The sequence below is a fragment of the Herbaspirillum sp. WGmk3 genome, assembly GCF_023952535.1.
GTDB classification, from domain to species: Bacteria; Pseudomonadota; Gammaproteobacteria; order Burkholderiales; family Burkholderiaceae_D; genus Herbaspirillum; species Herbaspirillum huttiense.
This window is the reverse complement of sequence record NZ_JAKYWT010000001.1, coordinates 527,976-585,038: the sequence shown is the minus strand read 5'-3', so window position 1 is coordinate 585,038 and position 57,063 is coordinate 527,976. Positions and strand designations below refer to the sequence as shown.

The 57,063-nt window shown below is 63.4% G+C and carries 52 protein-coding genes (2 of these 52 running past the window's edge); 40 read left to right on the top strand and 12 right to left on the bottom strand.

The features are described from left to right. The 5 genes from ntrB to MKD49_RS02395 all read left to right on the top strand — a co-directional run. On the top strand, positions 1-622 hold the 3' portion of the coding sequence (gene ntrB / locus MKD49_RS02415) for a nitrate ABC transporter permease (RefSeq protein WP_252695343.1). It extends 227 nt beyond the left edge of the window; only the last 622 of its 849 coding nucleotides appear in the window; its start codon lies off the left edge, out of view; it ends in the stop codon at positions 620-622. Between the two features lie 13 nt (positions 623-635). Beyond that, positions 636-1,490, top strand: coding sequence for an ABC transporter ATP-binding protein (locus MKD49_RS02410; protein WP_252695342.1), 855 nt, complete (start codon positions 636-638; stop codon positions 1,488-1,490). Between the two features lie 133 nt (positions 1,491-1,623). Then, on the top strand, positions 1,624-2,067 hold the full coding sequence (gene cynS, locus MKD49_RS02405; RefSeq protein ID WP_039784640.1) for a cyanase: 444 nt from the start codon (positions 1,624-1,626) through the stop codon (positions 2,065-2,067). A gap of 60 nt (positions 2,068-2,127) precedes the next feature. Next, complete coding sequence (locus tag MKD49_RS02400; RefSeq protein ID WP_039784642.1) at positions 2,128-3,519, top strand: TAXI family TRAP transporter solute-binding subunit; 1,392 nt, start codon at positions 2,128-2,130, stop codon at positions 3,517-3,519. 152 nt (positions 3,520-3,671) lie between these two features. Then, positions 3,672-3,902 carry a hypothetical protein gene (locus MKD49_RS02395; RefSeq protein ID WP_034329828.1) on the top strand — a complete coding sequence of 77 codons (231 nt, stop codon included), beginning with the start codon at positions 3,672-3,674 and terminating at the stop codon, positions 3,900-3,902. Between the two features lie 58 nt (positions 3,903-3,960). On the opposite strand, the gene MKD49_RS02390 is transcribed toward MKD49_RS02395, so the two are convergent. Next, the gene (locus tag MKD49_RS02390; RefSeq protein WP_252695341.1) at positions 3,961-5,106 is read right to left on the bottom strand and encodes an ABC transporter ATP-binding protein; all 1,146 of its coding nucleotides are present in this window, start codon (positions 5,104-5,106) and stop codon (positions 3,961-3,963) included. 108 nt (positions 5,107-5,214) lie between these two features. Between MKD49_RS02390 and MKD49_RS02385 the strand changes: the two genes are divergently transcribed. Both MKD49_RS02385 and gorA read left to right on the top strand, forming a co-directional pair. Continuing rightward, a complete protein-coding gene (locus MKD49_RS02385; RefSeq protein WP_252695340.1) occupies positions 5,215-6,870 on the top strand; it encodes an iron ABC transporter permease in 1,656 nt (551 codons plus the stop codon). A gap of 64 nt (positions 6,871-6,934) precedes the next feature. After that, the gene (gene gorA / locus MKD49_RS02380) at positions 6,935-8,302 is read left to right on the top strand and encodes a glutathione-disulfide reductase (RefSeq protein ID WP_252695339.1); all 1,368 of its coding nucleotides are present in this window, start codon (positions 6,935-6,937) and stop codon (positions 8,300-8,302) included. A 107-nt stretch (positions 8,303-8,409) separates the two neighbouring features. Here gorA and MKD49_RS02375 read toward each other — a convergent pair whose 3' ends face one another. Then, positions 8,410-9,750: a phospholipase A gene (locus tag MKD49_RS02375; RefSeq protein ID WP_227022812.1), complete on the bottom strand. Its 1,341-nt coding sequence runs from the start codon at positions 9,748-9,750 to the stop codon at positions 8,410-8,412. Positions 9,751-10,226: 476 nt separating this feature from the next. Between MKD49_RS02375 and MKD49_RS02370 the strand changes: the two genes are divergently transcribed. Next, positions 10,227-12,323, top strand: a complete 2,097-nt coding sequence (locus tag MKD49_RS02370) for a bifunctional diguanylate cyclase/phosphodiesterase (RefSeq protein ID WP_209567677.1) — start codon at positions 10,227-10,229, stop codon at positions 12,321-12,323. 187 nt (positions 12,324-12,510) lie between these two features. On the opposite strand, the gene MKD49_RS02365 is transcribed toward MKD49_RS02370, so the two are convergent. Genes MKD49_RS02365 through MKD49_RS02350 form a run of 4 tightly spaced genes read right to left on the bottom strand, consistent with a single transcriptional unit; the run spans position 12,511 to position 15,234 of the window. Beyond that, positions 12,511-13,917, bottom strand: coding sequence for an FAD-binding oxidoreductase (locus tag MKD49_RS02365; RefSeq protein ID WP_252695338.1), 1,407 nt, complete (start codon positions 13,915-13,917; stop codon positions 12,511-12,513). 59 nt (positions 13,918-13,976) lie between these two features. Continuing rightward, a complete protein-coding gene (locus tag MKD49_RS02360) occupies positions 13,977-14,369 on the bottom strand; it encodes a DUF2069 domain-containing protein (RefSeq protein WP_034338174.1) in 393 nt (130 codons plus the stop codon). After that, positions 14,366-15,007 carry an NAD(P)H:quinone oxidoreductase gene (gene wrbA / locus MKD49_RS02355; RefSeq protein ID WP_034338170.1) on the bottom strand — a complete coding sequence of 214 codons (642 nt, stop codon included), beginning with the start codon at positions 15,005-15,007 and terminating at the stop codon, positions 14,366-14,368. Before wrbA ends, MKD49_RS02360 begins: the two co-directional genes overlap by 4 nt. Positions 15,008-15,015: 8 nt before the next feature. Continuing rightward, complete coding sequence (locus tag MKD49_RS02350) at positions 15,016-15,234, bottom strand: hypothetical protein (protein ID WP_252695337.1); 219 nt, start codon at positions 15,232-15,234, stop codon at positions 15,016-15,018. A gap of 64 nt (positions 15,235-15,298) precedes the next feature. Between MKD49_RS02350 and MKD49_RS02345 the strand changes: the two genes are divergently transcribed. After that, a complete protein-coding gene (locus MKD49_RS02345) occupies positions 15,299-16,651 on the top strand; it encodes a YihY family inner membrane protein (protein ID WP_252695755.1) in 1,353 nt (450 codons plus the stop codon). Positions 16,652-16,703: 52 nt separating this feature from the next. Here MKD49_RS02345 and MKD49_RS02340 read toward each other — a convergent pair whose 3' ends face one another. Beyond that, positions 16,704-17,024, bottom strand: coding sequence for a DUF962 domain-containing protein (locus tag MKD49_RS02340; protein WP_252695336.1), 321 nt, complete (start codon positions 17,022-17,024; stop codon positions 16,704-16,706). A 314-nt stretch (positions 17,025-17,338) separates the two neighbouring features. On the opposite strand from MKD49_RS02340, the gene MKD49_RS02335 reads away from it, so the two are divergent. From MKD49_RS02335 to MKD49_RS02240, 20 genes are all read left to right on the top strand, one after another. Beyond that, entirely contained in the window at positions 17,339-17,800 is a 462-nt protein-coding gene (locus MKD49_RS02335) for a CBS domain-containing protein (protein ID WP_121045023.1), read from the top strand. 177 nt (positions 17,801-17,977) lie between these two features. Continuing rightward, on the top strand, positions 17,978-19,867 hold the full coding sequence (locus MKD49_RS02330) for an MFS transporter (RefSeq protein ID WP_121045021.1): 1,890 nt from the start codon (positions 17,978-17,980) through the stop codon (positions 19,865-19,867). A 98-nt stretch (positions 19,868-19,965) separates the two neighbouring features. Beyond that, positions 19,966-21,054 (top strand): chorismate synthase, encoded by a 1,089-nt coding sequence (aroC, locus tag MKD49_RS02325; RefSeq protein ID WP_039784666.1) that lies wholly within the window; start codon positions 19,966-19,968, stop codon positions 21,052-21,054. 174 nt (positions 21,055-21,228) lie between these two features. Beyond that, positions 21,229-22,050, top strand: coding sequence for a M48 family metallopeptidase (locus MKD49_RS02320; RefSeq protein ID WP_198516445.1), 822 nt, complete (start codon positions 21,229-21,231; stop codon positions 22,048-22,050). Between the two features lie 233 nt (positions 22,051-22,283). Continuing rightward, a complete protein-coding gene (leuC, locus tag MKD49_RS02315; protein WP_034333111.1) occupies positions 22,284-23,684 on the top strand; it encodes a 3-isopropylmalate dehydratase large subunit in 1,401 nt (466 codons plus the stop codon). A gap of 36 nt (positions 23,685-23,720) precedes the next feature. Then, on the top strand, positions 23,721-23,852 hold the full coding sequence (locus tag MKD49_RS02310; RefSeq protein ID WP_121045014.1) for an entericidin A/B family lipoprotein: 132 nt from the start codon (positions 23,721-23,723) through the stop codon (positions 23,850-23,852). Between the two features lie 115 nt (positions 23,853-23,967). Then, positions 23,968-24,615 carry a 3-isopropylmalate dehydratase small subunit gene (gene leuD / locus MKD49_RS02305; protein ID WP_034333116.1) on the top strand — a complete coding sequence of 216 codons (648 nt, stop codon included), beginning with the start codon at positions 23,968-23,970 and terminating at the stop codon, positions 24,613-24,615. 116 nt (positions 24,616-24,731) lie between these two features. Next, positions 24,732-25,802 carry a 3-isopropylmalate dehydrogenase gene (gene leuB / locus MKD49_RS02300; protein WP_209584075.1) on the top strand — a complete coding sequence of 357 codons (1,071 nt, stop codon included), beginning with the start codon at positions 24,732-24,734 and terminating at the stop codon, positions 25,800-25,802. A 121-nt stretch (positions 25,803-25,923) separates the two neighbouring features. Beyond that, positions 25,924-27,036 carry an aspartate-semialdehyde dehydrogenase gene (asd, locus tag MKD49_RS02295; protein ID WP_039784953.1) on the top strand — a complete coding sequence of 371 codons (1,113 nt, stop codon included), beginning with the start codon at positions 25,924-25,926 and terminating at the stop codon, positions 27,034-27,036. A gap of 459 nt (positions 27,037-27,495) precedes the next feature. Next, on the top strand, positions 27,496-30,231 hold the full coding sequence (locus MKD49_RS02290; RefSeq protein ID WP_252695335.1) for a FimV/HubP family polar landmark protein: 2,736 nt from the start codon (positions 27,496-27,498) through the stop codon (positions 30,229-30,231). Positions 30,232-30,394: 163 nt separating this feature from the next. Further along, entirely contained in the window at positions 30,395-31,303 is a 909-nt protein-coding gene (locus MKD49_RS02285) for a tRNA pseudouridine(38-40) synthase TruA (RefSeq protein ID WP_209584055.1), read from the top strand. 50 nt (positions 31,304-31,353) lie between these two features. Next, the gene (locus tag MKD49_RS02280; protein WP_252695334.1) at positions 31,354-32,022 is read left to right on the top strand and encodes a phosphoribosylanthranilate isomerase; all 669 of its coding nucleotides are present in this window, start codon (positions 31,354-31,356) and stop codon (positions 32,020-32,022) included. Between the two features lie 29 nt (positions 32,023-32,051). After that, entirely contained in the window at positions 32,052-33,311 is a 1,260-nt protein-coding gene (gene trpB, locus MKD49_RS02275; protein ID WP_034331673.1) for a tryptophan synthase subunit beta, read from the top strand. Between the two features lie 77 nt (positions 33,312-33,388). Continuing rightward, positions 33,389-34,186, top strand: coding sequence for a tryptophan synthase subunit alpha (trpA, locus tag MKD49_RS02270; protein ID WP_034331676.1), 798 nt, complete (start codon positions 33,389-33,391; stop codon positions 34,184-34,186). A gap of 197 nt (positions 34,187-34,383) precedes the next feature. Next, the gene (gene accD / locus MKD49_RS02265) at positions 34,384-35,253 is read left to right on the top strand and encodes an acetyl-CoA carboxylase, carboxyltransferase subunit beta (RefSeq protein ID WP_034331674.1); all 870 of its coding nucleotides are present in this window, start codon (positions 34,384-34,386) and stop codon (positions 35,251-35,253) included. Positions 35,254-35,384: 131 nt separating this feature from the next. Further along, on the top strand, positions 35,385-36,698 hold the full coding sequence (gene folC, locus MKD49_RS02260; RefSeq protein WP_121045001.1) for a bifunctional tetrahydrofolate synthase/dihydrofolate synthase: 1,314 nt from the start codon (positions 35,385-35,387) through the stop codon (positions 36,696-36,698). A gap of 106 nt (positions 36,699-36,804) precedes the next feature. Next, complete coding sequence (locus tag MKD49_RS02255) at positions 36,805-37,782, top strand: SPOR domain-containing protein (protein ID WP_121045000.1); 978 nt, start codon at positions 36,805-36,807, stop codon at positions 37,780-37,782. 34 nt (positions 37,783-37,816) lie between these two features. Further along, a complete protein-coding gene (locus MKD49_RS02250) occupies positions 37,817-38,317 on the top strand; it encodes a CvpA family protein (RefSeq protein WP_252695333.1) in 501 nt (166 codons plus the stop codon). Positions 38,318-38,412: 95 nt separating this feature from the next. Then, entirely contained in the window at positions 38,413-39,933 is a 1,521-nt protein-coding gene (purF, locus tag MKD49_RS02245; protein WP_088754955.1) for an amidophosphoribosyltransferase, read from the top strand. A gap of 168 nt (positions 39,934-40,101) precedes the next feature. Next, positions 40,102-41,343 carry a cystathionine gamma-synthase family protein gene (locus MKD49_RS02240; RefSeq protein ID WP_252695332.1) on the top strand — a complete coding sequence of 414 codons (1,242 nt, stop codon included), beginning with the start codon at positions 40,102-40,104 and terminating at the stop codon, positions 41,341-41,343. Between the two features lie 126 nt (positions 41,344-41,469). Here the strand turns inward: MKD49_RS02240 and MKD49_RS02235 are convergent, their stop codons facing one another. Further along, complete coding sequence (locus MKD49_RS02235; RefSeq protein WP_121044995.1) at positions 41,470-42,066, bottom strand: TIGR00730 family Rossman fold protein; 597 nt, start codon at positions 42,064-42,066, stop codon at positions 41,470-41,472. Positions 42,067-42,317: 251 nt separating this feature from the next. On the opposite strand from MKD49_RS02235, the gene MKD49_RS02230 reads away from it, so the two are divergent. The 10 genes from MKD49_RS02230 (at position 42,318) to MKD49_RS02185 (ending at position 52,081) form a co-directional block, all read left to right on the top strand. Then, positions 42,318-43,334, top strand: a complete 1,017-nt coding sequence (locus tag MKD49_RS02230; protein WP_209584048.1) for a patatin-like phospholipase family protein — start codon at positions 42,318-42,320, stop codon at positions 43,332-43,334. 103 nt (positions 43,335-43,437) lie between these two features. Then, entirely contained in the window at positions 43,438-44,340 is a 903-nt protein-coding gene (locus MKD49_RS02225; protein WP_121044993.1) for an alpha/beta fold hydrolase, read from the top strand. A 136-nt stretch (positions 44,341-44,476) separates the two neighbouring features. Beyond that, positions 44,477-45,319 (top strand): 3',5'-nucleoside bisphosphate phosphatase, encoded by an 843-nt coding sequence (locus MKD49_RS02220; RefSeq protein ID WP_252695331.1) that lies wholly within the window; start codon positions 44,477-44,479, stop codon positions 45,317-45,319. Between the two features lie 64 nt (positions 45,320-45,383). Continuing rightward, positions 45,384-46,259 carry a protease HtpX gene (gene htpX, locus MKD49_RS02215; protein WP_252695330.1) on the top strand — a complete coding sequence of 292 codons (876 nt, stop codon included), beginning with the start codon at positions 45,384-45,386 and terminating at the stop codon, positions 46,257-46,259. A gap of 86 nt (positions 46,260-46,345) precedes the next feature. Then, positions 46,346-46,981: an L-threonylcarbamoyladenylate synthase gene (locus MKD49_RS02210; RefSeq protein WP_121044987.1), complete on the top strand. Its 636-nt coding sequence runs from the start codon at positions 46,346-46,348 to the stop codon at positions 46,979-46,981. 90 nt (positions 46,982-47,071) lie between these two features. Then, positions 47,072-47,731 (top strand): site-2 protease family protein, encoded by a 660-nt coding sequence (locus MKD49_RS02205; RefSeq protein ID WP_039784686.1) that lies wholly within the window; start codon positions 47,072-47,074, stop codon positions 47,729-47,731. A gap of 61 nt (positions 47,732-47,792) precedes the next feature. Continuing rightward, on the top strand, positions 47,793-48,992 hold the full coding sequence (locus MKD49_RS02200; RefSeq protein WP_204725764.1) for a tryptophan--tRNA ligase: 1,200 nt from the start codon (positions 47,793-47,795) through the stop codon (positions 48,990-48,992). Between the two features lie 163 nt (positions 48,993-49,155). After that, complete coding sequence (gene dapA, locus MKD49_RS02195) at positions 49,156-50,034, top strand: 4-hydroxy-tetrahydrodipicolinate synthase (protein WP_039784688.1); 879 nt, start codon at positions 49,156-49,158, stop codon at positions 50,032-50,034. Between the two features lie 61 nt (positions 50,035-50,095). Beyond that, entirely contained in the window at positions 50,096-51,277 is a 1,182-nt protein-coding gene (gene bamC / locus MKD49_RS02190) for an outer membrane protein assembly factor BamC (RefSeq protein WP_121044981.1), read from the top strand. Positions 51,278-51,295: 18 nt separating this feature from the next. After that, positions 51,296-52,081: an MBL fold metallo-hydrolase gene (locus tag MKD49_RS02185; protein ID WP_039784690.1), complete on the top strand. Its 786-nt coding sequence runs from the start codon at positions 51,296-51,298 to the stop codon at positions 52,079-52,081. A gap of 441 nt (positions 52,082-52,522) precedes the next feature. On the opposite strand, the gene MKD49_RS02180 is transcribed toward MKD49_RS02185, so the two are convergent. Both MKD49_RS02180 and MKD49_RS02175 read right to left on the bottom strand, forming a co-directional pair. After that, positions 52,523-52,795 carry a hypothetical protein gene (locus tag MKD49_RS02180; protein WP_075259113.1) on the bottom strand — a complete coding sequence of 91 codons (273 nt, stop codon included), beginning with the start codon at positions 52,793-52,795 and terminating at the stop codon, positions 52,523-52,525. Positions 52,796-53,116: 321 nt separating this feature from the next. Continuing rightward, a complete protein-coding gene (locus MKD49_RS02175) occupies positions 53,117-54,244 on the bottom strand; it encodes a cupin domain-containing protein (RefSeq protein WP_252695329.1) in 1,128 nt (375 codons plus the stop codon). A gap of 226 nt (positions 54,245-54,470) precedes the next feature. On the opposite strand from MKD49_RS02175, the gene MKD49_RS02170 reads away from it, so the two are divergent. Then, positions 54,471-55,013: a peptidylprolyl isomerase gene (locus tag MKD49_RS02170; RefSeq protein WP_088754969.1), complete on the top strand. Its 543-nt coding sequence runs from the start codon at positions 54,471-54,473 to the stop codon at positions 55,011-55,013. 164 nt (positions 55,014-55,177) lie between these two features. Here MKD49_RS02170 and MKD49_RS02165 read toward each other — a convergent pair whose 3' ends face one another. Next, positions 55,178-56,119 (bottom strand): hypothetical protein, encoded by a 942-nt coding sequence (locus MKD49_RS02165; protein WP_252695328.1) that lies wholly within the window; start codon positions 56,117-56,119, stop codon positions 55,178-55,180. Between the two features lie 54 nt (positions 56,120-56,173). Further along, positions 56,174-57,063 carry the 3' portion of a DNA mismatch repair protein MutS gene (gene mutS / locus MKD49_RS02160; RefSeq protein WP_252695327.1) on the bottom strand. It continues 1,792 nt past the right edge of the window, so only the last 890 of its 2,682 coding nucleotides appear in the window; its start codon lies beyond the right edge, outside the window; it ends in the stop codon at positions 56,174-56,176.

Below are 57,063 nucleotides of genomic sequence, written 5' to 3'. Positions count from 1 at the left end.
CTTCTACGACAACGGTCCCAATGACAAGGGCATCGGCATCCAGCTGGCCTATTCGCTGGGCCGGGTCGGGCTGGGGTTTGCGATTGCGGCGGTGGTGGCGGTGCCGCTGGGCTTCCTGCTGGGGATGTCGCCGCTGATGCAGCGTGCGCTCAATCCCTTCATCCAGATCTTGAAGCCGATTTCCCCGTTGGCCTGGATGCCGCTGGCGCTCTACACCATCAAGGATTCCTCGGTGTCGGGGGTGTTCGTGATCTTCATCTGCTCGGTCTGGCCGATGCTGATGAACACCGCCTTTGGCGTGGCCTCGGTGCGGCGCGACTGGCTGAACGTGGCCAAGACGCTGGAGGTGGCGCCGCTGCGGCGCGCCTTCCTGGTGATCCTGCCGGCGGCAGCGCCCACCATCCTGACGGGCATGCGCATTTCCATGGGCATCGCCTGGCTGGTGATCGTGGCCGCCGAGATGCTGGTGGGCGGGACCGGCATCGGCTACTTCGTCTGGAATGAATGGAACAACCTGTCGCTGACCAGCGTGATCTTCGCCATCCTGGTCATCGGCGTGACCGGCATGGTGCTGGACCTGATCTTCGCGCGGCTGCAGAAGTGGGTCACCTATGTCGAATGAAGGGAGCAGGAGCATGGATCACAATTTCCTGAGCGTGCAGGGCCTGGCCAAGCGTTATGCAGCAGGCGCGCCGCCGGTGTTCGAGCAGGTGTCCTTCGGTATCGATCGCGGTGAATTCGTCTGCGTGATCGGGCACTCGGGCTGCGGCAAGACCACCATCCTCAACGTGCTGGCCGGGCTGGAAGCGGCCAGCGAGGGTGTCGTCATCATGGACCAGCGCGAAGTCAAGGGACCGAGCCTGGATCGTGGTGTGGTGTTCCAGAGCCACGCCCTCATGCCCTGGTTCAGCGTGCTGGGCAATGTGGTGTTCGCGGTGCGTTCGCGCTGGCCGGACTGGCCACGGGCCAAGGCCGAGGAGCATGGACGGCGTTTCATCGAGATGGTGGGACTGAAGGGCGCTGAACACAAGAAGCCCTCGGAGCTCTCGGGCGGCATGAAGCAGCGCGTGGGCATTGCACGCGCCTTTTCCATCGAGCCCAAGATGCTGTTGATGGACGAGCCCTTCGGTGCGCTCGATGCCCTGACCCGTGGCGTGGTGCAGGACGAGTTGCTGAAGATCTGCGCGGCCACGCACCAGACCGTATTCATGATTACCCACGACGTCGATGAAGCGATCCTGCTGGCCGACAAGATCTTCCTCATGTCCAACGGCCCGCAGGCCTGCATCGCCGAGGTGGTCATCAATACCTTGCCCAAGAACCGCACACGCGAAGGCATGCACCACGATCCGCAGTTCTATCGCATCCGCAATCACCTGGTCGATTTCCTGGTGCATCGTTCGCGCCAGATCCAGGCAGCGCAGGCCAGCGGCGCAGCGCGTCTGCCGACCCGCATCGTCATGCCGGGGCTGGAGCAGGTTGCGGCATGAAGGCAGGGGCCGGGCGACCTGCCATTCCGTCAGTTTATATCGTCGTTTTGCAGCATCGTTTCGTCAGGATCGATGACGCACACTACAAAGTGTCGTCGGTTTTCATTTTTCGTCCACCACAAGGAGAGAGCGCATGGACCGCAACCAAGTCACCCAGAAGATCGTCACCGCCAAGGTCAGCAAGAAGATGACCTGGGCCCAGATCGCCGAACGTATCGGCCAGAGCAAGGAGTGGACTACCGCCGCCATGCTGGGCCAGATGACCCTGACGGCCAAGCAGGCCGCCGCGGCACAGGAACTGTTCGAACTCACCGATGAAGAAACGCTGTGGCTGCAGATCGTGCCTTACAAGGGATCGCTGCCGACTCCGGTGCCGACCGATCCGCTGATCTATCGCTGGTACGAGATCGTCAGTGTCTATGGCAGCACCATCAAGGAACTGATCCACGAAGAGTTCGGCGACGGCATCATGAGTGCCATCGATTTCAAGATGGATATCCAGCGCCAGGCCGACCCCAATGGCGATCGCGTCAATGTGATGCTGTCGGGCAAGTTCCTGCCTTATAAAACCTATTGAGTCACATCGGGTTACAAGCGCGGCGATGCAAAGGCGGAATGCGCGGCTAGAATAGCGCGCATGCTCAAAGACAAGAAACTCTCCGCCTACGCGCCCTCGGCCACCCGCATCCGGGCGCGCTTCGTGGCCATCTCGTGGCGCGATCTCGCCGTCAGCTTCGGTCCCATCATCCTGCTGATCCTGATCGGCGCATGGCTGGTGATCTGGCTGATCCGGCCGGCGCCGCCGTCTTCCATCACCATTGCTGCCGGTCCCAAGGACAGCAATTTCTGGCGCGTGGCCGAACGCTACAAGGCGCTGCTGGCGCGCGATGGCATCCGGCTGGACATCGTCGAGACCGGCGGCTCGCTGGACAACCTCAAGCGCCTGGCCGACCCCGACCAGAATGTGGACGTCGGTTTCGTGCAGGGTGGTCTGGCCGGCGCAGTACCGGCCGAATCCTTGAGCCCGCTGGTGTCGCTGGGCAGTATTTCCTATGTACCGGTGTCGGTGTATTACCGCGCGCCGCCGCCGCGTGAGGATGGCCGCCCGGTACCGCCACTGCGGCAGCTGTCGGAGCTGGCGGGCAAGCGGATTGCCATCGGCGGGGAGGGCAGCGGTTCCAGCGTGCTGGCGGCCACGCTGCTCAAGGCCAATGGCGTCGAGTCGGGCGGCAGCACCCAGCTGTTGAACATCGGCGGCGACGAGGCCGCGCAGGCGCTGACCAGCGGCAAGATCGATGCGGCCTTCCTGATGGGCGATTCCGTCTCGGTGGCCACCATGGGCAAGCTCTTGCGCGCGCCCGGGATCCGGCTGCTGGATTTCTCGCAGGCCGATGCCTACGTGCGGCGCTTCCGCTATCTCAATACCCTCAAAATGCCCATGGGCGTGTTCGACCTGGCGCACAACCTGCCGGCGCGCGATACGCAGTTGATCGCGCCCACGGCCGAGCTGGTGGCACGCGAGGACCTGCATCCGGCGCTCTCGGACCTGCTCATCGCCGCCGCCCGCGAGGTGCATGGCAAGGCCAACGTGATGCAGAAGGCCGGGGAATTCCCGGCCCCGCTGGAGCATGAGTATCCGATCAGCGACGATGCGGCGCGCTACTACAAGTCCGGCAAGACCTTCTTCTACCGCACTTTGCCCTTCTGGATGGCCAGCCTGGTGGACCGTGCGGTGGTGATCGTGCTGCCGGTGATCCTGTTGTTGATTCCGGGTATCCGCCTGGTGCCGATGCTGTATGGCTGGCGTGTGCGTTCGCGCATCTATCGCTGGTATGGCGAGCTGATCGCGCTGGAACGCGGGCTGTCGCGCGAGTCGCCGGAGGAGCAGGCAGAGATGCTCAAACGCCTGGACGAGATCGAGATTGCGGTCAATCGCATGAAGATGCCGCTGGCCTTTGCCGACCAGTTCTACGTGCTGCGCGAGCATATCGGCTTCGTGCGGGCCCGGCTGGCGGCCGGTGTGGCCTGAGCGCCACGCCGTAAGGGGCTCGGAAGGGCAGGGTGGCGGCGGCTGTTGTATGCTCGCCATGGTGTGTACAGTACTGTATAAAAAGTACTGTGTATTCATACAGTATTATGCTAAAGTGAAGCCTCCTATCGACAAGAAGAGGAATCGCTGCCATGACCCACTTTGATCTTGCTTCCGACGCTCGCTTCGCTGTTGCATCGTCCACCCCGTCTTCGCTGGCCATCCGCCTGGGTCGCCGCGAAATCTTCATCTGCCGTGATACCTACGTGCGCCGTTATCGGGTCAATCCGGTGATTGAATGCAGCGCGGGCATCGAGCCAGGCCATGTGGAAATCCTGCTGTTCCGCCGCTGGCTGGTGGTGCTGTCGAAGGCGCGCGGCTGATGCGGCGTGCGCTTGACTGGCTGGTGGTGGATGCGCTGGGGAGGGCGGCCGGGGTCGATCAGCCCGGCTTGCCGGTAGCCCCGGGGGCGGTCCCTGCCGGGGCCGAAGGTGCCGCTGCCAATGACGATTCCATGTTCGGAAACGTCACCAGATGCGTCACATCCAGGCTGATCCCTATCCATTCCCCGACCGCATGATCGTGATGCGAGGGCACCAGCGAGAGCAGTTGCTGGCCGTTCTCCAGCGCCAGGGTGTAGAGGAATTCCGCGCCCCGGAATGATTTGCGCACCACCTGCGCCTTGAAGGGGGACGCATCGTCATGCATGACGTCGTCGGCCCGCAGCAATACGTCGACCTGCGCGGCGCTGGCATCGCGTCCGCTTTCCACCGGCAGTCCGCGCAACAGGCCTGCTGCGGTCTGGACGCTGATCTCGCCTTGTACCCCGGCATCCGCTGCAGCTTGCACCTCGCCGCGCAGCAACACCCCATGTCCGATGAAATCCGCGGCAAAGCGGGTGGCCGGACGATGGTAGAGCGCGTAGGGCGTATCCCACTGTTCCAATCGGCCGTGCCGCATCACCCCCACCACATCGGCCACCGCAAAGGCTTCCAGCTGATCGTGCGTAACCATCAGGGCGGTGGTGCCGGTGCGTTTGAGGATGTCGCGCACGTCGTGCGCCAGGCGTTCGCGCAGTTCCACGTCCAGGCTCGAAAACGGTTCGTCCAGCAACAGCAGGCGCGGCTGCGGTGCCAGCGCGCGCGCCAGGGCGATGCGCTGCTGCTGGCCGCCGGACAGCTGGTGCGGGAATTTGCTGCCGGCCTCGGGCAGGCCGACCAGGGCCAGCATCTGCGTGACGATCTGTTCCCGCTGCCCACGCGCCATGCCGCGCAAGCCAAAGCCGATATTGGCCGCCACATCCAGATGCGGGAACAGCGCGAAATCCTGGAACACCATCCCGATGCGCCGCGCCTCGGCCGGCACGCGCACGCCATCTCCTTCCAGCAATGTTCCGTCTAGCCGGATACGGCCTGATTGCGCCGGTTCCAGCCCGGCCACGGCGCGCAGCAGGCTGGTCTTGCCGCTGCCGGAGGGGCCGATCAGGGCGCCCAGCTCGCCCGGCTGCAGGCGCAGCGAGACGGCATCGACGGCTGCCTGGGCGCTGCGGGGATAACGGATACTGACGTGATCGACTTCCAGAAACATGGGCAGGCTCGATGAAATGGTTACAATTCGCGTTTGTCTCGGAGTGCGCAGTGTAGCGCATGGACCGCCGACTTCCCCTGGCAATTCTTCATTGGGCCGTTCCTGTTTATGCACATCATCGGTTTGCTCGCTGTCCTGATCGCCTTGCCGCTCTTCGGCATCCTCGCTGCCTGGTTCGGGCTGGATGCGGCCGGCATCGACAACCTGCGCCAGCAGATGCAGACCGTGCTGCCCGGCTACCTGGCCACCTCCGGCTGGCTGGCGCTGATGGTGCCGCTGGGCGTGGTCATCGTCGGTGGTGCAGCGGCGGTGACGGTGAGCCTGTTCGAGTTTCGCGGAAGGCGCTGGCTGTCCTGGGCGCTGCTGTTGCCGATGGCCATGCCGGCCTACGTGTCGGCCTATGCCTATACCGATTTCCTGCAATACGCGGGGGCAGTGCAGAGCACGCTGCGCGGCTGGTTCCCCGGCTGGCGCATGGATGTGCGCGGCTTGCCGGGGGCGGTATGCATGTTCGTCTTCACGCTCTATCCCTATGCCTACCTGCTGGCGCGCAATGCGCTCTCCGAGCGCGGCATGCACCTGATGGAGGCTGCCCGCATGCTGGGCACGCCGCTATCCGAACGCATCCGGCGCGTGGCCTTGCCGCTGGCGCGTCCGGCCCTGGCGGCCGGGGCGGCGCTGGCGCTCATGGAAACGCTGGCCGATTACGGTGTCTCGGCCTACTTCGGCCTGACCACTTTCACCACCGGCATCTACAAGGCTTGGGTTGTACTGGATGACCGCATTGCCGCCGCCCAGTACGCTTCGCTGCTGCTGCTCTTCGTGTCGGTGCTGCTGTGGCTGGAGCGGCGCGAGCAGGGCCGCATGCGCTTTGCGGCCACACGCGGTGCGCGCGGCAGCGAGGGGGCCGAGGCGCGCCTGCCGCAATTGTCTCGCGCACAGACGCTGGCGGCCTGGGCGGTGTGCGGCTTGCCGGTGGTGCTGGGCTTCGTGCTGCCGGTGGCGATCCTGTTGCAGTTGTGGGCCGGGCAGTGGGGCAGCAGCGACGCCGCCATGCCCGCTTTCGATCTGGCCCGCTATGCCGGCTGGGTGTGGAACAGCTTCCGCTTCGGCGGCCTGGCGGCGCTGGCGGCCATCGTGCTGGCGCTCGGCCTGTGCTTCGCGCTGCGCGGCGCGCACCTGCCGCGCCTGCAGGGGCTGGTGCTGCGCCTCACCGCTCGGCTGGCCGGTATGGGCTATGCCATTCCCGGCTCGGTCATCGCGGTCGGCATCCTGCTGCCGGTGGCCTGGCTGCAGGCGCTGTGGCCGGCGGCGGGGCTGGGCGTGCTGCTCACAGCCAGCTCGCTGGGCGTGATCTATGCGTATCTGGTACGCTTCACGGCGGTTGCGGTGCAGTCGGTGGAGTCCGGCTACACCCGTATTCCGGCCAGTCTCGACGAAGCGGCGCGCACCCTGGGCAGTTCGCGCGCAGTGATTGCCTGGCGCCTGCACATGCCGTTGTTGTGGCGCTCGCTGGCGGTGGCGGCGCTGATGGTGTTCGTCGATGTGGTCAAGGAGTTGCCGGCGACCTTGCTGCTGCGTCCCTTCGATACCGATACTCTGGCCGTGATCGCGCACAACCTGGCGCGCGATGAGCGCCTGGGCGAGGCGGCCTTGCCGGCCTTGTCCATCGTGCTGGTGGGGCTGGCACCGGTGCTGCTGGTGATGCGGGCACTCGATGGCCGGCGCCGCACGGACTTGCAAAGCGCGCTTCCGCCCGCATAACCCAAGCACGCAAAGACCAACAATGGGCGTGGCCAGGGGGCTGCGGCCACTCTCTGGAGAAACCATGAGCCAATACGATTACGACCTCTTCACCATCGGCGGCGGTTCCGGTGGCGTGCGCGCAGCGCGCTTCGCCGGCCAGGCCGGGGCCCGCGTCGGGCTGGCCGAGAAGGGTGATCTGGGCGGCACCTGCGTCAACGTCGGCTGCATCCCCAAGAAGCTGATGTCCTACAGCGCCCATTTCCACGAGGATTTCGCCGATGCCGCCGGTTACGGCTGGACCTTGCACAGCGAACCCACCTTCGACTGGTCGGCCCTGATCGCCAACAAGGACCGCGAGATCACGCACCTGAACGGCATCTACCAGCGTCTGCTCGATGGCGCCAACGTGAGCCTGCATCGTGGCTTCGCCACGGTGGAAGATACGCATACGGTCAGCGTGGAAGGCAAGCGTTTCACCGCCCGCCACATCCTGGTGGCCACCGGCGGCCATCCCGACAAGCCGCAGATCCCGGGCAGCGAGCTGGGCATCACCTCGGACGATTTCTTCCACCTGAAGAGTCTGCCGAAACGTGCGGTGGTGCTGGGCGGCGGCTATATCGCCGTGGAACTGGCATCCATCCTCAATGGACTGGGCAGCGATGTGACGCTGGTGTATCGCCGCGAGCGCCTGTTGCGCAACATGGATGCCGACCTGGGCATCCACCTCGCCGATGAAATGGCCAAGAAGGGCATCCGGCTGGTCTTCGATGCCAGCATCGCCGCCATCGAAGCGCCACATGCGGGCGAAGACAGCGTCAAGCAGGTGCGCCTGACCAATGGCGAAACCGTGGCGGCGGAGTGCGTGCTGTTTGCCACCGGGCGTACGCCCAATACACGCGGGCTGGGGCTGGAGCAGGCCGGCGTCGCCTTGAAGGAAAACGGCGCCGTGGTGGTCAATGAGAATTTCGAGAGCAACGTGCCATCGATTCTCGCCGTGGGCGACGTAATCGACCGCGTGGCCCTGACACCGGTGGCGCTGGCCGAAGCGATGGTGGTGGTGGCGCGCCTGTTCGGCAAGGGCGAGCGCGTGATGTCCTACCAGAACATTCCGACAGCGGTGTTCAGTCATCCCAATGTGGGCACCGTGGGACTGACCGAAGAACAGGCGCGAAAAGCCCATGGTGAAGTAAAAATCTTCAAGACCGACTTCAAGCCGCTCAAGAACACCCTCTCGCGCAATACCGAACGCACCTTCATGAAGCTTGTGGTCGATGCGCAGACCGACAAGGTGCTCGGCGTGCACATGGTCGGCGGCGATGCCGGTGAAGTCATCCAGGGCTTTGCAGTGGCCCTGCAATGCGGTGCCACCAAGGCGCAGTTCGATGCCACCATCGGCATCCATCCGACCTCCGCCGAAGAGTTCGTGACGATGCGCACGCCGGTGGCCTGAGTCCACCGTCTTCTGCAAGCGGTACCCAAAGAACGGAAAAAAACGGGGATGCCAAGGCATCCCCGTTTTGCTTGCATCATGCCCCGCGAAGCACGCTCACACGATGTTCATCGCCACAGCGCATAACCGATGCGCAGTTGCGGATGATCCTTCTGGTTGTAGGTCAGCAGGCTCTCGCCATAGCCGTAGAAGTAACTGGCCATCAGATAGCCTGCGGTACCGGGCAGCAGGCGCGAGAGCGGGTAGGTGACCTGGGTTTCGGCGCTGTACTTGCCGCCCAGTTTGCCCTTGCGCAGCATGGTCGCCACTTCCAGACCGTCGGGTTTGCCATAGGCCAGCTTCAGGTCCAGGTGGCCGCGATAGTCGGCGATGTCCGGGTTGTCGCGGGTCGGGCCGAGATAGGCATAGACCTTGGGCGCGACCTTGAAGTGATAGTCGTTGAGATTGCCGAAGTTGAAGGTCGGCTCGATGAAGTAAGTATTGATGCTGCGCGAGGCCGTGCCGTCGCGTCCATTGGACTCGTGCTCCAGGCCAGTGGCGATGCCGATGCGGCTGAAGACGCGGTTCTGTATGCCCACGTCCGGCAGGTAGTAATACAGGCTGGGGCGATAGCTGGTATCGCGGAAGGGGGCCGAGGGGGCCGACAGGTCCCACAGCGAGAACTGCGTGTAGCCCAGGTAGAGATTGTCCAGCAGGCCGCGCGAGCGCGGATCGTCCGGCACGAACACGCGGAACTTGAAGCTGAGCTGGAAGCGCGCATTGGTATCACCATTGTTGTGCCCCACCGTGAAATACATCGGTTCATTGAAGGACAGCCGGCGATTGTTGGAGAGGATGTCCTCAGCTGCCGGTGCACTGTCGATGGGCGAGGCATTGGCACCCGGCGTAAATACCGTGGCCGAAGGGGCCACCGGCGCGACCTTGCTGGTCGAATCGGCCAGCGGCGTGTTGATCAGGTCGGGCGACTCCGGCAAGGGCCCCAGCGACGGATCCGGGCGCACCACCGCCACCAGCACCGGCGAAGCATCCATGCCGATCGGTTCGATACGCACCATGCCGCGCAGGCGGCGCGGCAACTCGCCGCGATAGCGCACCTTGCGGAACTCACCTTGCTTCAGGGTCAGGCTGTCTTCGCCATCGACGCGCTGCAGGGCGATCTGCTGCGGCGGAATCATGTCGGCCGAGGCCGCCACCAGCAGCGTGGCGGGCAACTGATAGGTGCGCTGGGCCTGCTCATCCTCGGACACCAGCAGGGTCAGTTCCAGTGGCTTGGTGGCATCGATGCGCTTGGGCGGCTGCACCATCGAAATGCCGGCATGCGCCGGGGCGGCCAGCCACAGCGGCGCGGCCACGCCGCACAAGGCCAGCGCCACGCGGCGCGACAGGCGGCTACGGGCCGGCAGGCCGTCCTGGTGCGGATGCAGACGGGAGTGGGGTAAGTTCAGCATGTTGTCCTTGTTGTCGATTTGTTGTGTTTTGTTGTCGTTTTGCAGCTTGTTCGGTGGCGTGCAGGCGCGAAGGGCGGCCGGGCGGGGCCGGCGCACGTCGGGCGGCGATGCGCGGACTGCCGTGACAAGAGATCAGCGGCGCTCCATAAAGTTGCCATTCCATCGACATCTTCTGATCTCCGTATGCCTTTGGGAGGCGCAATCCTGACCAAATGATCAATTTGGCATGCGGTTGGTCACGGAATGTTGCTTGTTTGCCTCGTCCGGGTAACGTTTGGTCGACGGAAAATGCCATTGTGACAACGGGTATTTCCTGATTGTGTGACAATGCGCCGCCCCCTAAGCTTGATGACAAGTCGTCCATGTTGCCAAGCTGTTTGCCGGGGCGGGACGTGCCGGTGCGTGCGCGCACCGAATCACCTGCCTTCCAGCGACCTTCGCTCAATCGCCGTTTTTCACAGGCATCACTCTTCGCCATGCTCATCGCCAACTACGACAAGCCGCTGGTGGTCGTTTCCCTGCTGGTGGCCATCCTCGCCTCCTATACGGCGCTGGACATGGCCGAGCGCATCAACACCACCAGCCATCTGCATTCGCGTGCCGCACGCTTCTGGCTTGCCGGCGGTGCGGTGGCCATGGGGCTGGGGATCTGGTCGATGCATTTCATCGGCATGCTGGCTTTCCGGCTGCCCATCGCGCTGGGCTACGATGTCTGGATCACTACGCTCTCGCTGCTCATCGCCATTGCCACCTCGGGCTATGCGCTGTGGATCGTTACCCGCAGCGAATTGCCGCTGCGGCGGCTGTTCGGCAGCGCCTTGCTGATGGGGACCGGCATTGCCGGCATGCATTACACCGGCATGGCCGCCATGCGCATGACGCCGGGCATCGATTACGACCTGGTGCTGTTCATCGCTTCCATCCTGATCGCCATAGCGGCATCGGCGGCAGCGCTGTGGATCGCCTTCAGCCTGCGCCGCAATACCCCTTACGTGAAAGCCGCGCGCGCCGGCGCTTCGGTGGTGATGGGCGTGGCCATCGTCGGCATGCATTACACCGGCATGGCGGCCGCCACTTTTCCCAACGGTTCGGTGTGCCTGTCGGCACGCGAGGGCGTGGGGACCGGCTGGCTGGCGATCCTGGTCATCGTGGTCACGCTGGCGGTGCTGAGCATCGCCTTGCTGACCTCGGTGCTGGATGCGCGGCTGGAGTCGCGTACCGCCAAGCTGGCGCGCTCGCTGGCCGAAGCCAATGAAGAATTGACGCAGATGGTGCTGCACGACCATCTCACCAAGCTGCCCAACCGCACCCTGCTGGAAGACCGCCTGAGCCAGGCCATCAACAAGGCCGCACGCAGCCAGGGACATTTCGCGCTGATGTTCATGGATCTGGATGGCTTCAAGGCCATCAACGACTCGCTCGGCCACCATGTGGGCGACCGCATGCTGGTGGAGGTGGCGCAGCGCCTGACCGGTGCCATGCGCGCACACGATACGGTGGCGCGGCTGGGTGGCGACGAATTCGTGATCCTGGTGGAACTGGCGCAGCCGGAAGACGCCATGCCGGTGGCCGAGAAGCTGGTGGAAGTGGTCAACCTGCCGTTCCGCCTGGCCGAGCAGGAGCTGCGCGTGTCGGCCAGCGTGGGCATCGCCATCTACCCGGAGGACGGGGCCACGCGCCACGACCTGGTCATCAACGCCGACGCCGCCATGTATCACACCAAGCGCGCCGGCCGCAACGGCTACAACTTCTTCGAACCGTCGATGAATGCCAATGCGCATCATCAGCTGCAGTGGCTGCAGGACCTGCGGGTGGCGTTGGAGCGCAAGCAATTCCGGCTGGTCTACCAGCCCAAGTTCAGCCTGCTTGATGGTCCGGTGCTGGGGGCCGAGGCGCTGCTGCGCTGGCAGCATCCGCAACGCGGGCTGGTGGGGCCGGATGAGTTCATCGGCCTGGCCGAGCGTTCCGGCCTGATCATCCCGATCGGGGCCTGGGTGCTGGATGAAGCCTGTCGCCAGATGCATGAGTGGCTGACCCTGGGCTATGCTGACTGGAAGATTGCGGTGAATCTTTCGCCGGTGCAGTTTGCCGATCCGCATCTGCTGGACGTGGTGCGTGCTGCCCTGGAGAAACACCAGCTGCCGCCGTCCTGCCTGACGCTGGAGGTGACCGAGTCGACTGCCATGAACAATACCGAGCAGAGCCTGCAGACGCTGCAGCAGATCGCCGACCTGGGCGTGGAGATCTCCATCGACGATTTCGGCACCGGCTATTCCAGCCTGCTGTACCTGAAGCGCCTGCCGGCCAACGAACTGAAGATCGATCGCGGCTTCGTGCGCGACCTCAGCGAAGGCACCGAGGATGCCGCCATCGTATCGGCCATCGTGGCCCTGGGGCGGACGCTGAATCTGCGCATCGTCGCCGAAGGCGTGGAGACCGAGCGCCAGCAGGAGTTCCTGCACCAGGTCGGATGCGACGCCATGCAGGGCTATCTGCTGGGACGGCCGATGGCGCCGGACCTGTTCCTGCAGACCATGCGCGACCATGCCGCCGAGCACAAGACGGCAGCCTGAATTCACAAATTGGCTGTGGCATCGCCTGCTATTCCTCGAATTGGAGAAGCGCGCTTGATGCAAAGATCACGACATAGGGAAACGCAAGGAATGTGAGCGTTTCAGGCAGGCTCCTGAGGGGGAGGTTGGGGCGGACGGCTCGTACTGGCGTCCGTCCCTTTTTGTTGATACCTGCTTCAAAGTGGCGTCACAGCACCTTGCCCGGATTCATCAATTGCTGCGGATCCAGCGCCTGCTTGATGGCGCGCATCAGACGCAGTTCCACCGGCGACTTGTAGCGCAGGATCTCTTCGCGCTTCAATGCGCCCAATCCATGCTCGGCCGAGATCGAGCCGCCGAAGCGGTCGACGCTGTCATGGACCACGCGGTTGATGTCGCCCTGGCGCGCCAGGAAATCGGCATCGGGCACGCCCACCGGCGGCGAGACGTTGTAGTGCAGGTTGCCATCGCCCAGGTGGCCGAAACTGACCATGCGGCAACCCGGTGCGGCCTGCTGCACCAGGGTATCGGTCACTTCCATGAATTCGGCGATGCGCGAGATCGGCACCGAGATGTCGTGCTTGATGTTCTTGCCCTCGTGCGCCTGTGCCATCGAGATGCTTTCACGCAGTCGCCACAAGGCCCTGGACTGGGCCAGCGAGGCGGCGATCACGGCATCGTCCGCCAAGCCCTGTTCAAGGGCCTCGCCAATCAGGGTTTCAAAAATCGCCCGGGCGTGGTCTTCGGATTCGTTGTCCGACAGTTCCAGCAGCACGTATTGCGGATGCGGCTGGCTGAAGGGCAGGCGTTGGTCGGGGAAGTGCTTGCAGACCAGCTGCAGGCAGAAGTGCGACATCAGCTCGAAACCGGTCAAGGCCGGACCACAGCGCGCTTGCGCCTGCTGCAGCAGTTGCAGCGCCTGCGCCGGGGATTGCAGCGCTACCAGTGCAGTCAGTTGCGCGCGCGGTTGCGGGAAGAGTTTCACTACCGCAGCGGTGATGATGCCCAGAGTACCTTCCGCGCCGATGAAAAGATCGCGCAGGTCGTAGCCGGTATTGTCCTTGCGCAAGCCCTTGAGGTTGCTCATGATCTCGCCCGCGGCCGTCACCACTTCCAGCCCCAGGCACAGCTCGCGCGTATTGCCATAGCGCAGCACGCCGGTGCCGCCGGCATTGGTGGAGAGATTGCCGCCGATGGTGCAGCTGCCTTCGGCCGCCAGCGACAGCGGGAACAGGCGGTCCACCGCCGCCGCCTGCTCCTGCAGGTGCTGCAGTACGCAGCCGGCTTCCACCGTCATCGTATTGTTGAGCGGGTCCACCGCGCGGATGCGGTTCAGGCGACGCAGCGAGAGCACCACGGCATTGCCCTGCTGGTCGGGCACGCTGCCCAGCACCAGGCCGGTGTTGCCCCCTTGCGGCACCAGCGGGATGCCATGGTGCGCGCACAGTTGCACCAGCGCCGCCACTTCGGCCGTATCAGCCGGGCGTAATACGGCCAGGGCACGGCCGGTGTAGCGGCCACGCTGGTCGGTCAGGTAGCCGGCGGTGTCGGCGGCTTCGGTGAGGACATAAGCAGCACCGATGGCGGTACGGCAGGCAGCGAGGAAGTCGGTCATGAAAGCGAAACGCGCCACGTGCAGTGGCGCGCCCAATCGATGTGGGGAAGCCGTGCGTATTACTGGGAGGCCTTCTGGATCGCCTGGCGGGCAATTTCCTTGGCGGCCTTCTTGAACGGGTGCAAATACGCCAGTGCACAGACGAAATACAGCGTGGTCAGTGCCACTTCGACCCAGGCCAGCAGCACCGAAGCATGGACACTGTCGCTGGTGGCGCGCACCAGCCCTTCCGCCAGGTACACCAGGATCAGCATGGACGACCATTGCAGCGTGTAGACGTCGCGCTTCAAAACCCCGCGCAGCGGCAGCAGCAAGGGCACGACCTTGAGCACCATCCACGAGCCGCCCGGTCGCAGCGGGGCCAGCACCAGTTCCCACGCCAGACAGAGCAGGATCAGGGCGATCAGGCTGGAACTGGCTCCGAGGTGGAAGTAGCGCGCACTGCTGTTCATGATGGTCTCCGTAATTTGATGGCGTTTTCTGCCAGCCGTTTGCCCAGCGCGATGGCCAGGGTGCGCGAGTCGTCCGACAGCGGCTGATTGCCGTTGACGCCCGCCCAGTGGCTGGCACCGTAAGGTGTGCCGCCGCTGGAAGTATTCATCAGCTCGGGATGCGAATAGGGCAGGCCGACAATCAGCATGCCATGGTGCAGCAGGGGCAGCATCATGCTCAACAGCGTCGATTCCTGGCCGCCATGCAGGCTGCCGGTGGAGGTGAAGACGCAGGCCGGCTTGCCCGCCAGTACGCCGGAGAGCCACTGCGGCGAGGTGCCATCCCAGAAATACTTCATGGCCGCTGCCATGTTGCCGAAACGCGTGGGCGAACCCAGGGCCAGGCCATCGCATTCCGCCAGGTCGCTGGCTTCCACGTAGGGCGCGCCGGAGCTTGGCACGTCCGGTTCCACCGCTTCGGTGACGGTGGAAACCGCCGGCACGGTGCGCAGGCGGGCATCGCAGCCGGGCACGCTTTCCACGCCCTGGGCGATCAGCTCGGCCAGCTTGCGGGTGGCACCATGGCGCGAATAGTAGAGCACCAGGATGGTGGCGTTGGAGGAGGTCTGCACGGAAGTAGCGGTCGAAGAGGTCATCATGTGACTTATTATATTTCCGTTTTTTTGCTCCCAGACAGCAGGAAAAGCCTGAGTGTCCCCGCTTTTTCTTCATCTGCACCATGAGGAAGCAGAAACTTTGGGCCTGCTCTGCGTTTTTGCGGGATTTTGCTGCCCGCTTGGGCGATAATCGCCAAACTTGTCGTCTGGCCGGCAGCAAGCCTGCGCGCCGCCATGCGGCCTGATTCAACCCCGATGGGGCGGCGCATCTGCGGGTGCGGCGTCTCCGATGAAGTCGAACGGATGTCTTCTTTGCGTTTTTCCTTGTCCCGTATGCGTGGTCTGACCCGTGAGCAGTTCAGCGACCTGTTGCGCTTCGCCGGCCGGCGGCTGCGCGAGGATCGCCTGCCGCAAGTGGCCGGCAGCCTGACCTTCACCACCATCCTGTCGCTGGTGCCGATGCTGACCATCGCGCTGGCACTGTTTACGGCCTTCCCGCTGTTCTCGACCTTCCGCGCCTCGCTGGAAGCCTATTTCGTCGAGAACCTCATGCCCAAGGGCGTGGCCAACACCATCCTGGGCTACCTGAACCAGTTCGCCGCGAAGTCGGCGCGCATCTCGGCCGTGGGCGGGGTGCTCTTGATCCTGACCTCGGTGCTGACCATGTCCACCATCGAGAGCGTGTTCAACCAGATCTGGCGCGTCAAGAAGTCGCGCCCGCTGGTGCAGCGGGTGCTGGTGTACTGGGCCATCATCACGCTGGGGCCGCTGCTGATCGGGGTTTCCATCAGCGTGACCTCGTATCTGTCGACCGCCACCGGCGGCGCGGTCAAGAGCCTGCCGTGGCTGGGCGCGAGCTTTTATACGCTGGTCTCGCTGATGCTCTCCACGCTGGCCTATACGCTGCTCTACAGCACCGTGCCCAACCAGACCGTGGACTGGCGTGATGCGGCCGCCGGCGGCCTGCTGGCCGGTATCGGGCTGGAAATCGCCAAGCGGCTCTTTGCCGCCTACATCCTGCAGTTCCCGACCTACACCATGGTCTATGGCACGGTGGCGGTGCTGCCGATCTTCCTGGTGTGGATCTACATGATGTGGATGATCACGCTCTTCGGGGCGCTGCTGACGGCGGCGCTGCCGGTGGTGCGCTATGAACGCTGGTGGCATGTCCCCTCGCCGGGCGCGGAATTCATCGATGCGGTCAAGGTCCTGAAATTCCTGCACGCGGCGCGCGTGGGCGTGGAGTCGGCCGTGGTCAGCATGGAGGAGGTGCGGCGCGCCACCCGGCTGGGCCTCGGTGAATTGCAGCAACTGCTGGCGCGCATGAGCGAAGAGGGCTGGGTAGCCTCGGTCAAGCCGGAGTCGGGCAGCCGCAGCCGTCGCGGCTGGAATCGCCGCATCACCGATGACATGGATCGCTGGACCCTGGTGGCCAATCCCAGCACCATCCAGCTGGCGCGGGTGTATCGCCTGTTCGTGTTCGATCCTGCCGTACTGGCCCAGGCCGGAGAGGAAGAAGCGCTGGTGGCGCGGGTGGAAGACGCCATCAACGCCGAGCTGGCGCAGTCGCTGGAGCAGTATTGCCAGGCCGGGCGGGTGGCCGAGGAAGAAGTCGCCGCCACCGTGTCCGCCATGCCGCATGCTGCGGTGCCGCTGGAGGCGCGCCGGCGTCTGTGGGAGCGCTGATCCGACGCCAAGGCCCCCGGATCAGCCCTTGTCGGCCCTTTTATGAAGCTTTCTAAAACGACACCTGCCCCGTGAGCATTTGCCAGTACATCACCCAATCGCCCATGAAGGAATAGAACGGATGACGGAAGGTGGCCGGCTGGTTCTTCTCCACCAGGAAATGTCCGACCCAGGCAAAGCCGTAGCCGCAGAACAGCGCCACCGCCAGCCACCACCACTGGTGCGTGATCAGCAGCAGCAAGAGACTCAGCAGCGCCAGCGTCGACCCCAGGAAATGCAGCTGCCGGTTGACCCGGTGCGCATGCTCGCTGAGGTAGGTCGGATAGAACTCGCTGAAACTGGCGTAATGGCGTTCGGGCAGGGTAGCGGCCATGGTCTTCTCCGGAGAGTCCTGACCCTTTCAGAGTAGTCAGCGCCGCGCCTGTTTGCAATCCTTGTGCTGAAGCAAGCTTCAGCTGCAAAACGTAAATTCTGCAGGGAAATACTGCGCAGCAGCGTCTTTGCGGGTTGCCCAAAGGTCGCCCTTGCCCGTACCATGTGATTTCCAGCGCGCCAGGAGGGCCTGGAGGAGGCGTCCGCTGCGGTTGCGGGCAGGATCAGTTATCCTGTTGCCCCCATGAATTGGATTTTCCCGGCGTCATCGCCTACAGTCAAAACAGCTTCATATAACCAAACCAGGACGACATCATGAAAGTCTCTGAAATCCTCAAGGTCAAAGGCAACATCCTCTTCACCGTCACGCCGGAAACCCCGATTCAGGAGGCGGTCGCCGCCATGGCCGAGAAAGACATCGGCTCGCTGGTCGTGATGGAATACGGCGACCTGGTCGGCATGCTGACCTTCCGTGAAGTGCTGCTGACGCTGCACAAGAACGGCGGCGAGCTGGGCGGCTCGACCGTGCGCAAGCACATGAACGATGCGCCCATCACCGTCACCCCGGATACTGACCTCAACGAAGTGCGCCGCATCATGCTGGAAAAGCACGCGCGCTATGTGCCGGTGATGGAGGCCCGTACCGTGCTGGGCGTCATGTCCTTCTACGACGTCGCCAAGGCGGTGCTGGATGCGCAGGGCTTCGAGAACAAGATGCTCAAGGCCTACATCCGCGACTGGCCGGCCGAGGAAGAAGAGCGCGAAGGCAACAGCTGAAGGCTCTGCGTTTCACGTTTTTCCGTTGGCAGCCGCCTGGCTGGTGCAGGCGCTGCCGTCATGACCGTTCCTGCTGGAGCGGTTTTTTATTGCCCGCAGTTCCTTGCCCCTTGGTATTGTTGCCAATCCTGACCCGCGCGGCGCAGACTGCGCGCTTCCTCCCTCACCTGATTGCCCATGCAAAAGAACAGCCAGTTCACGCTCTTCTCCCAACGGCGCTTCGCTCCCTTCTTCTGGACCCAGTTCCTGGGGGCCTTGAATGACAACGTGTTCAAGACGGCGCTGCTGACCATCCTTACCTATGACGCGCTGTCCTGGACGGACATGGATCCGGGCTTGCTCAACAACCTTATCCCGGGTTTGTTCATCCTGCCGTTCTTCCTGTTTTCAGCCACCTCCGGCCAGCTCTCCGACAAGCTGGAAAAGGGCAGAGTGGCGCGCTTCGTCAAGCTGCTCGAAATCGCCATCATGTGTGTCGCCGCCTATGGCTGGATGACGCATCACCTGTGGCTGCTGATCGCCGCCGTGATCGGCATGGGTATTCATTCGACCCTGTTCGGGCCGGTGAAATACGCCTACCTGCCGCAGCAGTTGAAGCGCGAGGAACTGGTCGGGGGCAATGGCCTGATCGAAATGGGCACCTTCGTCGGCATCCTGCTGGGTGAAATCCTGGGTGCGGTGCTGGTCGTGCACAAGCCTTGGGGCCTGCACCTGGTAGCCGGGATCACCATCGGGATCGCCGTGCTGGGCTGGCTGGCCAGCCTGCGCATTCCGCTCTCGCCGGCCCCGGTGCCGGACCTGAAGGTGAACTGGAATCCCTTTACCGAGACCGTGCGCAACCTCGGTTATTCGCGCCGCAACCGGCCGGTGTTCCTGTCGCTGCTGGGCAATTCCTGGTTCTGGTTTTACGGGGCCATCATGCTGGCGCAATTCCCCGTCTATGCGAAGAACTACCTGCATGGCGACCACAGCGTCTTCGTGTTGCTGCTGGCGGTGTTCTCGGTCGGCATCGGTGCCGGTTCGCTGCTGTGCGAGCGGCTTTCCGGGCACAAGGTGGAAATCGGGCTGGTGCCCTTTGGTTCGATCGGCTTGTCGGTGTTCGGACTGGAGCTGTATTTCGCCAGCCAGGCCTATGTCACGCCGTCGGCCATGCTGGACCTGGGCGGCTTCCTGGCGCAGGGCGGCAGTTGGCGCATCCTGTTCGATTGCCTGGGTATCGGCCTGTTTGGCGGCTTGTACATCGTGCCGTTGTTTGCGCTCATCCAGACCCGCTGCGACCCGGCCCACGTCTCCCGCACCATCGCCGGGATGAACATCATGAATGCGCTGTTCATGGTGGTCTCGGCCGTGGTGGCGATGGTGTTGCTCAAGGCCGGGCTGACGATCCCGCAGATCTTCCTGGCCACGGCCATCATGAATGGCGTGGTGGCGGTCTATATCTTCTCGCTGGTGCCGGAATTCCTGATCCGCTTCCTGGCCTGGATCCTGATCCACACCTTTTATCGGGTGCGCATCATCAACGGCCAGGCCATTCCTGATGAAGGACCGGCCGTGCTGGTGTGCAATCACGTGAGCTATGTCGACGCGATTGCCATCATGGCCGCCAGCCCGCGCCCGGTGCGTTTCGTGATGGATCACCAGATATTCAAGATTCCGGTGATGTCCTGGCTGTTCCGCAATGTGCGCGCCATTCCGATCGCACCGGTCAAGGAGGATCCCTGGCTGACCGAAAAGGCCTTCGTCGATATCGCCCAGGCCCTGCATGAAGGTGAACTGGTGTGCATTTTCCCGGAAGGCAAGCTGACCCGCGATGGCGAATTGAATCCCTTCAAGGGCGGCGTGCAGAAGATCATTGACCGCAGCCCGGTACCGGTCCTGCCCATGGCCTTACGCGGGCTGTGGGGCAGCCTGTTCTCGCGCGACCCCAGCAATCCGGTGGCACGCACCTTCAAGCGCGGGCTGTTCTCGCGGCTGGAGCTGGCGGTCGGTGAGCCGATTGCGCCCGACGCCGTGAGCCCGGAAGGGCTGCAGGAGCAGGTCCGGGCGCTGCGCGGCGACTGGAAATAAGTCTGCCTGAGGGGGAGCCTGCGGCCTGGTGCGGCTCGTCGGCATTGGCCGAGGCTGGTAGAATCGCGGCTTCCCCTATTTTTTGCGCGAATTCCATCATGTCCGGCAATACCTTCGGCACGCTCTTCACCGTCACCACCTTCGGCGAATCCCACGGCCCGGCCATCGGCTGCGTGATCGATGGCTGCCCCCCGGGCATGACGCTGTCCGAAGCCGACATCCAGCCCGAACTGGACCGCCGCCGTCCCGGCACCTCGCGCCACGTGACCCAGCGCCAGGAGCCGGATACGGTGGAGATCCTCTCCGGCGTTTACGAAGGCAGGACCACCGGCACGCCGATCGCGCTGCTGATCCGCAACCAGGACCAGCGCAGCAAGGATTACGGCAACATCCTCGATACCTTCCGTCCCGGCCATGCCGACTACACCTACTGGCACAAGTACGGCATCCGCGATCCGCGCGGCGGCGGCCGTTCCTCGGCGCGCCTGACCGCCCCGGTAGTGGGCGCGGCGGCCATCGCCAAGAAGTGGCTGTTCGAGAAATACGGCACCACCTTCAAGGGCTGCATGAGCCAGCTGGGCGAGATCGCGATTCCCTTCGAATCCTGGGAGCACGTGCCCAACAACCCCTTCTTCGCCGCCAACGCCAGCATCATCGAACGCCTGGAAGACTACATGGATGGCCTGCGCAAGGAGGGCGATTCCATCGGCGCGCGCATCGACGTGGTGGCGCAGAACGTGCCGGTGGGCTTGGGCGAACCACTGTATGACAAGCTCGATGCCGAGATCGCCTACGCGCTCATGGGCATCAATGCGGTCAAGGGCGTGGAGATCGGCGCCGGTTTCGCTGCGGTGGCGCAGAAGGGTTCCGAGCACGGCGACGCGCTGACCCCGGAAGGTTTCGTCGGCAACAACGCCGGTGGCATCCTGGGCGGCATCTCGACCGGGCAGGACATCACGGCCTCGATTGCCATCAAGCCGACCTCCAGCATCCGCACGCCGCGCCCGTCCATCGACAAGAACGGCGAGCCGATCTCGGTGGAAACCTTCGGCCGCCACGATCCCTGCGTGGGCATTCGCGCTACCCCCATTGCCGAAGCCATGCTGGCCCTTGTGCTGATGGATCACGCCCTGCGTCATCGCGCACAATGCGGCGATGTGAAGGTTGAGACGCCGGCCCTGCGCTGAGCGGCCGGCAAGCCCTGCCAGGAAACCGGCCATCGCACATGCGGTCGCCGGTTTTTTCTTGTCTGAAACAATTTGCAAAGAGCCGGGTCGAAGCGGCTCACGGCTGACTGACGGCAACACGCACGCCAGCAGACCGGACCCGAGATCAATATCAATTACGCAATGGAGGCGGGCATGGTGCTCAAACCTATCGTCAAGAACAGTCTGCTGGCCGCAGCCCTGGTGGGGCTGGTGGCTTGCGAAACCGTACAAACCACGCAGGGCGGTGCCGTCGGCATCGATCGCAAGCAGCAGATGCTGGTGTCCTCGGCCGAGATGGAGGCCTCCTCGGCCAAGGAATACGCCCAGGTACTGGCCGAAGCCAAGAGCAAGGGCCTGCTCAACCGCAATGCCGCCCAGGCGCAGCGCGTGCGTACCATCGCCAACCGCCTGATCCCGCAGACCGGCGTGTTCCGCCCGGATGCGCTGAAGTGGAACTGGGAAGTCAACGTGCTGACCTCGGATGAGACCAATGCCTGGTGCATGCCGGGCGGCAAGATCGCGGTCTATACCGGCCTGATCGACAAGCTCAAGATCACCGACGACGAACTGGCGGCCGTGATGGGTCACGAGATCGCCCACGCCCTGCGCGAGCATGCCCGCGAGCGCGCTTCGCAGCAGGTGGTGGCCAATTCCGCCATTTCCATCGGTGCCGCGCTGCTGGGCCTGGGCGATGTCGGCAAGCAGGGCGGCCAATACCTGTACATGGGCCTGATGGGCTTGCCCAATTCGCGCGCCAACGAAACTGAAGCCGATCGCATCGGCGTGGAACTGGCCGCGCGCGGCGGCTATGACCCCAAGGCCGCCGTCACGCTGTGGCAGAAGATGGCCAGCCTGGGCGGCGATGAGCCGATGAAGTTCATGTCCACCCACCCCTCCAGCAGCGAGCGCATCGCCGACCTGACGGTCTACGCCCAGCGCGTGGAGCCGCTGTACCAGCAGACCCGCAAGCGCTGATCCCGGCGTTTTCGGGAAAGACCGAACCGGCATTGCTTCCTGCACGGAAGAAATGCCGGTTTTTTCATGTCTGCCGCAAGTTCTGCGCTTTTTCTGCTGCCTTGCAGCATTATTCCCTGTTGCTGCGACGCGGCGGAAAACACGGCAGGGAGGTCAGACCTGTCGCTTTATGGCATAATCAAACGCTATTTTTCCCGTTCAGCATCCCTTTCTCGTTTCCGCCGGACCGCAACATGCTCAAGACGCTTTACGACAAACTCTGGGAGTCGCACGTCGTTCATACGGAAGATGACGGTACCGCCATCCTGTATATCGACCGCCACCTGCTCCATGAAGTGACCAGCCCGCAAGCCTTCGAAGGCCTCAAGCTAGCCGGTCGCCAACCCTGGCGGAACTCGGCCAACCTGATGGTGGCGGACCACAACGTCCCCACCACTGACCGCGCCCAAGGTATCGCCGACCCGATCTCGCGCCTGCAGGTCGAAACGCTGGATGGCAATGCAAAAGAATTCAGCCTGACGTATTTCGGCATGAACGACAAGCGTCAAGGCATCGTGCACGTGATCGGCCCTGAGCAAGGTGCCACGCTGCCGGGCATGACGGTGGTCTGCGGCGACTCGCACACCTCCACCCACGGCGCGTTCGCCGCGCTGGCGCATGGCATCGGCACCTCCGAAGTCGAACACGTGCTGGCCACGCAGACCCTGCTGGCGCGCAAGTCCAAGGCCATGCTGGTGCAGGTCGACGGCGCGCTGCCGGCCGGCGTCACCGCCAAGGACATCGTGCTGGCCGTGATCGGCAAGATCGGTACCGCAGGCGGTACCGGCTACGCCATCGAATTCGCCGGGTCGACCATCCGTTCGCTGTCCATGGAAGGCCGCATGACGGTCTGCAACATGGCCATCGAAGCGGGTGCCCGTGCCGGCATGGTGGCCTTCGACGACACCACCCTGGAGTACCTGAAGGGCCGTCCCTTCTCGCCCTCCGGTCCGCACTGGGAGCGCGCCGTGTCGTACTGGCGCACCCTGCATTCGGACCAGGGCGCCAAGTTCGACTTGGTCGTCACGCTCAACGCCGCCGAGATCAAGCCGCAAGTCACATGGGGCACCTCGCCCGAGATGGTGGTGGCAGTCGACGCCCGCGTTCCCGATCCCGACAAGGAAAAGGACCCGACCAAGCGCGACGGCATGGAAAAGGCCTTGGCCTACATGGCCCTGAAGCCCAACACTCCCATTGAAGACATCCGCATCGACAAGGTCTTCATCGGTTCCTGTACCAATTCCCGCATCGAAGACCTGCGCGAAGCGGCCAAGGTGGTGCGAGGCAAGTTCCGCGCCTCCAACGTCAAGCTGGCGATGGTGGTGCCGGGTTCGGGCCTGGTGAAGGAACAGGCAGAACGTGAAGGTCTGGACAAGATCTTCCGCGATGCCGGCTTCGAATGGCGTGAACCGGGCTGCTCCATGTGCCTGGCCATGAATGCCGACCGCCTGGAACCGGGCGAGCGCTGCGCCTCGACCTCGAACCGCAATTTCGAAGGCCGCCAGGGCGCCGGTGGCCGTACTCACCTGGTGAGCCCGGCCATGGCCGCGGCGGCTGGCATTGCCGGTCACTTCGTGGACGTGCGTTCTCTGTAAGCACGGGCTTGTGAATCTTTTCGAGAGAATACAACCATGAAAAAAATCTCCGCTCTGGTTCTGCTGGCCGTCGCCCTGGGGGCGCTGGCTGGTTGCAATACCGTCAACGGCTTCGGCAAGGATGTCGAAAAGGTCGGCGAGAAGATGCAGGACGCCAGCAAGAAGTAAGCAGGACAGTGCAACAGGCTGCGGCTAGCGTGTCGCAGCTTCAGTTTTTGAACAGGAAACAGGAAGGGCAGGGCAGAGCAATCAGCAATCGCCCCGCCGACCCGAGGTCAAGCTCATGAATAAATTTATCGTGCATGAAGGACTGGTAGCGCCGCTGGATCGCGCCAACGTCGATACCGATGCGATCATCCCCAAGCAATTCCTGAAGTCGATCAAGCGCAGCGGCTTCGGCCCCAACCTGTTCGACGAATGGCGTTACCTGGACCATGGCGAGCCGGGCATGGACAACAGCAAGCGTCCGCTCAATCCCGATTTCGTGCTCAACCAGGAGCGTTATCAGGGTTCGTCCATCCTGCTGTCGCGCAAGAACTTCGGCTGCGGCTCCTCGCGCGAACACGCGCCCTGGGCGCTGGACCAGTACGGCTTCCGCGCCGTGATCGCGCCCAGCTTCGCCGACATCTTCTTCAACAACTGCTACAAGAACGGCCTGCTGCCCATCGTCCTGACCGAACAACAGGTCGATCACCTGTTCAATGAAGTCAAGGCCTTCCCGGGTTATCGCCTGGTCATCGACCTGGAAAAACAGGTCGTCAGCACCACCAATGGCAGCGAAGTCTATCCGTTCGACATCAGCGAATTCCGCAAGTACTGCCTGCTGAACGGTTTCGATGACATTGGCCTGACCCTACGCAAAGCCGACACCATTCGTGCCTACGAAGAGAAACACCTGCACGAACAGCCCTGGCTGAGCAACACGATCTGAAGAGGATCGTCGAGACAACAGCAAAGGGCGGTCAGATGGCCGCCCTTGTCGTTACTGTCGTTACTTATTCCAAGAACGTCTTCCAGCGCGGCTGGAAACACTGAGAAAGAGAAACCATGAAGATTGCTATCCTGCCGGGTGACGGCATCGGTCCCGAGATCGTCGACGAAGCCGTCCGCGTGCTCAATGCCCTGGACGAAAAGTTCGAGATGGAAACCGCCCCGGTCGGCGGCGCCGGCTATGAAGCCCACGGCCATCCGTTGCCGGACGGCACCCTGAAGCTGGCCAAGGAAGCCGATGCGATTCTCTTCGGTGCGGTGGGCGACTGGAAGTACGACAAGCTGGAACGCGCCCTGCGCCCCGAGCAAGCCATCCTTGGCCTGCGCAAGCACCTGCAGCTGTTCGCCAACTTCCGTCCGGCGATCTGCTATCCGGAACTGACCGGTGCTTCTTCCCTGAAGCCCGAGCTGGTGGCCAACCTGGACATCCTGATCGTGCGCGAACTGAACGGCGACATCTATTTCGGCCAGCCGCGCGGCATGCGCGAAGCGCCGGACGGTCCGTTCAAGGGCGCACGTGAAGGTTTTGATACCATGCGCTATTCGGAACCGGAAATCCGCCGCATCGCCCACGTCGCCTTCCAGGCCGCCGCCAAGCGCGGCAAGCGCCTGTGCAGCGTGGACAAGGCCAATGTGCTGGAAACCTTCCAGTTCTGGAAAGACATCGTCACCGAAGTCGGCAAGGAATACCCGGACGTCGAGCTGTCGCACATGTACGTGGACAACGCCGCCATGCAGCTGGTGAAGGCACCGAAGAACTTCGACGTCATCGTCACCGGCAACATGTTCGGCGACATCCTCTCGGACGCCGCCGCCATGCTGACCGGTTCGATCGGCATGCTGCCCTCGGCCTCGCTGGATGCCAACAACAAGGGCCTGTATGAACCTTCACACGGCTCGGCCCCGGACATCGCTGGCAAGGGCATCGCCAATCCGCTGGCGACCATCCTGTCGGCCGCGATGATGCTGCGCTTCTCGCTGAACAAGGCCGAGCAGGCCGATCGCATCGAGAACGCCGTGAAGAAAGTGCTTGCGCAAGGTCTGCGCACCGCCGATATTTATGAAGAAGGCTGCACCAAGGTCAACACCCAGCAGATGGGTGAAGCCGTGGTCAAGGCCCTCGCCTGAGATCAACGTCGCCTGGCCGCGCCCCAACCGGTGCGGCCAGGCGCTTGAAATGCCGGATGGTCCGGCGCAAATGGGTTCAATCTGATTTGTTCACCATGGAAGTTCTAAATAGGGAAAGATGATGAAACTGGTTGGTTTGGTTGGCTGGCGTGGAATGGTGGGTTCGGTCCTGATGCAACGCATGCAGGATGAAGGTGATTTCGATCACATCGAACCGGTGTTTTTCTCGACTTCGAATGCGGGCGGCAAGGCGCCGTCGTTTGCCAAAACGGCAACGACCCTGAAAGACGCCAACAGCATTGAAGAACTGAAGAAATGCGACATCATCATCACCGCACAGGGCGGCGACTACACCAATGAGATCTTCCCCAAGCTGCGCGCCGCTGGCTGGGATGGCTACTGGATCGACGCCGCTTCCTCGCTGCGCATGAAGGATGACGCCGTGATCGTGCTGGATCCGGTCAACAACAACGTCATCAAGGATGCGTTGGCCAAGGGTGTGAAGAACTACATCGGCGGCAACTGCACCAACTCCATCCTGCTGATGGGCGTGGGCGGCCTGTTCAAGGAAGGCCTGGTCGAGTGGGTCAGTTCCATGACCTACCAGGCCGCTTCCGGCGGCGGCGCCAACCACATGCGCGAGCTGTTGAAGGGCATGGGCGTCATCAACGCGGCGGTGGCCGATGAGCTGGCGACCCCGTCTTCGGCCATCCTGGACATCGACCGCAAGGTTGCCAAGACCATCCGTGAAGACGTGCCGACCGAATTCTTCGGCGCGCCGCTGGCTGGCGGCCTGATCCCCTGGATCGACGCCCAGCTGGAAAACGGCCAGTCCAAGGAAGAGTGGAAGGGCCAGGCTGAAGTCAACAAGATCCTGGGCAACGAGCAGATCATCCCGGTGGACGGCCTGTGCGTGCGTATCGGCGCGATGCGCTGCCATAGCCTGGCGCTGACCATCAAGCTCAAGCGCGACCTGCCCCTGGCCGAGATCGAGTCCATCATCCGTGCCGGCAACCAGTGGGTGAAGTGGGTGCCCAATGACCGCGCCGTCACGGTCAAGGAACTGACCCCGGCGTCCATCACCGGCGGCCTGGAAATCGGCGTGGGCCGCGTGCGCAAGCTGAACCAGGGGCCGGAATACATCTCCGCCTTCGTCATCGGCGACCAGCTGCTGTGGGGCGCGGCCGAGCCGCTGCGCCGCATGCTGCGCATCATCCTGGGCAACCTGGAGTGATGCCGGCGGCCGGGATTCATCCCGGTCACTGCACCCGCGCGTTGCTGCAATGCGAATAGGACTTGCCTTTCGCGTTGTCAGTCTGCAACAATAGCCCGCCAGCGTCCATGCGAGTGGATGCTGGCGGGTTTTTCTCATCTTGAGAAAGTAAGTACACTTGCGGGTGTAAGTTCTTGATGTTAATTTGAAAAGCCAATCCATTTCATGAAAGCCAACATGTGGCAGCGCCCCGGACGGACGCCTGCTGGATTTGATGAAATGGATCTGCTCCGTCCGCTGGCCTGCAAGAAAAGCCGTGAAAACAGCAAGCCGGCACGGACAAGGAGTGGCGCAGGCCGGGTTGCAGGCCGCGCGGCATCTGCCCCATTCACGGAGTGGTACGGCATTCCCAGGCCAGCACCGGGTTGAACGCCAGCGTGACGGGTTTGAAGCGGAACGTTTCTCTAAGCCAAACAAAACATGCCTGTACATACCAACAAGAAGCTTCCCCTGTCCCAGATGAAGACACTCAGCGCTGCCATCGCGCTGGCCATGGCCTTGCCGCTGGGGGCGCAGGCCGCCGCCCTGGGCAAGCTGACCGTGCTCTCGTCGCTGGGCCAGCCGCTGCGCGCGGAGATCGAGGTCACCGCCGTCGGTGCCGACGAGGCCGGCAAGCTCACGGCGCGCCTGGCCCCGGCGGAAGCCTTCCGCCGCGCCAACATGGACTACAACCCGGTGTTGAGTTCGCTGTCCATCGTGCTGGAGCAGCGGCAGGGACGTCATGTCATCCGCATCAGTTCGTCCCAGCCGGTGAGCGATCCCTTCGTCGACCTGTTGCTGGAACTGGGTTCGGGTGAAGCGCGGCAGTTGCGTGAATATACTTTCCTGCTCGATCCTCCGGACAGCAAGACCCCGCGCAACGCCCAGGTCGCACCGCTGACACCGGGCAATGCCCAGGCCGCCACGGCGGCTGCGGCCGCGTCACCGGCCACCCCTGCGCCGGCCCCTGCTGCAGCCCCCGCGGCGGCGGCAGAAGCGCCGGCTGCTGCGATGGCGGCACCTGCTGCGGCTGAACCCGCCGCAGCGCCTGCACCGGCTGCTGCGCCTGCCGCGGCTGCGCCGATGGCCAGTGCGGCGATCCCGGTCAGCGGTGAAGAGCCGGCCACCAGCATCGTGCAGCGTCCTGCTCCTTCGCCGCTGGCGGAAGAGCTGATCCGCCGCCAGCAGGCCGCCCCCGAAAATACCCCGGCTTCGGCCAGCCCGGATGCCATGGCGGCCGCGCCGGCCGCCGGTCCTGCCGCCTCCGGCAGCGTGGCCGCCCCCGCAACAGCCCCGGCCGCGGCCAGTGGCGGCAAGAGCGCCGATTATCGCGTCAAGCCCGGTGATACGCTGGGCAGCATCGCCAACCGCAACCAGCAGCCCAACGTCTCGCTGGATCAGATGCTGATTGCGCTGTACCGCGCCAATCCGGACGCATTCCAGGGCAACAACATCAACCGTCTGCGGGCGGGCAAGATCCTGTCGATCCCCGACCAGCCCACGGCTGCCGCCGTGGACCGCGACGAAGCGCGCGGCATGGTCGTTGCGCAGGCCCAGGACTTCAACGCCTACCGCAACAAGCTGGCAGGCCAGGTCGCCAATGCACCGGCCGGCAAGGCGGGCAGCAATCGCCAGAGCGGCGGGGGCAAGATCACCGCGCGGGTAGAGGAGCGTTCCGGCACCCAGGATGCACGGGACCGCCTGGAGCTCTCGCGCGCCAACAAGGGCCGTGGCAAGACTGGCAACGCGGGCGCCGCTGCCGAGGACAAGGCGGCCAGCGAACGTGCGCTGGCCGAAGCCAATGACCGCGTCAAGGATCTGGAAAAGAACGTCGACAACCTCCAGAAGCTGCTGGAGCTGAAGAACAAGACCATCGCCGACCTGACCGCACAGCAGCAGAAGGAGGCGGAGGCCGCCAAGCCGGCAGCTGCTGCGGCGGCAACGGCCGCGCCTGCCGCCGACAAGCCGGCCGAGGGTGGCGACACCAAGCCCGAGGACAAGCCGATGCCGGCCGCTGCGCCTGCCCCGGCTCCCGTGGCTGCGCCGGCCACTGCGGCGCCCGCAGCGGCGGCTCCGGCGGACAAGTCTGCCAAGTCCGGTGGTTTCGTCGACAAGATCAAGGAAAATCCCTACATCGTGGCCGGTGCGGGCGTGCTGGTCGCGCTGCTGGCAGTCGGTGGCGGCGTGCTGGCCATGCGCCGCCGCAAGAAGAAGTCCGAGGACGGACCGGCTGAACCTGCCATCGAGCCTGAGCCTGCGCCTTCACCTGAACCCGTGGCGGCGGTGGCTGCCGTCGCACCCGAGCCCGAGCCTGAATCTGAGCCCGCTGCGGTGGCCGAGCCCGAGCCCGCCGCCGAAGCTGTCGTGGCACCGGTGGTGGCGGCACCTGTCGAAGAGCCGCCGGTCGACCCGATCGCCGAGGCCGACATGTACATCGCCTATGGCCGCGATGAACAGGCCGAGGACATCCTCAAGCTGGCCCTGCAGACGCAGCCCGAGCGCCAAGCCCTGCACGCCAAGCTGCTGGAGATTTATGCCAAGCGCGGCGACGTGGACAATTTCAACCGCGTGGCGCTGAACCTGCATGCCCTGAGCGGTGGCCTCAACGAAGCCTGGGTCAAGGCGGCTGCACTGGGCCTCACCATCGATCCGACCAATCTGCTGTATGGTGGCACGCCGGCCGAGCCGGAGCCTGAGCCTGAAGAAGCTCCGGGCATGGAATTCGACCTGTCCGACTTCAAGGCCGCCGAGGTGCAGCCGGACGCCAATCCGGCGCCGGCGGCCGCCATGGACCTGGGCAAGGACATCGATTTCGACCTTGATCTGGAAAACGGCGCCAAGCCGGATGCTGACGAGCCGATCCTGCCGGCCTCCAGCGGCGCGGCCTCGGCCTCGATGCTGCTGGACAGCCTGGATGATGCGCCGGCGGCCACGACTCTGGCCGATCTGGACCTGAGCCTGCCGGAAGACACCCCGGCACCGTCAGCGGCCAACATTCTGGAAGAGGACGAGGAATCGGCCTTCGAGCAGGAAATGACCACCAAGCTGGACCTGGCCGCCGCCTATGAAGAAATCGGCGACAAGGAAGGCGCCCGCGAATTGCTGGAAGAAGTGATGCGCGGCGGCAATGACGCCCAGGTGGCGCGCGCCAAGGCCATGATCGCCGCCCTGGGCTGATCCCGGCCCCGGGAGCGATTACAATAGCTTCATCTCGCGGGCAGCTCGCATGAGCTGCCCGTTCGTTTTTTATCGTGCCGCCAGACCGTGGTGTGCGGGCTGTATGAAGCTTTCTGCAGGCTTGCGCAGGAACCCGGCCGCTTGCGGCAGGCAGTGAACATCCATGACAGAACTTTCTTCCCCGTCCGAGGGCCTGCGCCGTGTGGTGCTGGGCGTGCAATACGACGGCGCCAGCTGGCAGGGCTGGCAGACCCAGCCGCACCGCCAGACCGTGCAGGACCAGCTGGAAGCCGCCCTGCGGCGCTTCAGCACGACTCCGATTGCCACCACCTGCGCCGGCCGCACTGATTCGGGCGTCCACGCGCTGGAGCAGGTCGTGCATTTCGACACGGCCATTGCCCGCGACAGCTTTTCCTGGGTGCGTGGCACCAATGCGTTTTTGCCGCCCACGATCGCGGTGCGCTGGGCTTGCGAACTGCCCTGGGTGGATGACGCGGCCATCGCCGGCGCCAGCGCTGCGGCCCAGGCGGCCGAGTTGCACGGGGCCGAGCGGGAAGGGGCGGAGAGCCTGGCGCAGTTCGGCTTCCATGCACGTTTTTCGGCCATCGCCCGTACTTATCACTACGTGCTCTACAACCACGCGGTGCGCTCGCCGCTGCTGGCCGGCAAGGCTGGCTGGACTTTCCGCCCGCTGGACGCTGACCGCATGCACCGCGCCGCGCAATACCTGATCGGTGAACATGACTTCACCAGCTTCCGCGCCGTGGAGTGCCAGGCCAAGTCGCCGGTGCGCAAGATGGAAAGCATCGCCGTGCGCCGCCATGGCGACATGATCGTTTTCACCCTCAAGGCCAATGCCTTCCTGCACCACATGGTGCGCAACATCGTCGGTTCGCTGATCGTGGTCGGCAGCGGCAAGCACGGACCGGAATGGATGGGGGAGGTGCTGGCCCTGCGCGATCGCAGCCGCGCCGCACCGACTTTCATGCCAGACGGCCTGTACCTGGCGCGGGTCGACTACCCGGATAGCTGGGCGCTGCCGCAGGAGGCGCGGTCCTGGCCCTGGTTGTGAGGCTGTCAGCCGCCAGGTCCGTAGAAGTTTTCACCCATGAGGCAATCTCCATGAGCTTTCGTACCCGCATCAAGATCTGTGGCCTGACCCGTGAAGAAGATGTCCGCGCCACCGTGGCCGCCGGCGCCGATGCGCTGGGCCTGGTGTTCTATCCCAAGAGCCCGCGCTACGTGACGCCGCAGCGTGCCGGCGAGCTCGCCCGTGCGGTGCCGCCTTTCGTGAGCATCGTCGGGCTGTTCGTCAATCCGACCCTGGAAGAGGTGCAGCAGGTACTGGCCGAGGCGCCGCTCACGGTGCTGCAGTTCCACGGCGACGAGACGCCCGAGCAGTGCGCCGCCATCGCCCGGGCCGTTGTCAGACCCTTCATACGCGCGGCCAGAATAGGAAGTTCGACGCAGCCCGCGGATTTGTTAGAATACGAGCAGGCATATCGCTCTGCCAGTCCGTTTTTCACCGGACTGCTGCTCGACACTCTGGTCGAGGAGTATGGCGGCAGCGGAAAGGTTTTCGATTGGTCTCTCATTCCAAAAGAACTCGCGCCTCGGGCCGTTTTGAGTGGTGGCTTGAGCGTACACAACGTCACTGAGGCGGTCGCTGGCGTTCGCCCTTACGCGGTCGACATCAGCAGTGGCGTCGAAGCCGCCAAGGGCATCAAGGATGCCGCCAGGATAGAGGCCTTCATCCAGGCCGTGCGTCTGGCGGATGCTACCCCTGCGTAGCACACCCCACAGAGTTTCAGAGGAACACCATGAAAGAATTGAATCCCCTCGGCGGTTTCGCCGAGCGTCAAGCCATTCCCGCCGCCGCCCTGCACCAGACGGCCCATTACAACCTGCCCGACGCCCGCGGCCACTTCGGTCCCTACGGCGGCAGCTTCGTCTCCGAGACGCTGACCCTGGCCTTGAACGAGCTGCGCGACGCCTATGCGAAATATCAGCACGATGAACAGTTCCTGGCCGAATTCCATACCGAACTGAAACATTTCGTCGGCCGCCCCAGCCCCGTGTATCACGCCAAGCGCTGGTCCGAGATCGCCGGCGGCGCGCAGATCTACTTCAAGCGCGAAGACCTGAACCACACCGGCGCCCACAAGATCAACAACGTGATCGGCCAGGCCTTGCTGGCCAAGCGCATGGGCAAGAAGCGCATCATCGCCGAGACCGGCGCCGGCCAGCACGGCGTGGCGACCGCCACCATCTGTGCGCGCTTCGGCATGGAATGCATCGTCTACATGGGCAGCGAAGACGTGAAGCGCCAGCTGCAGAACGTCTACCGCATGAACCTGCTGGGTGCCAAGGTGGTGCCGGTGGAATCCGGCTCCAAGACCTTGAAGGATGCGCTCAATGAAGCCATGCGCGACTGGGTTACCAACGTCGAGACTACCTTCTACATCATCGGTACCGTCGCCGGTCCGCACCCCTATCCGATGATGGTGCGCGACTTCCAGTCGGTGATTGGCAACGAGTGCATCCAGCAGATGCCGGAAATCGCCTCGCGCCAGCCGGACTACGTGGTGGCCTGCGTCGGTGGCGGTTCCAACGCCATGGGCATCTTCTATCCCTACATCGACTATCCGGACGTCAAGCTGGTCGGCGTGGAAGCCGCCGGCGACGGCCTGGACACCGGCCGTCACTCGGCCTCGCTGACCCTGGGCTCGCCCGGCGTGCTGCACGGCAACCGCACTTACCTGCTGCAGGATGCCAACGGCCAGATCATCGAGACCCATTCGGTCTCGGCCGGCCTGGATTATCCGGGAGTGGGTCCGGAACACGCCTGGCTGAAGGACAGCGCCCGCGCCAGCTACGCCTGCATCACCGATGAAGAAGCGCTGGAAGCCTTCCATAACTGCTGCCGCATCGAAGGCATCATCCCGGCGCTGGAGTCCAGCCATGCCCTGGCCCATGCGGCCAAGCTGGCGGCGACCTTGCCCAAGGACCAGATCGTGCTGGTCAACTTGTCCGGCCGTGGGGACAAGGACATGCATACCGTGCAACAGCATCAGGGTTGATCGGCCCAGCTGGCCCGCACGTGCCGGTCGGCTCTTTGGAGCCGGTCGGCAGTTTCGACAAAAAACTTCATATCATCATGTCCAGAATCCAGACCACCTTTTCCCAACTGGCCGAGCAGAAGCGCAAGGCGCTCATTACCTTCATTACGGCCGGTGACCCGGCCCCCGAGCTGACCGTGCCGCTGCTGCATGCGCTGGTGGCCGGCGGCGTCGACATCCTCGAACTGGGTGTGCCGTTCTCCGACCCCATGGCCGAAGGCCCGGTGATCCAGCGCGCCTGCGAACGCGCCCTGAAATTCGGCATCAGCACCCACGACGTGCTGGGCTACGTGCGCGAATTTCGCAAGACCAACAGCCACACGCCCATCGTGCTGATGGGCTATGCCAATCCCATCGAACGCTTTGGCGTCGATGCCTTCATCGCCGCGGCCAGCGAAGCGGGCGTGGATGGCACCATCGTGGTGGACTATCCGCCCGAGGAATGTGAAGAATTCTCCCAAAAGATGCAGGCCAGGGGCATGGACCCGATCTTCCTGCTGGCCCCGACCTCTTCGGAAGAACGTATCCGCCAGGTGGCGGCCGTCAGCAGCGGCTTCTGCTATTACGTTTCGTTGAAGGGCGTCACCGGCGCCGGCCACATCGACACGGCCGAAGTGGCCGAGCGCATCGCCGCCATCCGCCAGCACGTGAAGCTGCCCATCGCGGTGGGCTTCGGCATCCGTGATGGCGCGACCGCCCGTACCGTCGGCAGCGTGGCCGATGCAGTCGTGATCGGCAGCCGCATCATTGCCGAACTGGAAAACACCCCGCATGACCAGGCCTGCGCAGCGGTGCAAGCCTTCGTCACCGATATCCGCCAGGCGCTGGACGCCTGAGCGGCAGCGTCCCGGTCCGGCAGGGCAGGGGAGCGCAATGAGGAGCCTCCGGCAGCGTCCGGAGGCTTTGTTTTTTGATACGGCGCAAGCGGGCAGCGTGAATTTACTTGCTCGCCGGAAAGCATGACCGTGCTTTACGTCCGCCGCCGGTGGGCTCTGGTACAATGCGCGCCACCGGAAACATCTATGAGGTCTCTATGAGCTGGCTCGAGAAGTTATTGCCACCCCAGATTCAACGCGGTTCCACCAGCCGCAAAGCCATCCCGGAAGGTTTGTGGGTCAAGTGCCCCTCCTGCGAGGCCGTGCTGTACCGTACCGACCTGGAATCGAACCTGCATGTCTGCCCCAAGTGCAGCCACCACATGCGCATCCGCGCCCGCGCTCGTCTCGATGCCCTGCTCGACGAAGGCGGCCGCTATGAGATCGGCCAGGAAGCCCTGCCGGTCGATACCCTGAAGTTCAAGGACAGCAAGAAGTACCCTGATCGCCTCAAGGACGCCATGGAATCCACCGGCGAAACCGACGCCATGGTGGTCATGGGCGGCGCCATCATGACCCTGCCGGTCGTGGTGGCCTGCTTCGAGTTCGAATTCATGGGCGGTTCCATGGGCTCCGTGGTTGGCGAGCGCTTTGCGCGCGGCGCCCAGGCGGCGCTGGAACAGAAGGTCCCCTTCATCTGCATCACCGCCACCGGCGGTGCGCGCATGCAGGAAGGCCTGCTGTCGCTGATGCAGATGGCCAAGACCACCGCCATGCTGACCAAGCTGTCGGAAAAGAAGCTGCCCTTCATCAGCGTGCTGACCGACCCGACCATGGGCGGCGTCTCGGCGTCCTTCGCCTTCATGGGCGACGTGGTGATGGCCGAACCCAAGGCCCTGATCGGCTTTGCCGGTCCGCGCGTGATCGAGAACACGGTGCGAGAGAAGCTGCCCGAAGGCTTCCAGCGTGCTGAATTCCTGGTCACCAAGGGCGCCATCGACATGATCGTCGACCGCCGCAAGATGCGCGAGGAAATCGCCCATCTGCTGGCCCTGCTGCAAAATCAGTCCGCCGAAACGGTTTCCTGATTAGCCGCTATACTTCAGGCCCGGATTTGCAGAAGTGCAAATCCGGGCTTTGTCTTTTCGACATCCGCAAGCCGTAATCCGTAATCCGTAATCCGTTTTTCGAGCAGCAGCTTCACCGACCGAGACGCGCCATGACTTCCCAAGCCTCCCCGACTCCCGCCACCTTGAACGAATGGCTGGCCCTGCTGGAACAACGCCACTTCAAGCAGATCGACATGGGCCTGGACCGCGTGCTGGCCGTCAAGGAAAAGCTCGACATCCGCTTCGACTGCCCCGTCATCATGGTGGCCGGCACCAATGGCAAGGGTTCCACCTGCGCCATGCTGGAATCCATCCTGCTGCGCGCCGGTTATCGCGTGGGCCTGTACATCAAGCCGCATTTCCTGCATTTCAATGAGCGCGCCCGCCTGTCCGGCGACATGGCCAGCGATGCCCAACTGATCGCCGCCTTCGAGGCGGTGGAGGCCCAGCGCGGCGACATCTCGCTGACCTATTTCGAATTCACCACCCTGGCCATCATGAAGCTGCTGGCCGATGCCCGGCAGGATGTGGTGATCCTGGAAGTCGGTCTGGGCGGCCGCCTGGATGCGGTCAACGTGATCGATGCCGATGTGGCCATCGTCACCAGCATCGACATCGACCACACCGAATACCTGGGCGAGACGCGCGAAGAGATCGGTTTCGAGAAAGCCGGCATCTTCCGTCCCGGCAAGGTCGCCGTGTGCGGCGACCCGGTGCCGCCCAAGTCGCTCATCGCTCACGCCGAGAAGATCGGTGCCGACCTGTGGCTCATGGGCCGCGACTTCAACTACCAGGGCGACAAGCAGCAATGGGCCTATGGCGGGCGCGGCATGCGCCGCAATTCGCTGGCCTATCCCAGCCTGCGCGGTGCCAACCAGATCCTCAACGCCTCGGCCGCCCTGGCTGCGCTGGAAGCCCTGCGCGAAGTGCTGCCGGTGGGTGCCCAGGAGGTGCGCACCGGCCTGGCCACGGTGGAGCTGCCGGGCCGCTTCCAGGTACTGCCGGGCCAGCCGCTGGTGATCCTGGACGTGGCCCACAACCCGCATGCGGCCGCCACGCTGGCGCAAAACCTCGACAACATGGGCTTCCACCCCTACACCTATGCGGTGTTCGGCTCCATGCTGGACAAGGACATCGAAGGCGTCATCGGCCACCTCAAGGACAAGATCGACCACTGGTGCGTGACCGACCTGCCGCTGCCGCGCGCGGCCAGCGCGCAACAGCTCAAGGAAGCCCTGCTGGGGGCCGGCGTGCAGCCGGAATTCAGGCGGGACGCGGCACGCAGCGTAGAAACCTTCACTACACCGGCCGAGGCGTATGCAAATGCATTAAGCAGAGCAGGGGAGAATGATAGAATTGTGGTTTTCGGGTCCTTCCTGACCGTAGCCGGCGTCATGCAGGCGCGCCGCCCCGGTCTGCACTGATTCCGAACCCGCGTTCCGGAGCCGGCCGTCCTTGCCAGACGGTGCCAGGACCTGAGTGGCCAGGCAGGTTTTCCACGATTTCCAGATCAATTCAAGACGACTCCGCATGGGCTTGTTCTCGTTTTTCCGTAAAAACAAGCAGGATTCTTCTGCTGACCAAGGGTCCTTCCGTTCACGTTCCGAGGAGCAATCTTCCGTCATCCGCAGCCGTAGCAGCCGAAGTGCGGCCAGTGGTGCCGCCGGTTCTGCCCGCAGCAGCCGCAGCAAGGCCGGCAAGGATGCCGCTGCCGATCCGCTGTTGCCGGAAAAGAAACGTGCCCGCCGCCGCCTGATCGGTGCCGTCGCGCTGACGCTGGCCGTGGTGATCGTGTTGCCGATGATCCTCGATTCCGAGCCCAAGCCGCTCAACGACGACATCGCCATCCAGATCCCGTCCAAGGACCAGCCGGCTTCCGGCGTGGCCCAGCCGGGTGGCCGTGATGCCAAGCAGGCTTCGCTGGACCAGAAGGAAGAGATCGTCGAGCCGTCCAGCATCGCCCCTGAGCCCGCAGCAGCGGCCACGCCGGCTGCCCCGGCCCAGCCGGTGACGCCGCCGGTGGCTGCCGTGGCACCCAAGGTGGTCGAGAAGCCGGCTGACAAGCCGGTGGAAAAGCATACTGAAAAGCCCGCCCCCAAGGCCGAGGAAAAGAAGCCGGCCGTGGCCGAGCACAAGGAAGAACCGAAGAAGGAAGCCGCCAAGCCCAAGGCGCCTGCGCACACTGCCGACGACGATGCCGCACGCGCGCTGGCCATTCTCGAGGGCAAGCCGGCCAGTGCCGCTGCGGCCCCGGCGGAAAAGAAACCGGCTGCGGCCGGTGGCAAGTTCGTCATCCAGGTGGCTGCGCTGGCCACTCAGGACAAGGTCAATGAATTGCGCAACAAGCTCAGCGCCGCTGGCATCCATTCGTACACGCAAAAGATCGCAACCGAGGCAGGAGAGCGCACGCGGATTCGCGTCGGCCCCTTCGCCAGCCGCGAGGAAGCCGAACGCATGGGCGGCCGAATCAAGAAGCTGGGCCTGAATGCCACGATTGTTCCTGCTTGAATTTGGCTACAGATAGCCGCATATTGTTGTCATCGTGACGATATTTGACTACCTGGTGCTGCTGATCCTGGCCTGTTCGGTGATCATCGGCACCCTGCGCGGACTGGTGCGCGAGGTGTTGTCGCTGGCCGGCTGGATCGTCGCGCTGGTGGTGGCCAATACTTATGGCGAGGCGCTGTCGGGCATGTTGCCGGATGTGGTGCCCGGTGAACTGACCCGCTTGATCGTGGCCTTCATTGCGCTCTTCATCGGCACGCGCCTGTTGATGGCGCTGGTGGCCAAGACGCTGGGCGAGCTGGTCAAGGCGACCGGCCTGGGTTTCCTCGATCGCACGCTGGGCAGCATTTTCGGTGTGGCGCGTGGGGTATTGCTGGTGGTGGCGGTGGCCTTGCTGTGCGGTACCACGGCCATTCCGCAACAGGATTTCTGGAAGCAGGCGCGCTTCAGTCCCTGGGTCGAGCAGGCCGCCGAAGCGGTGCTGCCCTACCTGCCGGGCAAGCTGGCCGAGCATGTGAGTTTTTCCACTCCGGTGTGAGCGGATGGGCGCCCCGTGGCGGGGACCATAGTATCGCGGGAGTGGCGTGGCAGTCGTGGTTCATTTTCGTTTTCGTTTTTCGTTAGGAGTCCACCATGTGTGGCATCGTCGGTATCGTCTCTCATAGTCCCGTCAACCAGATGCTGTATGACGCGCTGCTGCTGCTGCAGCACCGCGGCCAGGATGCGGCGGGGATCGCAACCAACCACAGCAACGGTTTCTCGATGCACAAGGCCAATGGCTTGGTGCGCGACGTGTTCCGTACCCGCAACATGCGCTCGCTGCCCGGCAACACCGGCATCGGCCAGGTGCGCTACCCGACCGCAGGCAGCTCGTCCTCGGAAGAAGAAGCGCAGCCCTTCTACGTCAATGCCCCCTTCGGCATCATCCTGGCGCACAACGGCAACCTGACCAATGCGGAACAGTTGAAGATCGAGATGTTCAAGAACGATCGCCGCCACATCAACACCGATTCCGATACCGAAGTGCTGTTGAACGTGCTGGCCCACGAGATCCAGCAAGCCACTACCGGCTACTCGCTGGACCCGGCTGCGCTCTTCAAGGCCGTGGCCATGGTCCACAAGCGCGTGCGCGGCTCCTACGCCGTGGTGGCGCAGATCGCCGGTTACGGTCTGCTGGGCTTCCGCGATCCGTACGGCATCCGTCCGATGTGCCTGGGCTTCAACGAGAGCGACAAGGGCATCGAATACATGATGGCCAGCGAATCGGTGGCCTTGGAAGGCATGGGCTTCCGCTTCCTGCGCGACGTCAACCCGGGTGAAGCGATTTTCATCGACAACGACGGCAAGCTGTACAACCAGCAATGCGCCGAGAACCCGACGCTGAACCCCTGTGCCTTTGAATACGTCTACCTGGCCCGTCCGGACTCCATCATCGATGGCGCTTCGGTCTACGCCACCCGTCTGAAGATGGGCGAATTCCTGGCCGACAAGATCCGCAGCCAGTTCAAGCATGGCGAGATCGACGTGGTCATGCCGATTCCCGATTCCTCGCGTCCGGCGGCCATGGAACTGGCCCTCAAGCTGGGCATCGAGTACCGCGAAGGCTTCATCAAGAACCGCTACATCGGCCGTACCTTCATCATGCCGGGCCAGGCGCTGCGCAAGAAGTCGGTGCGCCAGAAGCTCAACGCCATCGGCAGCGAATTCAAGGGCAAGAACGTGCTGCTGGTGGATGACTCCATCGTGCGCGGCACCACCAGCCGTGAAATCGTGCAGATGGCCCGCGAGTCGGGCGCCAAGAACGTGATCTTCGCGTCGGCCGCGCCGCCGGTGAAGTTCCCCAACGTGTACGGCATCGACATGCCGACCCGTGACGAACTGATCGCCTTCGGCCGCAGCGACGAAGAAGTCTGCCGCGAGATCACCGCCGACGCCCTGGTGTACCAGGATGTGGAAGCCCTGAAACGTGCCATCTCCGACGCCAACCCGGCCCTGAAGCAATTCGAGGCCTCCTGCTTCGATGGTCACTACATCACCGGCGACATCACCCAGGAATACCTGGACCGCATCGAATACGCCCGCAAGAATCCCAAGCCGGCGCTGGAAGATGTGGTGCGTTCCCAGCTGAACCTGAACCTGGCGCGCGTGGACTGATCCCCGCCGTCTGATTCCAGGCTGGACCAGGACGCCGGTGGCCGCTTTGGCGGCACCGGCGTTTTGCGTTGAGGTGCCATGCAAACCAGCCGACGGGAATCTGGCTTATCATTTTGCCTTTGGCCGTGCGCCGGCCTTGCTCATTTCTTCTGCTTTTCCGATCACGCGATGAACGATAAAAAGACCTACGGCTTCACCACCACCATCCTCCACAGCGACCGCCAGAAGGGCATCGAACACGGGTCGCTGCACAAGCCCATCCACACCTCCGTGACCTTCGGCTATGAAGATGCGCGCCAGCTGGCCGAAGTGTTCCAGGGCAAGCAGCCCGGCTATCGCTATGGCCGCCAGGGCAACCCGACCGTCTCGGCGCTGGAAGACAAGATCACCAAGATGGAGGACGGCAAGTCCACCATCTGCTTCGCCACCGGCATGGCCGCCATTGGTGCCATCGTCCAGGGTCTGCTGCGCGAGGGTGATCATGTGGTGTCCTCGGCTTTCCTGTTCGGCAATACCAACAGCCTGTGGATGACGGTGGGCGCGCAGGGGGCCAAGGTCTCCATGGTCGATGCCACCGATGTGAAGAACGTGGAAGCGGCCATCACGCCGCAGACCCGCCTGGTCTTCGTGGAAACCATCGCCAACCCGCGCACCCAGGTGGCGGACTTGAAGCGCATCGGCGAGCTGTGCCGCGAGCGCGGCATCCTCTACGTGGTGGACAACACCATGACCTCGCCTTACCTGTTCCGTCCCAAGACGGTCGGTGCCGGCCTGGTCGTCAATTCGCTGACCAAGTCCATCGGCGGCCACGGCAATGCCCTCGGTGGCGCCCTGACCGATACCGGTGAATACGACTGGACGCGCTACCCGCACATCGCCGACAGCTACAAGAAGAACCCGGCCCCGCAATGGGGCATGGCGCAGATCCGCGCCAAGGCATTGCGCGACTTTGGCGCCACGCTGGGCCCGGAAGCGGCGCACCACATCGCCGTTGGCGCCGAGACCATGGCCCTGCGCCAGGAACGTGAATGCAAGAATGCGCTGGCGCTGGCCCAGATGCTGGAAGCTGATCCGCGCGTGGCGGCAGTCCACTATCCGGGGCTGGAGTCGCATCCCCAGCACACCTTGTGCAAGCAGCTGTTCCGCTCCTTCGGCAGCCTGATGTCCTTCGAGCTGAAGGACAGCATCGATTGCTTCGATTACCTCAACCGGCTGAACCTGGCCGTGGCCGCCAGCAACCTGGGCGATACACGCACGCTGGTGATCCCGGTGGCGCACACCATCTTCTACGAGATGGGGGCCGAGCGCCGCGCCAGCATGGGCATCGCCGAGTCGCTCATTCGTGTGTCCGTGGGGTTGGAAGATACCGATGACCTGGTGGCCGATTTCCGCCAGGCGCTGGAGGCCTGAAGCTGCAAGCCCGCCGGGACGGCGGTTCCAGGCCGAAGTGAATGAAACGACACGCCCGTCGCCTCGCAAGAGGGACGGGCGTTGTCGTTGGTGTCGCCAGATGAACGCTTTTGTAAAAAACCGGTGTCAGGGCACCAGGTTGGCGACCGCTTCACGATCGGCCCACTTGGTCTTGTAGGTCGGCTTGAAGGTCTGGAAGCGCTCGATCAGCTTGACCGGATCGGCCTCATGCATCATCAGCCCGGACTGGTCGCTGCTGACGAAGCGCTGCGAGACCAGGTGATCGACGAAGGCGATCAGGTTGTTGTAGAAGCCCTCCACGTTGTACAGGCTGATCGGCTTGTAGTGGAAGCCCAGCTGGGCCCAGGTCAGCACTTCGAACAGTTCTTCCAGGGTGCCCATGCCGCCGGGCATGGCCACGAAGCCATCGGAGAGCTCGGCCATCATGGCCTTGCGTTCGTGCATGTCCTTGACGATGTGCAGGCGGGTCAGGCCGTCGTGGCCCAGTTCCTTGTCCAGCAAGGCTTTGGGGATGACGCCGGTGGCTTCGCCGCCCAGCTTCATGACTTCACTGGCGATGATGCCCATCAGGCCCACATTGCCGCCGCCATAGACCAGGGCGATGTTGTTCTTCACCATCTCCTGGGCCAGCTTGCGCGCTGCCTCGGCATAGGCCGGGGAAGCGCCGGGGGAAGAACCGCAATATACGCAAATCGATTTCATGTGTCCTCTGCTGTGTCCGTCGTTACGTCAGTACATGGTTACAATGGCTGAGCTGGATAGCCAGATGTTTCCTGCTGGAACCAGAATGTCTCTCCAAGCTGCCACTATCTCCAGTCGTCTTCCTGTTATACCATGATAGTGCAGTGCAGCATAAGCTGAAGTGGTGACGCCGGCGTGACAGCGCGGCACTGCGCATGCGCCCGGCCACATTGTGCGGGTCTGTCACGCGGCACGTGAAGATAAAGGACATCATGTCGAACAAGATCGTCAGTCTGGCCCTGCAAGGCGGGGGCTCGCATGGCGCCTTCACCTGGGGCGTGCTGGATCGTTTGCTGGAGGATGGCCGGCTGGACCTGGAAGGCATCAGCGGTGCCTCGGCCGGGGCCATGAATGCGGCGGTGATGGCCCAGGGCTACGTGCAGGACGGCCGCGACGGTGCCCGTGCGGCGCTGGAGCGCTTCTGGACGGCGCTCTCCAATGGCGTGCCGCTGGACCATGTCACGGCCGAAGGCGCGCCCGTCATCGCCAACCCCACGCCCATGCCCGGTATGCAGGCGCTGCTGGCGATGACGCGCTTCTTCTCGCCCACGCAACTCAATCCGCTGGATATCAATCCCCTGCGCGACATCCTGGTGGAGCAGGTCGATTTCGAACGCCTGCGCAACCAGCGTGAGCTGAAATTGTTCATTGCGGCCACCCAGGTCAGTACCGGCACGCTGAAGATTTTCCGCAACCCCGATCTGTCGGTGGAAGTGCTGCTGGCCTCGGCCTGCCTGCCTTCGCTGCACCGGCCCATCGAGATCGATGGCGAAGCCTATTGGGATGGCGGCCTGACCGCCAATCCGCCGATTTTCCCGCTCTTGCATTCCTGTGCCGCACGTGACGTGATGGTGGTGCTGCTGCATCCCAGCCGTCGCGCCGGCACGCCCACTTCCAGCCACGACATCGGCCAGCGGCTCTCGGAAATCAGCTTCAGCTCGGCCTTCTTCACCGAGCTGAGCGGACTGGCCCTGGCCAAGCGCGAGGCCGAGAATTCCACTCTGGCCTTCGGCTCGCTGGAACGGCGGCTGCGCCAGCTCAACATCCACATGATCGATGCCAATGAGCTCATGGAGCAGCTGACCAACCTCTCCAAGCTCAATACCCAGGCCAGTTTCATCGGCAGCCTGTTCCAACAGGGCCGCGAGCGGGCCTCGGAATGGCTGGAGCAGAACTTCGCCCAGATCGGTCATACCTCCACCTTCGACCTCGGACGTTTCCTGCCCTGAGGCGGTTCGCGGGGCAGGGCGGACGCACGATCGTTCACTTTTGTCTATACTTTGCGGCTTGATCCTTCGTTCCGCCCCGCCGTACCGACAAAAAAGACAAGCCATGCGCCAAACCATCGCCAAGAAAATCTCCCGTTCCGAATTCCTCGACGTGCGCGGCCTGCGCTACCACGTGCGCCACTGGGGCGACCCCCAGGCCCCCAAGATATTCATGATGCATGGCTGGATGGATATGTCGGCGTCGTTCCAGTTCATGGTCGATGCCCTGCAAGGGGAATGGCACGTAATTGCTCCCGACTGGCGCGGTTTCGGCCTGACCGAGCGGGCCCCGGCGCAGTCCTACTGGTTCCCCGATTACCTGGCCGACCTCGATGCCATCCTCGACCACTACGCCGGTGAGGAGGCCATCAACCTGCTTGGCCACAGCATGGGCGGCAATGTGGTGAGCCTGTATGCGGGCGTGCGCCCCCAGCGCATCAAGCGGCTGGTCAACCTGGAAGGCATCGGCCTGCCCACGGCCAAGCCGGAGCAGGCGCCGGGACGCTTCACGCAATGGCTGGACGAGATGAAGAATCGTCCCGTATTGCGCGGCTACGAGACGCTCGAAGAGGTCGCGGCGCGGCTGCAGAAGAACAATGCGCGCCTCTCGGACGAGCGCGCCGGTTTCCTGGCCCAGCATTGGGCGCAGCAGGATGAGAGCGGCCTGTGGCAGATTCTGGGGGATCCGGCCCACAAGCAGGTCAGCCCCATCCTGTACCGGGTCGATGAAATGATGGCCTGCTGGAGCCGCATTACCGCCCCGGTGCTGTGGATCGAGGCGATAGACAGCGATATCTGGCGTTTCTTCGGTCCGGCCTCGTTGAAACGTGAAGAAATCGACCGCCGCATCGCCTGTATCCCCAAGACGCAGGTGGAGATGATCGCCGACGCCGGCCACATGCTGCATCACGACCAGCCCGAGCGGCTGGCACAACTGATCGAGGCTTTCCTGCAGCAGCCGGCGTGAGGCCGGCCGCATCGTGCGGTGCAGTGCGGGGTTGGCATCAAGCGCGTAAAATGGACGCATTCCAATCACCCGGACCTCCCTGACCGACGGCAGCCACAAGCGACCGGCGCGGTCGCTGAGGTCATTGCGACTTCCTATGTCTGAACTCAAGTTCGATCTGCATTGCCATTCCAACGTCTCCGACGGCCTGCTGCCGCCGGAAGAGGTGGCCGCGCGCGCCAAGGCCAATGGCGTGGGCGTGTGGGCGCTGACCGACCACGATGAAGTGGGCGGCGTGGCGCGCGCCCGGGCGGCTGCGCGCGCGCTGGGCATGGGGCATGTGGCCGGCGTGGAAATTTCGGTCACCTGGGCCGGGCATACGGTGCATATCGTGGGCTTGCGCATCGACGAGACCAACCAGGCCCTGGTCGACGGCCTGGCCGCCACCCGCAACGGCCGCGAACGCCGTGCCCGCGAGATCGCCGAGGCGCTCGACCGGCACGGCATCTGCGGCGCGTATGAAGGCGCGTTGAAGCATGTGGGCAATCCCGACCTGATCTCGCGCACGCACTTTGCGCGCTACCTGGTCGAATGCGGCACCTGCTGCGATACCAAGGAAGTCTTCGCCAACTACCTCACCGAAGGCAAGCCCGGCTACGTGCCGCACCGCTGGGCCACGCTGGAAGAATCGGTGCGCTGGATCCGCGGGGCAGGCGGGGTGGCGGTGATCGCCCATCCGGGCCGCTACAAGTACACCCAGACCCAGTTCGGCGCCCTGTTCGACGAGTTCAAGCAACTGGGCGGTGAGGCCATCGAAGTCAATACCGGCAGCCATACGCCGGAGCAGTACCAGGAATACGCCCAGGTAGCGCGCAGCTATGGCTTTCTGGCCTCGATGGGCTCGGATTTCCACGGTCCGGGCGAGTCGCGCATGGACCTGGGCGGACTGCCGCCGCTGCCCACCGGGGTCAAGCCGGTCTGGCACGACTGGGGGCTGTGAAGCCCTTGAATTCAGCCGGCCGATTCCTATCTAATAACCACTTTTCCGATAGGAGTTTTCCCCGATGAAACGCATCCTGCTGTTTATCGCCACCAACATCGCCGTGCTGGTGGTGATGAGCGTGATCCTCTCCCTCTTGGGCGTGGACCGCTTCCTCACTCGTTCCGGCCTGAACCTGCCGATGTTGCTGGTGTTCTCGCTGGTGGTCGGTTTCACCGGATCGATCATCTCCTTGCTGATGAGCAAGAGCATGGCCAAGTGGTCCACCGGCGCGCGCGTGATCGAAACGCCCATGAACGGTACTGAAGCCTGGCTGCTGCAGACCGTGGGCAAGCTGGCCCAGCGCGCCGGGATCGGCATGCCGGAGGTGGCGGTCTATGACGGCGAACCCAATGCCTTTGCCACCGGTGCCTTCCGCGATTCGGCCCTGGTGGCGGTCTCCACCGGCCTGTTGCAGGGCATGACGCAGGACGAAGTGGAAGCCGTGCTGGGCCACGAGGTGGCCCATATCGCCAATGGCGACATGGTGACGATGACCCTGATCCAAGGCGTGGTGAATACCTTCGTGGTGTTCCTGTCGCGGGTGGTCGGCTATTTCGTGGATTCGGCCCTGCGCCGCAACAACGAGTCCTCCGGCCCCGGCATCGGCTACATGGTGACGGTGATGGTGTGCCAGATCGTCTTCGGTATCGGTGCCTCGATCATCGTGGCCTGGTTCTCGCGCCATCGTGAATTCCGCGCCGATGCCGGTGCGGCGCGCCTCTTGGGCACGCCCCAGCCGATGATCAATGCCCTGGCGCGCCTGGGCGGCTTTTCGCCGGAAGGCCTGCCGCAGAACATGGCAGCCCTGGGCATCAGCGACAAGCCCGGCATCATGGCGCTGTTCTCGACACACCCGCCGCTGGAACAGCGCATCGCCGCCCTGCGCGGCCAGCGCTAAGCCCGGTGGGCAGCGACAACGGCGGTGGCGACACCGCCGTTGTGCTTTTTACGATTTGGATTTGGATTGGAAACGGAAACCGCATCATGAGCCAGTTTTTCGAGATTCACCCCGACAACCCGCAACTGCGCCTGATCAAGCAAGCCGCGCAGATCATCCACAAGGGCGGCCTGGTGGCCTTGCCCACCGACTCCTGCTACGCGCTGGTCTGCCAGCTGGACAACAAGGATGCCGTGGAGCGTGTGCGCCGCATCCGTGGCGTGGACGACAAGCACCACTTGACCCTGCTGTGCCGCGACCTCTCCGAGATCGCCCAGTACGCCAAGGTGGACAACCGCCAGTACCGCCTGCTGAAGGCCGCCACCCCCGGTGCCTATACCTTCATCCTGGAAGCCACCAAGGAAGTGCCGCGCCGCCTCTCGCACCCCTCGCGCAAGACCATCGGCCTGCGCGTGCCGGAGAACCGCATCGCCCACATGCTGCTGGAAGAACTGGGACAGCCGCTGCTGGGTACCACCCTGATCCTGCCGGACGAAGATCTGCCGCTGACCAGCGCCGAAGACATCCGCAGCCATCTGGAAAAGCAGATCGAACTGGTCATCGACAGCGGTGCCTGCAGCCTGGAGCCGACCACCGTGATTGATCTCACCGATGACAATGAACCCGTGCTGGTACGCCAGGGCAGGGGAGATGCAGGCATCTTCGGTTTGCAGGCTGCCTGAGCGAGTTTTTGTTCACCCACATCCGGCCAGCGGAAGCGGCCCCGAGCGAATCCGGGGCAGTTCGTTGTCCCTCTGCTAAAATCCCCGCCCATGAATGAACTCATCCAGACCGTCGCGGTTTACGCGCTGCCCGTGCTCTTCGCCATCACCCTGCACGAGGCGGCCCATGCCTATGCGGCCAAGTTTTTCGGGGATACCACGGCGTATTCGATGGGGCGCATGAGCCTCAATCCGCTCAAGCACATCGATCCCTTCGGCACCATCCTCATTCCCATCATGCTGTACTTCGCCACCAATGGCGCTTTCCTGTTCGGCTACGCCAAACCGGTGCCGATCAACTTCGGCCACCTGCGCAAGCCCAAGCGCGACATGGCCTGGGTCTCGCTGGCTGGTCCCGCTGCCAATTTCTTCATGGCACTGCTGTGGATGCTGGCCATCTATGCCCTGGCGCTGGGCGGGGTGCAGGAAGAATTCTTCACACTGATGGCCAGGGCGGGGGTGCTGACCAACCTGGTGATGTTCGCCTTCAACCTGTTCCCGATTCCGCCGCTGGATGGCGGGCGTATCCTCACCAGCTTGTTGCCGAACAAATATGCGTATAAATTCGCCCAGATCGAGCCCTATGGCTTCTTCATCGTCATGGCGCTGGTGCTGCTCAAGGTGATTTACGCCTGGTGGATGGCCCCCGTGATGTATGTGGCCGGCAAGCTGCTGCAGCTCATTACCTTCCCCATCACCTTGCTGTTCTGATCCTTCATGTCGCTGATCCTGTTCATGTCGAACCGCCACCTGCCAACCAACGTCAAACGCCATGTATCCTGACCGCGTCGTCTCCGGCATGCGCCCCACGGGCGCGCTGCACCTGGGCCACTATCACGGTGCCCTGAAGAACTGGGTCAAGCTGCAATCCGAGCTGCCCTGCCTGTTCTTCGTGGCCGACTGGCACGCGCTGACCACCCATTACGACGATCCCTCCGTGATCGAGACCAGCACCTGGGAAATGGTGATCGACTGGCTCGCCGCCGGGGTTGATCCCTCCCAGGCCACGCTGTTCATCCAGTCGCGCGTGCCCGAGCATGCCGAGCTGCATCTGCTGCTGTCCATGGCCACCCCGCTTGGCTGGCTGGAACGCGTGCCGACCTACAAGGACCAGCAGGAAAAGCTGGCCGACCGCGATCTGGCCACCTACGGCTTCCTGGGCTACCCGCTGCTGCAGGCGGCCGACGTGCTGATCTACCGCGCCAGCCAGGTGCCGGTGGGTGAAGACCAGGTGCCGCACATCGAGATCATGCGCGAGATCGCGCGCCGCTTTAATCACCTGTACGGCAAGGAAAAAGGCTTCGAGGAAAAGGCCCTGGCCGCCACCAAAAAGCTGGGCAGCAAGCGCGCCAAGCTGTACCTGGAACTGCGTACGCAATTCCAGGAAAAGGGCGACGATGAAGCTTTGGAGCAGGCCAAGGCCATGCTGGACGATGCCCAGAACCTGTCGATGATCGATCGTGAACGTTTGTTCGGCTACCTCGAAGGCAGCCGCAAATTGATCCTCACCGAGCCGCAGGCCATGCTCACCGAAGCTTCACGCCTGCCGGGGCTGGATGGGGCCAAGATGTCCAAGAGCTATGGCAACGCCATCGCCCTGCGTGAAGAGGCCGCTTCGGTCACCAAGAAGGTCAAGACCATGCCGACCGACCCGCAGCGCGTGCGTCGCAGCGATCCGGGCGATCCGGACAAATGCCCGGTCTGGCAATTCCACCAGGTTTATTCCACCCCGGAAGTGAAGGAATGGGCCGCCAAGGGCTGCCGTTCGGCCGGGATCGGTTGCTTGGAGTGCAAGCAACCGGTGATCGATGCCATCCTGCAGGAGCAGCAGCCGATGCTGGAACGTGCGCAGCCTTACCTGGACGATCCTTCGCTGGTGCGCGCCATCGTCGCCGATGGCTGCGAGAAGGCGCGCAAGCTGGCCCAGGACACCATGCGCGACGTGCGCGAAGCCATGGGGCTGGGTTATTGACCAGCGGCAAGCGGGTTGCAGGCCTTTGGCGGGCCCGCAGGGGCGGGCTCTCCGGTTTTTTTTACGTCCGCTTTCATCTCTGGCAGCCGCAAATTGACCTGATGAGGCGTCTATCCGCTACAATCAGGCCTTTATTCTGACCACCACCTTACATACGCACACCATGATCAAGGGTAGCATTGTTGCAATCGTCACTCCCATGCATCCGGACGGCAGCCTCGACTACGATGGCCTGCGCAAGCTGATCGACTGGCATATCGCCGAGGGAACCGACAGCATCGTCATCGTCGGTACCACCGGCGAATCGCCCACCGTCTCGATGGAAGAGCACTGCGAACTGATCAAGGTCGCGGTCGAGCACACGGCCAAACGCATCCCCATCATCGCCGGTACCGGCGGCAATTCCACTGCCGAAGCCATCGAGCTGACCGCCTTCGCCAAGAAGGTCGGCGCCGACGCCTCGCTGCAGGTGGTGCCCTACTACAACCGTCCGACCCAGGAAGGCATGTACCTGCACTTCAAGACCATCGCCGAAGCGGTGGATCTGCCGGTGATCCTGTACAACGTGCCCGGCCGTACGGTCGCAGACATGAGCAACGAGACCATCCTGCGCCTGGCGCAGGTCAAGGGCATCGTGGGCGTGAAGGACGCTACCGGCAACATCGGCCGCGGCACCGACCTGATCCGCCTGGCCCCCAAGGACTTCGCGGTCTACTCCGGTGACGACGCCACCGCCATCGCCTTGATGCTGTATGGCGGCGCCGGCAACATCTCGGTGACGGCCAACGTCGCCCCGCGCGACATGCACGAGCTGTGCGTGGCCGCCATGAGCGGCAACATCGCCCGTGCCGTGGAACTGAACAACAAGCTGCTGCCGCTGCACAACAAGCTCTTCGTCGAACCCAACCCGGTGCCGGTCAAGTGGGCCATGCAGGAGATGGGTCTGATCCCGTCGGGCATGCGCCTGCCGCTGGCGCCGCTGGGCGAGTCCTTCCACGACACCGTGCGCGCTGCCCTGCGCGAGTCCGGCGTCTTAAACTGATCGGCTTGGCCGTTTTGGCGCAGGTCTCCTGAAATCCGATTCCGCTTTCACTAGTAACGATATGACTAATAGCAATAACGTTCGTCCGGTCTCCCGCTCCGCGTACACACTTACCCAACGCAGCATCGTCGTCGCACTGGCGCTGGCCGGACTGGCAGGATGCTCGTCCATCGGCAATATGCTCGAAGGCGACCGTATCGATTACAAGAGCGCCGAAAAGGCCCGTGGCCCGCGCCTGGAAGTGCCGCCCGACCTGACCCAGCTGCAGCGCGACAACCGCTACGCCATCCCCGAAGCCAACAAGGGTGTGGCCACTGCTTCCGGCTACCAGCTGGAACAGCAGAACAAGCCGACCACCGATGTCACCTCCGTGGCACCGACGTCCAAGGGCAACGAAATCCGTATCGAGCGCGATGGCTCGCAGCGCTGGCTGGTGGTCAAGCAGACCCCGGAACAGCTGTGGCCGCAGATCAAGGACTTCTGGCAGGACAGCGGATTCCTGATCAACATCGAGTCGCCCGATACCGGCGTGATGGAAACCGACTGGGCCGAGAACCGCGCCAAGATCCCGCAGGACTTCATCCGCAATACCCTGGGCAAGGTGTTTGATTCGCTGTACTCCACCGGCGAGCGCGACAAGTTCCGCACCCGTCTGGAACGCGGCCCGAACGGCACCACCGAAATCTTCATCAGCCATCGCGGTGCCGAAGAAGTGCTGACCGGTTCGGCCAAGGAAACCTCGGTCTGGACCGCACGTCCCTCCGATCCTGGCCTGGAAGCTGAATTCCTGTCGCGCCTGATGGTGCGCCTGGGTGCAGAAGAAACCAAGGCCAAGGCAGCCGTGGCCAATGCTCCCTCGCTGCAAGCCCGTTCGCGCCTGCAGAAGACCGCCACCGGCACCAGCGTGCAAGTGGATGAAGGCTTCGACCGCGCATGGCGTCGCGTCGGCCTGGCACTGGACCGCGTGGGCTTTACCGTGGAAGACCGCGACCGCAGCCAGGGCATCTACTTCGTGCGCTACGTGGACCAGAACCAGGATGCCAAGGACAAGAAGGATGACGGTTTCTTCTCGCGCATCTTCAGCTCCAAGGACAAGGACAAGAAGGCTGCCAAGTACCGCATCGTGGTCAAGGGTGCCGGTTCCGACAGCAGCAACATCGTCGTGCAGAACGGCGAGGGCGGTCCGGATACCTCGGGTATCTCCGACAAGATCCTCGGTCTGCTCAACGAACAGCTGAAGTAAGCAGGACCCGGGGCTCAGATGAAGTTCGCGAGCCTCGGTAGCGGCAGCGAAGGCAATGCGCTGCTGATCTCGGCCGCAGCCGGCGACCAGCGTCCCTCCTCGGGGACCACGGTCATGCTGGACTGCGGCTTTACTTTGCGCGAAGCCGAAAAGCGCATGCTGCGCCTGGGCCTGGATCCTTCCGATGTCTCGGGCATCGTGGTCACGCATGAACATTCGGACCACGTCAGCGGCGTCTTCAAATTCGCGCGGCGCTATCGCATTCCGGTCTGGCTCAGTTATGGCACCTGGCAGGCGGTGGCCGAGCAGGCCAACGATGTCGATGTACGTTTCTGCGCCGATGGCCAGAAGCTTGCCATCGGCGATCTCGAACTCTCTCCCTATACCGTTCCGCACGATGCCCGCGAGCCGGTCCAGTACGTGGCCAGCGATGGTGATCGTCGCCTCGGCGTGTTGACCGATGCCGGCCAGCCGACTGCGCACCTGGTGCAGGCCCTTGATGCCTGCGATGCGCTGTTGCTGGAATGCAATCACGACCGCGACATGCTGGATCGCTCGCCTTATCCCGCCTTCCTCAAGCGCCGCATCGGCGGCGACTACGGCCATCTGGCCAACGACGCCAGCGCCGAGATCCTGCGGCTGCTCGACAAAAGCCGGCTCAAGCGCGTCATCGGCGCTCACCTGAGCCAGCAGAACAACACTCCCGAACTGGCCCGCGCGGCCATCGAAAGCGTACTCGGCACCACTTTTGGCGAGATCGGCATCGCCTGTCAGGAAGAAGGCTTCGCCTGGCTGGACGTCTGATCGAAAAACGCGAGTGGGTCAGCCCTTTGTCAGGCTGTCTGTGTCTTGGGTGCGCTGCGTCAGAAACAATTTGTTTCTCTTTTTCTTCAGCTTGAAGGGCCTTGATTTGATCCCGATCCGCTGTTCCGTCTCGTCTGCTGCGATATTGTGTCTTCGATAAGAAATGCGGCTTCTGCGGGCTTGTCAGGTCCTTGTCAGTGGGTGCGCCAGGATTGAATGCGGCGATGCGTTCCTGGGCCGTTCTGAGCGGTTTGCGCTGGATCAAACGAGGGCAATGTCCGGGAGATCTGAAGTGAAGGCTGCTTCACGTGCCAAGTGAAGAGAAAAGACAGTGGTATGAAGTTTCGGACTGGAACGCCCGGCAAAAACAAAACGACAACAAAACTCGGGACGAAAAAAAACCGGTCTTGCGACCGGTTTTTTCCGAAAATAATCCGAAGATTACTTGGCCGGAGCGGCTTCAGCCGGCTTTGCATCAGCGGCCGGAGCGGCAGCGTCGGCAGGCTTCGCATCAGCAGCCGGGGCAGCGGCGTCAGCCGGCTTGGCAGCGTCAGCAGCAGGAGCGGCGTCAGCCGGCTTTGCATCAGCAGCCGGAGCAGCAGCGGCCGGAGCTTCAGCAGCAGGAGCAGCAGCAGGTGCCGGTGCTTCTTCCTTCTTGCCGCAAGCAGCCAGGGCAACAGCCAACAACGAAGCGATCAACAGAGTCTTTTTCATGAATATTCCTTCAATATTTAAAAATTGTGCGATGAATAATTACCGGTAATTATCGCTCTACTGGGAGGCTTTCGCCGCGGGTAAGACCTCACGGTCGGGCTTCGGTTCTTGCTTCTTTTTACTGCCGAAACAACGCCTGACAACGAAAACTTTCCAGCCCATCATTATAGCTATTTTTTTCCGGAATCACATCGCCACTATGGGAATTCGTAAGAATTTGTAAGAACTTACATCCCTTTTCAGCGGCCCGGAAAGTCTTGGCGCAAGCCGCTCTCCGGGATTTTCTAAAGTAATTTCGAGAAGTGTCCGCAATAAATTTCATTAATCTCGAATGATGTCGAGCCAGCCACTTTCATGCCATTGATGCAAGGCTTCCAGCAGGTCTTCGGAGGCCAGGTCGAGGTCGGATTTCTCCAGCACACGCGAGTCTGCCAATCGCGCCAGGATCTCCTTGTCGCCGCGATTGACCTGGAAGGATTCGCCATTGATGAAGACGTGAGAGCCACGGTACAGCATGCGCGTCTTGCGATGCAGCGCCAGACCGCGTTTCTTCGCGCCCTGGAAAAAGCGAGCAAAAGATAATTCCTCGGTCCGTGCTTCGAAGAAAACGCTGGGTTTGGGCTCTGACAGATGCTCGCCCAGGAAGATGGTGATGTCGTCGTCGGTGAAGCGGATCTTGTTGAGCTCGTCGCGGATGCGCGCCACCATGTCCAGTGGCAATTCGGCGGGCTTGGCGGTGGCTTTCAGGTCAGGATCTTCATAGCGGCCGGACAGGTCGATGGTATCCATCATGAATTCAAGGAAGGATTCGCCCAGTTCCTGGTAGGCCGGCGAGCGGAAGCCGACCGAATAGGTCATGCATTCGCCGATGGCCACGCCGTCGTGCGCGTATTGCGGCGGCAGGTAGAGCATGTCGCCCGGTTCCAGCACGAATTCCTGTTCGGCTTGGAAGTGGCTGAGGATCTTCAGCGGCACGCCTTCTTCCAGCGTCAGGTCGTCTTGCGCGCTGATGCGCCAGCGGCGTTGTCCGTGGGCCTGCAGCAGGAAAACATCATAGGAATCGAAGTGCGGTCCGACGCCGCCGCCATCGGTGGCGTAGCTGATCATCAGGTCATCCAGGCGTGCATCGGGCACGAAGCGGAACTGGCGCAGCAGGGCATCGGCGGCCGGATGGTGCAGGTTCACGCCCTGCACCAGCAGGGTCCAGGCTTTTTGCTTCAGGGGCGGCAGCTTGTTGAAGGGGCCGTGCTGCATGTCCCAGCCATCGGTGCGATGGGTGATGAGGCGCGATTCGACATCATCGCGGCGGGCCAGGTCGAACAGTTCCTGGCGCGGCAGCGGCGCGGTGAAATTGGGGATGGCGTTGCGGATCAGGAGCGGCTTCTTGTGCCAGTAGTCACGCAGGAATTGGGCGGGCGTGATGCCGCCGAGCAGATCGAGTTTTTTCATGGTCGCCATTATAGAGGGTGCCAGCGCAGCCGTACGCCATTGGCGGCGGCCAAGTTTGATGCAGGTATAATCGCGGAGTCGAGATACCGTTTTTGAAAGCGTCCTTGCCTCGCGGGAATGGCAAGGGGATGGTTCTTAGGCCCCAACCCGGGTGGCAGGTGTCCCGCGCGACGCTTCCGCAGCAGCTGCCGCTCCCGCACCACTATCGATACAAAGGACCCTTACGATGAAGATCGCGAAGAATACCGTCGTTTCCGTCAACTACAAGCTGTCGGATGCCCAGAACAACCTGATCGAGCAAAGCAGCGAGCCGATGGTCTACCTGCACGGCGGCTATCACAACACCCTGCCCAAGATCGAAGAAGCGCTGGACGGCAAGGAAGTCGGCTACAGCACCACCATCCAGGTCGAACCGGAAGATGCCTTCGGCGAATATGATTCCGAGCTGGTCAAGATCGAGCCGGTCGAGCGCCTGCCGCAACCGCTGGAAGTGGGCATGCAGTTCGAAGGTTCGCCCGATGACGACAGCGAAGAGTCGGTCATCTTCACCGTCACCGAAGTGGCGGACGGCAAGGCCGTGCTCGATGGCAACCACCCGCTGGCCGGCATCGCGCTGCGCTTTGAACTGGCGGTCACCGAAGTGCGCGCCGCCTCCGAAGAAGAAGTGGCCCACGGTCACGTCCACGGTGCCCACGGCCACCATCATCACCACGATGATGAAGATGAAGGCGACGCCGGCGACCACTTCCGCAGCCAGCCGCTGAACTGATCGCTGAATTCTGATCGCAGCGCCGCAAGCCGATCCCGGAAATCGGGATTTTCCTTCCGGCGACCATGCAAAAACGCCCGCAGATGCGCTCTGCGGGCGTTTTTCTTCATTTAAACCGTAAAAATCCGTTTACCGGCAAGGGTCTGGTACCTGGCATCGGGCAGCTAGCGCCGTTCTCCATCCGCATCGGCCACCGCAAACAGCTGTGGCAGATGGTCATCCACCACCACCTTGAGCCAGCGCTCACCCACGCCCACACTGCCCAGGTTGCCGGTCCAGAGGATATGGGCGGGTGTCTTGTTCTTGCCGCCCTGGGCATGTACCACCAGCACCCGCCCCTGGAACTTGCCGGCAAGCTCGGAGAACAGCTTGCGCGTCTCGGCAAAGCCATCGCGCTGAGTGCGGAAGAAGGAACGCTTGGGCGGCGGACCGAAGGGATTGCCATCACTGAAGAAGACGATGGCCGCGCTCTTCTTCAAGGCGGCAAAGGCGAACAGATGCTGCAGCCAGTTGCGGTTGGCGATGAGGCGGTCCTCGAACTCATTGTTGCGGCCGCCATCGAGCAGGAAGTGATTGTTGGCCGCCGGCAGGTTCACAGTGGCAAAGAGCACGTTGCCGATTTCCCAGCGGGTGTTTTCGGTATAGCTGCGGAACTTGGGCGTGAGCGATTGGCGCAGCATCGGCAGCCGGCTCGCGCCCAGCGAGAATTCACTGGCATAGAAGATCTCGCGCATGCGGGCCAGGCGTTCGATGGCGTCCGAGCGGTTCTCGCGGTCGCGGCAGGTGATCCAGTCGCTGCCAGCCAGCGACACGAAGATGCCGTTCTGTGCCTGCGAGAGCATCTCGTGGCGCTCGGCATAGAGCGCGTCATCACAGCTTTCGGAGGGGGATTTGATGCCATTGACCACCACGAAGGCGAGGTTGTCGGCATCGGTCTCGGTCAGGGCCTGGCGCAGCGCCTGGTCGCCCTTGACGCCGGGCGCGGCATGGTTGATCACGCCGAACGAGAAATCCTGCCCGGCGGCCCGCGCCGCACCGCCCGCCATCAGGATGGCAGCGGTGAAGCAGGTGCACAGCAGGATGCGTCGGATCGGGCGGATCGGCATGCAGTCTCTCTGCGGTTCAAAGGGCGGCACGAAGCCGGCGTCCCCGTGGTGTTGTTATTGTCCCCGGCTCAGGGCCTTCAACTGGTAGAGCGCATCCAGCGCCTGGCGCGGCGTCAGGGCATCGGGATCGATGCCGTCCAGCGATTGCAGCAGCGCCTGGGCCAGCGGATCGGGTTCGACCGCGCTGGCGGGATTGCGTTCATGGTCCGCTTCTTCAGTTTCCGCTTGCGTTTCCATGAAGGAAGGGGCGCTGAACAGGTCGAACTGCGGCGTCGGCTGCATGGACTGGCTTTCCAGCGCCGACAGATGCTTGCGCGCCGCGCGGATCACCGGGGCCGGCACTCCTGCCAGCTGCGCCACCTGCAGCCCGTAGCTCTGCGAGGCCGGGCCGCTCTGCACGGCATGCAGGAACACGATGCTGTCCTTGTGCTCCACGGCCGACAGGTGCACGTTGGCCGCCGTCGGGTGGATCTCGGGCAGTTGCGTCAGTTCGAAGTAGTGGGTCGCAAACAGCGTGAAGCTGCGCGTCACGTCGATGAGGTGCTTGGCAATCGCCCAGGCCAGGGCCAGGCCGTCGAAGGTCGAGGTGCCGCGTCCGACCTCATCCATCAGCACCAGCGAATGTTCGGTGGCGTTGTTGAGGATGGAGGCCGATTCGGTCATCTCCACCATGAAGGTGGAGCGGCCCCCGGCCAGGTCATCGGCCGCGCCGATGCGGGTGAAGATGCGGTCGATCGGTCCGATCACCGCGCTGGTGGCGGGCACGAAGCTGCCCACGTAGGCCAGCAGCGTGATCAGCGCCACCTGGCGCATGAAGGTCGATTTACCGCCCATGTTGGGACCGGTGATGAGCAGCAGCTTGCGCTCGGCGGCGAGCTGGCAGTCATTGGCGATGAAGCGTTCAATCTGGTTTTCCACCACCGGATGGCGGCCTTGCTCGATCT

Excerpts from the sequence above, each read along its gene's own strand:
- MKD49_RS02410 (WP_252695342.1), top strand. The coding sequence starts at position 636 with ATGGATCACAATTTCCTGAGCGTGCAGGGCCTGGCCAAGCGTTATGCA.
- cynS (WP_039784640.1), top strand. The coding sequence starts at position 1,624 with ATGGACCGCAACCAAGTCACCCAGAAGATCGTCACCGCCAAGGTCAGC.
- MKD49_RS02400 (WP_039784642.1), top strand. The coding sequence starts at position 2,128 with ATGCTCAAAGACAAGAAACTCTCCGCCTACGCGCCCTCGGCCACCCGC.
- MKD49_RS02395 (WP_034329828.1), top strand. The coding sequence starts at position 3,672 with ATGACCCACTTTGATCTTGCTTCCGACGCTCGCTTCGCTGTTGCATCG.
- MKD49_RS02390 (WP_252695341.1), bottom strand. The coding sequence starts at position 5,106 with ATGTTTCTGGAAGTCGATCACGTCAGTATCCGTTATCCCCGCAGCGCC.
- MKD49_RS02385 (WP_252695340.1), top strand. The coding sequence starts at position 5,215 with ATGCACATCATCGGTTTGCTCGCTGTCCTGATCGCCTTGCCGCTCTTC.
- gorA (WP_252695339.1), top strand. The coding sequence starts at position 6,935 with ATGAGCCAATACGATTACGACCTCTTCACCATCGGCGGCGGTTCCGGT.
- MKD49_RS02375 (WP_227022812.1), bottom strand. The coding sequence starts at position 9,750 with ATGCTGAACTTACCCCACTCCCGTCTGCATCCGCACCAGGACGGCCTG.
- MKD49_RS02370 (WP_209567677.1), top strand. The coding sequence starts at position 10,227 with ATGCTCATCGCCAACTACGACAAGCCGCTGGTGGTCGTTTCCCTGCTG.
- MKD49_RS02365 (WP_252695338.1), bottom strand. The coding sequence starts at position 13,917 with ATGACCGACTTCCTCGCTGCCTGCCGTACCGCCATCGGTGCTGCTTAT.
- MKD49_RS02360 (WP_034338174.1), bottom strand. The coding sequence starts at position 14,369 with ATGAACAGCAGTGCGCGCTACTTCCACCTCGGAGCCAGTTCCAGCCTG.
- wrbA (WP_034338170.1), bottom strand. The coding sequence starts at position 15,007 with ATGATGACCTCTTCGACCGCTACTTCCGTGCAGACCTCCTCCAACGCC.
- MKD49_RS02350 (WP_252695337.1), bottom strand. The coding sequence starts at position 15,234 with ATGCGCCGCCCCATCGGGGTTGAATCAGGCCGCATGGCGGCGCGCAGG.
- MKD49_RS02345 (WP_252695755.1), top strand. The coding sequence starts at position 15,299 with ATGCGTGGTCTGACCCGTGAGCAGTTCAGCGACCTGTTGCGCTTCGCC.
- MKD49_RS02340 (WP_252695336.1), bottom strand. The coding sequence starts at position 17,024 with ATGGCCGCTACCCTGCCCGAACGCCATTACGCCAGTTTCAGCGAGTTC.
- MKD49_RS02335 (WP_121045023.1), top strand. The coding sequence starts at position 17,339 with ATGAAAGTCTCTGAAATCCTCAAGGTCAAAGGCAACATCCTCTTCACC.
- MKD49_RS02330 (WP_121045021.1), top strand. The coding sequence starts at position 17,978 with ATGCAAAAGAACAGCCAGTTCACGCTCTTCTCCCAACGGCGCTTCGCT.
- aroC (WP_039784666.1), top strand. The coding sequence starts at position 19,966 with ATGTCCGGCAATACCTTCGGCACGCTCTTCACCGTCACCACCTTCGGC.
- MKD49_RS02320 (WP_198516445.1), top strand. The coding sequence starts at position 21,229 with ATGGTGCTCAAACCTATCGTCAAGAACAGTCTGCTGGCCGCAGCCCTG.
- leuC (WP_034333111.1), top strand. The coding sequence starts at position 22,284 with ATGCTCAAGACGCTTTACGACAAACTCTGGGAGTCGCACGTCGTTCAT.
- MKD49_RS02310 (WP_121045014.1), top strand. The coding sequence starts at position 23,721 with ATGAAAAAAATCTCCGCTCTGGTTCTGCTGGCCGTCGCCCTGGGGGCG.
- leuD (WP_034333116.1), top strand. The coding sequence starts at position 23,968 with ATGAATAAATTTATCGTGCATGAAGGACTGGTAGCGCCGCTGGATCGC.
- leuB (WP_209584075.1), top strand. The coding sequence starts at position 24,732 with ATGAAGATTGCTATCCTGCCGGGTGACGGCATCGGTCCCGAGATCGTC.
- asd (WP_039784953.1), top strand. The coding sequence starts at position 25,924 with ATGAAACTGGTTGGTTTGGTTGGCTGGCGTGGAATGGTGGGTTCGGTC.
- MKD49_RS02290 (WP_252695335.1), top strand. The coding sequence starts at position 27,496 with ATGCCTGTACATACCAACAAGAAGCTTCCCCTGTCCCAGATGAAGACA.
- MKD49_RS02285 (WP_209584055.1), top strand. The coding sequence starts at position 30,395 with ATGACAGAACTTTCTTCCCCGTCCGAGGGCCTGCGCCGTGTGGTGCTG.
- MKD49_RS02280 (WP_252695334.1), top strand. The coding sequence starts at position 31,354 with ATGAGCTTTCGTACCCGCATCAAGATCTGTGGCCTGACCCGTGAAGAA.
- trpB (WP_034331673.1), top strand. The coding sequence starts at position 32,052 with ATGAAAGAATTGAATCCCCTCGGCGGTTTCGCCGAGCGTCAAGCCATT.
- trpA (WP_034331676.1), top strand. The coding sequence starts at position 33,389 with ATGTCCAGAATCCAGACCACCTTTTCCCAACTGGCCGAGCAGAAGCGC.
- accD (WP_034331674.1), top strand. The coding sequence starts at position 34,384 with ATGAGCTGGCTCGAGAAGTTATTGCCACCCCAGATTCAACGCGGTTCC.
- folC (WP_121045001.1), top strand. The coding sequence starts at position 35,385 with ATGACTTCCCAAGCCTCCCCGACTCCCGCCACCTTGAACGAATGGCTG.
- MKD49_RS02255 (WP_121045000.1), top strand. The coding sequence starts at position 36,805 with ATGGGCTTGTTCTCGTTTTTCCGTAAAAACAAGCAGGATTCTTCTGCT.
- purF (WP_088754955.1), top strand. The coding sequence starts at position 38,413 with ATGTGTGGCATCGTCGGTATCGTCTCTCATAGTCCCGTCAACCAGATG.
- MKD49_RS02240 (WP_252695332.1), top strand. The coding sequence starts at position 40,102 with ATGAACGATAAAAAGACCTACGGCTTCACCACCACCATCCTCCACAGC.
- MKD49_RS02235 (WP_121044995.1), bottom strand. The coding sequence starts at position 42,066 with ATGAAATCGATTTGCGTATATTGCGGTTCTTCCCCCGGCGCTTCCCCG.
- MKD49_RS02230 (WP_209584048.1), top strand. The coding sequence starts at position 42,318 with ATGTCGAACAAGATCGTCAGTCTGGCCCTGCAAGGCGGGGGCTCGCAT.
- MKD49_RS02225 (WP_121044993.1), top strand. The coding sequence starts at position 43,438 with ATGCGCCAAACCATCGCCAAGAAAATCTCCCGTTCCGAATTCCTCGAC.
- MKD49_RS02220 (WP_252695331.1), top strand. The coding sequence starts at position 44,477 with ATGTCTGAACTCAAGTTCGATCTGCATTGCCATTCCAACGTCTCCGAC.
- htpX (WP_252695330.1), top strand. The coding sequence starts at position 45,384 with ATGAAACGCATCCTGCTGTTTATCGCCACCAACATCGCCGTGCTGGTG.
- MKD49_RS02210 (WP_121044987.1), top strand. The coding sequence starts at position 46,346 with ATGAGCCAGTTTTTCGAGATTCACCCCGACAACCCGCAACTGCGCCTG.
- MKD49_RS02205 (WP_039784686.1), top strand. The coding sequence starts at position 47,072 with ATGAATGAACTCATCCAGACCGTCGCGGTTTACGCGCTGCCCGTGCTC.
- MKD49_RS02200 (WP_204725764.1), top strand. The coding sequence starts at position 47,793 with ATGTATCCTGACCGCGTCGTCTCCGGCATGCGCCCCACGGGCGCGCTG.
- dapA (WP_039784688.1), top strand. The coding sequence starts at position 49,156 with ATGATCAAGGGTAGCATTGTTGCAATCGTCACTCCCATGCATCCGGAC.
- bamC (WP_121044981.1), top strand. The coding sequence starts at position 50,096 with ATGACTAATAGCAATAACGTTCGTCCGGTCTCCCGCTCCGCGTACACA.
- MKD49_RS02185 (WP_039784690.1), top strand. The coding sequence starts at position 51,296 with ATGAAGTTCGCGAGCCTCGGTAGCGGCAGCGAAGGCAATGCGCTGCTG.
- MKD49_RS02180 (WP_075259113.1), bottom strand. The coding sequence starts at position 52,795 with ATGAAAAAGACTCTGTTGATCGCTTCGTTGTTGGCTGTTGCCCTGGCT.
- MKD49_RS02175 (WP_252695329.1), bottom strand. The coding sequence starts at position 54,244 with ATGAAAAAACTCGATCTGCTCGGCGGCATCACGCCCGCCCAATTCCTG.
- MKD49_RS02170 (WP_088754969.1), top strand. The coding sequence starts at position 54,471 with ATGAAGATCGCGAAGAATACCGTCGTTTCCGTCAACTACAAGCTGTCG.
- MKD49_RS02165 (WP_252695328.1), bottom strand. The coding sequence starts at position 56,119 with ATGCCGATCCGCCCGATCCGACGCATCCTGCTGTGCACCTGCTTCACC.